Annotated in this window: 57 protein-coding genes and 1 pseudogene (1 of these 58 only partly in view); 30 read left to right on the forward strand and 28 right to left on the reverse strand. The window is 72.1% G+C overall.

Annotated features, from left to right (window positions below):
- Positions 1–191, reverse strand: a pseudogene (locus AB0A63_RS37340) (fasciclin domain-containing protein); the annotation flags it as partial.
- Positions 192–419: 228 nt separating this feature from the next.
- Between AB0A63_RS37340 and AB0A63_RS37345 the strand changes: the two are divergent.
- Together AB0A63_RS37345 and AB0A63_RS37350 are read left to right on the forward strand one after the other, a co-directional pair.
- Entirely contained in the window at positions 420–884 is a 465-nt protein-coding gene (locus AB0A63_RS37345; protein ID WP_360400338.1) for a peroxiredoxin, read from the forward strand.
- A gap of 44 nt (positions 885–928) precedes the next feature.
- Positions 929–1,567, forward strand: a complete 639-nt coding sequence (locus AB0A63_RS37350) for a carbonic anhydrase (protein WP_360400341.1) — start codon at positions 929–931, stop codon at positions 1,565–1,567.
- 246 nt (positions 1,568–1,813) lie between these two features.
- On the opposite strand, the gene AB0A63_RS37355 is transcribed toward AB0A63_RS37350, so the two are convergent.
- Positions 1,814–2,791 (reverse strand): L-threonylcarbamoyladenylate synthase, encoded by a 978-nt coding sequence (locus AB0A63_RS37355; protein WP_360400344.1) that lies wholly within the window; start codon positions 2,789–2,791, stop codon positions 1,814–1,816.
- Positions 2,792–3,045: 254 nt separating this feature from the next.
- Between AB0A63_RS37355 and AB0A63_RS37360 the strand changes: the two genes are divergently transcribed.
- From AB0A63_RS37360 to AB0A63_RS37370, 3 genes are all read left to right on the forward strand, one after another.
- Positions 3,046–3,468, forward strand: coding sequence for a hypothetical protein (locus AB0A63_RS37360; RefSeq protein WP_360400347.1), 423 nt, complete (start codon positions 3,046–3,048; stop codon positions 3,466–3,468).
- A 77-nt stretch (positions 3,469–3,545) separates the two neighbouring features.
- Positions 3,546–3,887, forward strand: a complete 342-nt coding sequence (locus AB0A63_RS37365; RefSeq protein ID WP_360400350.1) for an STAS domain-containing protein — start codon at positions 3,546–3,548, stop codon at positions 3,885–3,887.
- A 73-nt stretch (positions 3,888–3,960) separates the two neighbouring features.
- Positions 3,961–5,097 carry a serine/threonine-protein kinase gene (locus AB0A63_RS37370; protein ID WP_360400353.1) on the forward strand — a complete coding sequence of 379 codons (1,137 nt, stop codon included), beginning with the start codon at positions 3,961–3,963 and terminating at the stop codon, positions 5,095–5,097.
- Between the two features lie 222 nt (positions 5,098–5,319).
- Here the strand turns inward: AB0A63_RS37370 and AB0A63_RS37375 are convergent, their stop codons facing one another.
- Positions 5,320–5,748 carry a DoxX family membrane protein gene (locus AB0A63_RS37375; RefSeq protein WP_360400356.1) on the reverse strand — a complete coding sequence of 143 codons (429 nt, stop codon included), beginning with the start codon at positions 5,746–5,748 and terminating at the stop codon, positions 5,320–5,322.
- An 89-nt stretch (positions 5,749–5,837) separates the two neighbouring features.
- On the reverse strand, positions 5,838–8,687 hold the full coding sequence (locus AB0A63_RS37380) for a BTAD domain-containing putative transcriptional regulator (protein ID WP_360400359.1): 2,850 nt from the start codon (positions 8,685–8,687) through the stop codon (positions 5,838–5,840).
- A 124-nt stretch (positions 8,688–8,811) separates the two neighbouring features.
- Here AB0A63_RS37380 and AB0A63_RS37385 point away from each other — a divergent pair, with 124 nt between their 5' ends.
- The 7 genes from AB0A63_RS37385 to AB0A63_RS37415 all read left to right on the forward strand — a co-directional run bounded on the left by AB0A63_RS37385 (position 8,812) and on the right by AB0A63_RS37415 (position 13,266).
- Positions 8,812–9,270 (forward strand): hypothetical protein, encoded by a 459-nt coding sequence (locus AB0A63_RS37385; RefSeq protein ID WP_360400362.1) that lies wholly within the window; start codon positions 8,812–8,814, stop codon positions 9,268–9,270.
- A 48-nt stretch (positions 9,271–9,318) separates the two neighbouring features.
- A complete protein-coding gene (locus AB0A63_RS37390; protein ID WP_360400365.1) occupies positions 9,319–9,834 on the forward strand; it encodes a peptidase inhibitor family I36 protein in 516 nt (171 codons plus the stop codon).
- Positions 9,835–10,064: 230 nt separating this feature from the next.
- Positions 10,065–10,496, forward strand: coding sequence for a hypothetical protein (locus tag AB0A63_RS37395; protein WP_360400368.1), 432 nt, complete (start codon positions 10,065–10,067; stop codon positions 10,494–10,496).
- On the forward strand, positions 10,493–11,728 hold the full coding sequence (locus AB0A63_RS37400; protein WP_360400371.1) for a PPE domain-containing protein: 1,236 nt from the start codon (positions 10,493–10,495) through the stop codon (positions 11,726–11,728). Before AB0A63_RS37395 ends, AB0A63_RS37400 begins: the two co-directional genes overlap by 4 nt.
- Positions 11,725–11,997, forward strand: a complete 273-nt coding sequence (locus AB0A63_RS37405) for a hypothetical protein (RefSeq protein WP_360400374.1) — start codon at positions 11,725–11,727, stop codon at positions 11,995–11,997. Before AB0A63_RS37400 ends, AB0A63_RS37405 begins: the two co-directional genes overlap by 4 nt.
- On the forward strand, positions 11,990–12,661 hold the full coding sequence (locus AB0A63_RS37410) for a hypothetical protein (RefSeq protein WP_360400377.1): 672 nt from the start codon (positions 11,990–11,992) through the stop codon (positions 12,659–12,661). The genes AB0A63_RS37405 and AB0A63_RS37410 overlap by 8 nt, the downstream gene beginning before the upstream one ends.
- A 35-nt stretch (positions 12,662–12,696) precedes the next feature.
- The gene (locus AB0A63_RS37415; RefSeq protein ID WP_360400380.1) at positions 12,697–13,266 is read left to right on the forward strand and encodes a hypothetical protein; all 570 of its coding nucleotides are present in this window, start codon (positions 12,697–12,699) and stop codon (positions 13,264–13,266) included.
- Here the strand turns inward: AB0A63_RS37415 and AB0A63_RS37420 are convergent.
- Positions 13,181–13,957: a helix-turn-helix domain-containing protein gene (locus AB0A63_RS37420; RefSeq protein WP_360400383.1), complete on the reverse strand. Its 777-nt coding sequence runs from the start codon at positions 13,955–13,957 to the stop codon at positions 13,181–13,183. The two genes, AB0A63_RS37415 and AB0A63_RS37420, sit on opposite strands and share 86 nt — an antisense overlap.
- Positions 13,958–13,985: 28 nt before the next feature.
- Here AB0A63_RS37420 and AB0A63_RS37425 point away from each other — a divergent pair, with 28 nt between their 5' ends.
- A complete protein-coding gene (locus AB0A63_RS37425) occupies positions 13,986–14,759 on the forward strand; it encodes an ESX secretion-associated protein EspG (RefSeq protein WP_360400386.1) in 774 nt (257 codons plus the stop codon).
- Positions 14,760–14,769: 10 nt separating this feature from the next.
- On the opposite strand, the gene AB0A63_RS37430 is transcribed toward AB0A63_RS37425, so the two are convergent.
- From AB0A63_RS37430 to AB0A63_RS37445, 4 genes are read right to left on the reverse strand one after another with little or no spacing between them, the layout of a single operon-like run.
- A complete protein-coding gene (locus tag AB0A63_RS37430; protein WP_360400389.1) occupies positions 14,770–15,084 on the reverse strand; it encodes a hypothetical protein in 315 nt (104 codons plus the stop codon).
- Positions 15,081–15,362 carry a YbaB/EbfC family DNA-binding protein gene (locus tag AB0A63_RS37435; protein ID WP_360400392.1) on the reverse strand — a complete coding sequence of 94 codons (282 nt, stop codon included), beginning with the start codon at positions 15,360–15,362 and terminating at the stop codon, positions 15,081–15,083. The genes AB0A63_RS37430 and AB0A63_RS37435 overlap by 4 nt, the downstream gene beginning before the upstream one ends.
- Complete coding sequence (locus tag AB0A63_RS37440; RefSeq protein WP_360400395.1) at positions 15,359–16,393, reverse strand: CHAP domain-containing protein; 1,035 nt, start codon at positions 16,391–16,393, stop codon at positions 15,359–15,361. The genes AB0A63_RS37435 and AB0A63_RS37440 overlap by 4 nt, the downstream gene beginning before the upstream one ends.
- A 1-nt stretch (position 16,394) precedes the next feature.
- Entirely contained in the window at positions 16,395–17,120 is a 726-nt protein-coding gene (locus AB0A63_RS37445; RefSeq protein ID WP_360400398.1) for a transglycosylase SLT domain-containing protein, read from the reverse strand.
- A gap of 225 nt (positions 17,121–17,345) precedes the next feature.
- On the opposite strand from AB0A63_RS37445, the gene AB0A63_RS37450 reads away from it, so the two are divergent.
- From AB0A63_RS37450 to AB0A63_RS37465, 4 genes are all read left to right on the forward strand, one after another.
- Positions 17,346–18,203, forward strand: a complete 858-nt coding sequence (locus AB0A63_RS37450) for a hypothetical protein (protein ID WP_360400401.1) — start codon at positions 17,346–17,348, stop codon at positions 18,201–18,203.
- A gap of 89 nt (positions 18,204–18,292) precedes the next feature.
- Positions 18,293–18,436 (forward strand): hypothetical protein, encoded by a 144-nt coding sequence (locus AB0A63_RS37455; protein WP_360400404.1) that lies wholly within the window; start codon positions 18,293–18,295, stop codon positions 18,434–18,436.
- A 112-nt stretch (positions 18,437–18,548) separates the two neighbouring features.
- Positions 18,549–18,800, forward strand: coding sequence for a hypothetical protein (locus tag AB0A63_RS37460; protein WP_360400407.1), 252 nt, complete (start codon positions 18,549–18,551; stop codon positions 18,798–18,800).
- A gap of 11 nt (positions 18,801–18,811) precedes the next feature.
- Entirely contained in the window at positions 18,812–19,036 is a 225-nt protein-coding gene (locus tag AB0A63_RS37465; protein ID WP_360400410.1) for an Imm1 family immunity protein, read from the forward strand.
- Positions 19,037–19,054: 18 nt separating this feature from the next.
- Here the strand turns inward: AB0A63_RS37465 and AB0A63_RS37470 are convergent, their stop codons facing one another.
- The 3 genes from AB0A63_RS37470 to AB0A63_RS37480 all read right to left on the reverse strand — a co-directional run bounded on the left by AB0A63_RS37470 (position 19,055) and on the right by AB0A63_RS37480 (position 21,823).
- Positions 19,055–20,122 (reverse strand): spore photoproduct lyase family protein, encoded by a 1,068-nt coding sequence (locus AB0A63_RS37470; RefSeq protein WP_360400413.1) that lies wholly within the window; start codon positions 20,120–20,122, stop codon positions 19,055–19,057.
- Between the two features lie 90 nt (positions 20,123–20,212).
- Entirely contained in the window at positions 20,213–21,337 is a 1,125-nt protein-coding gene (locus AB0A63_RS37475) for a hypothetical protein (protein WP_360400416.1), read from the reverse strand.
- Positions 21,338–21,421: 84 nt separating this feature from the next.
- Complete coding sequence (locus AB0A63_RS37480) at positions 21,422–21,823, reverse strand: hypothetical protein (protein WP_360400419.1); 402 nt, start codon at positions 21,821–21,823, stop codon at positions 21,422–21,424.
- Between the two features lie 30 nt (positions 21,824–21,853).
- On the opposite strand from AB0A63_RS37480, the gene AB0A63_RS37485 reads away from it, so the two are divergent.
- The 4 genes from AB0A63_RS37485 to AB0A63_RS37500 all read left to right on the forward strand — a co-directional run bounded on the left by AB0A63_RS37485 (position 21,854) and on the right by AB0A63_RS37500 (position 29,592).
- A complete protein-coding gene (locus AB0A63_RS37485; RefSeq protein ID WP_360400422.1) occupies positions 21,854–26,392 on the forward strand; it encodes a HAMP domain-containing protein in 4,539 nt (1,512 codons plus the stop codon).
- Positions 26,389–28,686 carry a SpoIIE family protein phosphatase gene (locus AB0A63_RS37490; protein ID WP_360400425.1) on the forward strand — a complete coding sequence of 766 codons (2,298 nt, stop codon included), beginning with the start codon at positions 26,389–26,391 and terminating at the stop codon, positions 28,684–28,686. Before AB0A63_RS37485 ends, AB0A63_RS37490 begins: the two co-directional genes overlap by 4 nt.
- Positions 28,687–28,702: 16 nt before the next feature.
- Complete coding sequence (locus AB0A63_RS37495) at positions 28,703–29,116, forward strand: ATP-binding protein (protein ID WP_360400428.1); 414 nt, start codon at positions 28,703–28,705, stop codon at positions 29,114–29,116.
- A 71-nt stretch (positions 29,117–29,187) separates the two neighbouring features.
- Positions 29,188–29,592 (forward strand): ATP-binding protein, encoded by a 405-nt coding sequence (locus AB0A63_RS37500; RefSeq protein ID WP_360400431.1) that lies wholly within the window; start codon positions 29,188–29,190, stop codon positions 29,590–29,592.
- On the opposite strand, the gene AB0A63_RS37505 is transcribed toward AB0A63_RS37500, so the two are convergent.
- Both AB0A63_RS37505 and AB0A63_RS37510 read right to left on the reverse strand, forming a co-directional pair.
- Positions 29,593–30,915: a hypothetical protein gene (locus AB0A63_RS37505; protein WP_360400434.1), complete on the reverse strand. Its 1,323-nt coding sequence runs from the start codon at positions 30,913–30,915 to the stop codon at positions 29,593–29,595. It lies immediately after the preceding gene.
- 153 nt (positions 30,916–31,068) lie between these two features.
- Positions 31,069–31,638, reverse strand: coding sequence for a helix-turn-helix domain-containing protein (locus tag AB0A63_RS37510; RefSeq protein ID WP_360400437.1), 570 nt, complete (start codon positions 31,636–31,638; stop codon positions 31,069–31,071).
- Positions 31,639–31,765: 127 nt separating this feature from the next.
- Here AB0A63_RS37510 and AB0A63_RS37515 point away from each other — a divergent pair, with 127 nt between their 5' ends.
- Positions 31,766–31,906, forward strand: coding sequence for a hypothetical protein (locus AB0A63_RS37515; protein WP_360400440.1), 141 nt, complete (start codon positions 31,766–31,768; stop codon positions 31,904–31,906).
- A gap of 8 nt (positions 31,907–31,914) precedes the next feature.
- Here the strand turns inward: AB0A63_RS37515 and AB0A63_RS37520 are convergent, their stop codons facing one another.
- From AB0A63_RS37520 to AB0A63_RS37540, 5 genes are all read right to left on the reverse strand, one after another.
- Entirely contained in the window at positions 31,915–32,598 is a 684-nt protein-coding gene (locus AB0A63_RS37520; protein ID WP_360400443.1) for a hypothetical protein, read from the reverse strand.
- A 17-nt stretch (positions 32,599–32,615) separates the two neighbouring features.
- Positions 32,616–33,911: a GAF domain-containing protein gene (locus tag AB0A63_RS37525; RefSeq protein WP_360400446.1), complete on the reverse strand. Its 1,296-nt coding sequence runs from the start codon at positions 33,909–33,911 to the stop codon at positions 32,616–32,618.
- Between the two features lie 111 nt (positions 33,912–34,022).
- Entirely contained in the window at positions 34,023–35,264 is a 1,242-nt protein-coding gene (locus AB0A63_RS37530; protein WP_360400449.1) for a PP2C family protein-serine/threonine phosphatase, read from the reverse strand.
- Positions 35,261–35,701 carry an ATP-binding protein gene (locus AB0A63_RS37535; RefSeq protein ID WP_360400452.1) on the reverse strand — a complete coding sequence of 147 codons (441 nt, stop codon included), beginning with the start codon at positions 35,699–35,701 and terminating at the stop codon, positions 35,261–35,263. The genes AB0A63_RS37530 and AB0A63_RS37535 overlap by 4 nt, the downstream gene beginning before the upstream one ends.
- Before the next feature lie 180 nt (positions 35,702–35,881).
- Positions 35,882–36,376 carry a MarR family winged helix-turn-helix transcriptional regulator gene (locus tag AB0A63_RS37540; RefSeq protein WP_360400455.1) on the reverse strand — a complete coding sequence of 165 codons (495 nt, stop codon included), beginning with the start codon at positions 36,374–36,376 and terminating at the stop codon, positions 35,882–35,884.
- Between the two features lie 107 nt (positions 36,377–36,483).
- Here AB0A63_RS37540 and AB0A63_RS37545 point away from each other — a divergent pair, with 107 nt between their 5' ends.
- The 5 genes from AB0A63_RS37545 (at position 36,484) to AB0A63_RS37565 (ending at position 40,514) form a co-directional block, all read left to right on the forward strand.
- Complete coding sequence (locus tag AB0A63_RS37545) at positions 36,484–37,650, forward strand: PP2C family protein-serine/threonine phosphatase (RefSeq protein WP_360400458.1); 1,167 nt, start codon at positions 36,484–36,486, stop codon at positions 37,648–37,650.
- Between the two features lie 98 nt (positions 37,651–37,748).
- Complete coding sequence (locus AB0A63_RS37550; RefSeq protein WP_360400461.1) at positions 37,749–38,183, forward strand: ATP-binding protein; 435 nt, start codon at positions 37,749–37,751, stop codon at positions 38,181–38,183.
- A 46-nt stretch (positions 38,184–38,229) separates the two neighbouring features.
- On the forward strand, positions 38,230–38,616 hold the full coding sequence (locus AB0A63_RS37555; protein ID WP_360400464.1) for a MerR family transcriptional regulator: 387 nt from the start codon (positions 38,230–38,232) through the stop codon (positions 38,614–38,616).
- Positions 38,607–38,915 carry a thioredoxin gene (gene trxA, locus AB0A63_RS37560; protein ID WP_360400467.1) on the forward strand — a complete coding sequence of 103 codons (309 nt, stop codon included), beginning with the start codon at positions 38,607–38,609 and terminating at the stop codon, positions 38,913–38,915. Before AB0A63_RS37555 ends, trxA begins: the two co-directional genes overlap by 10 nt.
- Positions 38,916–38,933: 18 nt before the next feature.
- Entirely contained in the window at positions 38,934–40,514 is a 1,581-nt protein-coding gene (locus tag AB0A63_RS37565; protein ID WP_360400470.1) for a Na+/H+ antiporter, read from the forward strand.
- 37 nt (positions 40,515–40,551) lie between these two features.
- Here AB0A63_RS37565 and AB0A63_RS37570 read toward each other — a convergent pair whose 3' ends face one another.
- Complete coding sequence (locus tag AB0A63_RS37570) at positions 40,552–41,844, reverse strand: hypothetical protein (protein WP_360400473.1); 1,293 nt, start codon at positions 41,842–41,844, stop codon at positions 40,552–40,554.
- A gap of 227 nt (positions 41,845–42,071) precedes the next feature.
- Between AB0A63_RS37570 and AB0A63_RS37575 the strand changes: the two genes are divergently transcribed.
- Positions 42,072–42,974: a DUF1996 domain-containing protein gene (locus AB0A63_RS37575; RefSeq protein WP_360400476.1), complete on the forward strand. Its 903-nt coding sequence runs from the start codon at positions 42,072–42,074 to the stop codon at positions 42,972–42,974.
- Between the two features lie 123 nt (positions 42,975–43,097).
- Here AB0A63_RS37575 and AB0A63_RS37580 read toward each other — a convergent pair whose 3' ends face one another.
- The 5 genes from AB0A63_RS37580 to AB0A63_RS37600 all read right to left on the reverse strand — a co-directional run bounded on the left by AB0A63_RS37580 (position 43,098) and on the right by AB0A63_RS37600 (position 51,195).
- Entirely contained in the window at positions 43,098–45,290 is a 2,193-nt protein-coding gene (locus AB0A63_RS37580; protein WP_360400479.1) for a discoidin domain-containing protein, read from the reverse strand.
- A gap of 102 nt (positions 45,291–45,392) precedes the next feature.
- On the reverse strand, positions 45,393–46,406 hold the full coding sequence (locus AB0A63_RS37585; RefSeq protein ID WP_360400482.1) for a LacI family DNA-binding transcriptional regulator: 1,014 nt from the start codon (positions 46,404–46,406) through the stop codon (positions 45,393–45,395).
- 40 nt (positions 46,407–46,446) lie between these two features.
- Positions 46,447–49,539, reverse strand: a complete 3,093-nt coding sequence (locus tag AB0A63_RS37590; RefSeq protein WP_360400485.1) for a PA14 domain-containing protein — start codon at positions 49,537–49,539, stop codon at positions 46,447–46,449.
- 158 nt (positions 49,540–49,697) lie between these two features.
- Positions 49,698–50,462, reverse strand: coding sequence for a class I SAM-dependent methyltransferase (locus AB0A63_RS37595; RefSeq protein ID WP_360400488.1), 765 nt, complete (start codon positions 50,460–50,462; stop codon positions 49,698–49,700).
- A gap of 163 nt (positions 50,463–50,625) precedes the next feature.
- Positions 50,626–51,195 (reverse strand): XRE family transcriptional regulator, encoded by a 570-nt coding sequence (locus AB0A63_RS37600; protein ID WP_360400491.1) that lies wholly within the window; start codon positions 51,193–51,195, stop codon positions 50,626–50,628.
- Positions 51,196–51,243: 48 nt separating this feature from the next.
- Here AB0A63_RS37600 and AB0A63_RS37605 point away from each other — a divergent pair, with 48 nt between their 5' ends.
- Entirely contained in the window at positions 51,244–52,146 is a 903-nt protein-coding gene (locus tag AB0A63_RS37605) for an NAD(P)/FAD-dependent oxidoreductase (protein ID WP_360400494.1), read from the forward strand.
- A gap of 2 nt (positions 52,147–52,148) precedes the next feature.
- Here the strand turns inward: AB0A63_RS37605 and AB0A63_RS37610 are convergent, their stop codons facing one another.
- Positions 52,149–53,366: a GDSL-type esterase/lipase family protein gene (locus AB0A63_RS37610; RefSeq protein WP_360400497.1), complete on the reverse strand. Its 1,218-nt coding sequence runs from the start codon at positions 53,364–53,366 to the stop codon at positions 52,149–52,151.
- A gap of 58 nt (positions 53,367–53,424) precedes the next feature.
- Positions 53,425–54,285 (reverse strand): NYN domain-containing protein, encoded by an 861-nt coding sequence (locus AB0A63_RS37615; RefSeq protein WP_360400500.1) that lies wholly within the window; start codon positions 54,283–54,285, stop codon positions 53,425–53,427.
- A 113-nt stretch (positions 54,286–54,398) separates the two neighbouring features.
- On the opposite strand from AB0A63_RS37615, the gene AB0A63_RS37620 reads away from it, so the two are divergent.
- Complete coding sequence (locus AB0A63_RS37620; RefSeq protein WP_360400503.1) at positions 54,399–54,989, forward strand: bifunctional 4-hydroxy-2-oxoglutarate aldolase/2-dehydro-3-deoxy-phosphogluconate aldolase; 591 nt, start codon at positions 54,399–54,401, stop codon at positions 54,987–54,989.
- 13 nt (positions 54,990–55,002) lie between these two features.
- Here the strand turns inward: AB0A63_RS37620 and AB0A63_RS37625 are convergent, their stop codons facing one another.
- Positions 55,003–55,914 carry the 3' portion of an NAD(P)-dependent alcohol dehydrogenase gene (locus AB0A63_RS37625; RefSeq protein WP_360400506.1) on the reverse strand. Its footprint extends 36 nt past the window's final position, so only the last 912 of its 948 coding nucleotides appear in the window; its start codon lies off the right edge, out of view; the stop codon is at positions 55,003–55,005.

Raw genomic sequence — 55,914 nt, forward strand, 5'->3', positions numbered from 1 at the left:
CAGCCGGGGCCGACGAGGTTCGAGGCGGGGTCGGCCATCGCCGACGAGGACGGCGGTGCCATCGAGGTCGCCGACGTGGTCGCGGTGGTGGAGCTCGAGCTGGCCATGTCACCCGAGCCACAGGCCGCGCCGAAGAGGGCGAGCGAGGCGGCGCCGACGGCCAGGACGGTCTTGCGGACGGTCTTGTTCATGACGGGACATCTCCAAGGGGTTTCGAGCAGTTGATGTGAGTAGTTCGCACCGCACGGCCGATCGGATGGGTGCGGTTATCGGTTCGTTACCGAAGAATCCGCAAATCGCGCGTGACCTGCACAAATGAGTTTTTCGTCCACAGTGGACATACAACCGGCGTGGAATCCCGTCTGTCATGCACTCTTCCGTGGACCAATCCATACTCGGTACGGACCCGAAGACCCCGGGTGGAACAAGGAGACATCGCACCCGACTTCACCCTCACCGACGACAACGGCGAACCGCGCACCCTGTCGGCCTTCCTGGCCACGGGCCCGGTCGTGCTGTTCTTCTACCCCGCGGCGATGACCGGCGGCTGCACCGAGGAGAGCTGCCACTTCCGCGACCTGGCGGCGGAGTTCGGCGAGGTCGGCGCACACCGGATCGGCATCAGCCCGGACACCGTGTCCAAACAGCGCACGTTCGCCACCACCTACGGCTTCGACTACCCGCTTCTGTCCGATGCGGACGGTGCGGTCGCGAAGCAGTTCGGCGTGTGGCGGCGGTTCAGCCCGCTGCGCGCGAAGCGGCGCACGTTCGTCATCGACATCGACCGCACGGTGCTCCGCCTGATCAAGGGCGAGCTGAACTTCACCGTTCACGCCGACGAGGCCCTCGCGGTCCTGCGAACGCGCGCGGCCGAGATGTCTTGACCCGGCCAGTCGGCACGGCGCCGGATTTCACCTAGTCTGTGATCATGGCCGAGCTGACCTCCCCGACGCCCCAGGAAGCCTTCGAGTTGCTGCTGTCGGGCAACCACCGGTTCGTCGCCGGTACGCCCGAGCACCCGAACCAGGACGCGACCCGCCGCACCGAGATCGCACCGGCGCAGCGCCCGTTCGCCGTGCTGTTCGGGTGCTCGGACTCGCGACTGGCCGCCGAGATCATCTTCGACCGCGGTCTGGGCGACCTGTTCGTGGTCCGCACAGCGGGCCACGTCGTCGGCGCCGAGGTGATCGGCAGCGTCGAGTACGGCGTGGACGTGCTGGACTGCCCGCTCGTCGTGGTCCTCGGCCACGACGCCTGCGGTGCGGTCGCCGCCGCGTGCGCGGCCCTCGACGAGGGCGCGGTGCCCGCCGGGTACATCCGCGACGTCGTCGAACGGGTGACCCCCAGCGTGCTGGCGGCACGCGCCGCCGGCCGCGTGGAGGCCGACGAGGTCCTCGCCGAACACGTCAGCCGCACCGTGGACCTGCTGCTCGACCGCTCCCGCCTGCTCGCCGACCGGGTCGCCACGGGCAAGGCGGCCGTCGTCGGCCTCTGCTACCGGCTCGCCGACGGCAGCGCACGCCTGGTCGCGGCGCGTGGGCTGGACGCTCCGGTCACGGCGGACTAGTCACGACCGCCGGCGGGACTCCTGCAGTTGGGGCGTCCTGCTGTCGGCGGGAGTCCTGCGGTTAGGGCGTCCGTCACGACGGCATGGCCCGGTGTCGGCGGGAGTCACGCGACCAGGGCATCCCGCCACCGACCGGACTCACGCGGCCCGGGGCGTCCCCGTCACAGCGGACATCCGCCGCCGACTGGACGCCCCGCCATGAGCCGAACTCCCGCCACGTCCGCGCCCACCCCCGGCCGCGCCGCCTCAGTCGGTCGGCCGGGGTCCCGCGGCGCGGTGCAGCCGGTTGGCGATGGCGAGCCCCAGCCCGGCCTCCTCCGGCGGCGAGGCCACGACGACGTCGCAGTCCCGCTGGTCGAGCTCCCGCAGGAAGCCGTACAGCCCCCGCGCGTAGGCGGCGTCCGAGTCGGGGACGCGCACCACGGCGTGCACGTCCGGCTCGGCACCGGTGTGGGACGCGGGCACCAGCACCCCCACCCGGTGCCCCATGCCCTGCACGAGCTCCGCCTCGGCGACGACCTGCTCCGGCTCGACGAGGACGACCCGTGCCCGCGGCGCGTAGTGCGAGGGGTGCTGGCCCGGCACCCGGACGCTGCTGGTCGAGTGCACCGCCACGGGCACGCCCAGCACCTCTTCGAGCTCCTCCCGGGTCACGCCGCCGGGCCGGAGCACGCTCGGGACGTCACCGGTGGCGTCGACGATGGTCGACTCGACGCCGACCGCGCAGGGGCCGCCGTCCAGGACGAGGTCGACGGCGTCGCCGAGCTCCGCGCGGACGTGGTCGGCCGTGGTGGGGCTGACCGAGCCGAAGCGGTTCGCGGAGGGGGCCGCCACGCCGCCGCCGAACGCCGAGAGCAGCGCCAGCGCCACGGGGTGGTCGGGCACGCGCAGGGCCACCGTCTCCAGGCCGCCCGTCGCCTCCAGCGGTACTCGGGCACCGCGGCGCAGGACCAGCGTCAGCGGTCCCGGCCAGAACCGCTCCGCCAGCAGCCGCGCGGTGGCGGGCACGTCCTCCGCCCAGTCGGCCAACTGGCCGGCGCTGCCGATGTGGACGATCAGCGGGTGCGTGGGCGGGCGGCCCTTGGCCTCGAACACGCGGCGCACCGCGGCCGGGTCCTCGGCGTTCGCGCCCAGGCCGTAGACGGTCTCCGTGGGAAGGGCCACCAGGCCTCCGGCGCGGAGCACGCCGACCGCCTTCTCGATGTCGTTGGTTCCTGCTGACACCGGACGATCCTCCCACCCGGCGCGACCTCACCCCGCGGCACGGGTGGAGGCGGGGGGCGCGGCCTGCCGGTCACGCCCCCGCCGATGTCGACCGCCCGACGCCCCGGTCCACCGGCGCCTGACGGGACTCCTCTCACCGCACGCGGCGAGAATGCCCGGACCGCACCCGGCCAACCACGCTCCGGTACACACTTTCGTGTGCGATCGGTGCTGCTCAGGCCTGTGAAGGCGGTGCCGTTCGTATCGTCGCCGGAGTGGGAGACGAACGGTCAGCCGGGCAGGACGTGTCGGAACTGGGCATCGAGATGCTGCCCGTCGCGCTGGCGAACCTGCGCGCCGAGCTCGCCGAGGCCCGCGGCTTCATCAGCGACCTGGCCGGGATGGCACCGGAGCAGGCCGACAGCTCGTGGTGCGACCGGCTCGACGACGAGTACCGCGACGCGGGTGCCGGGCAGGCGGCGATGGCGCGGCAGCTGGAGCGGTGGCGCCGGGACCACCCGGACGCCGCCGGCCTGGACGAGCTCGCAGCGCTCGTCGCCGACGTCGAGCCCGTCCGCCAGGAACTGCTGCGGCAGCTCGCACGGCTGCGCTGCGCGCGGGCCGTCCCCGACCCGCGCCAGGCCCCCGATCCGCGCCAGGCCCCCGACGCGCGTCTGACCGCGCCGGACGAGGCCTGACCCACACCGCCCGTTGATCGACAACCCGTGCCCGGCGTGACAGGCTGGAAACGGGGATCTCGGGAGGAGTGACACCAGTGGAAGCCAAGACCGACCTGCGGGACAACGCAATGGTCCTCCAGATCACCGGCGAGGTCGACACCTACACCGCGCCGCTGCTGCGCGAGCACCTGGACGAGGCGTTCGCCCAGGCCGCGGACCGCCGGCTCGCGGTGGTGCTGAACGTGACGGACGTGTCGTTCATGGCGTCGTCCGGGCTGTCCGTGCTGGTCGAGTACCACCTGCGCGGCGTCGACAAGGGCACACCGCTGCGGGTCGTGGCACCGGCCGGGAGCGTCCTGCGGGCCCTGCGCGCGACCACGCTGAACGAGATGATCGAGCTGCACGCCAGCGTGCCGGAGGCACTTTCCGGCCGCTGAGGCCGAAAAAGATGTTTGCGCTCGAAGAATGCGGGAACCAGGCAGGCAGCCGACAGCCGACAGGAAGGCCGCCATGCCGCCGGACCGCCTCCTCGCCGACAGGTACGTGCTCGCCGAGTTGCTGGGCACGGGTGGCATGGCCGACGTCCACCGCGCCTGGGACACCCGGCTGCAACGGCACGTGGCGGTCAAGCTGTTCCACAACGGCTCCGAGGTCTCCCACGAGCGGAGGTTCGACAACGAGGTCAGAACCCTGGCCTCGCTGTCGCACCCCAGACTCGTGGACGTGCACGACGCCGGGACGAGCGACGGCACGCCGTTCGTCGTCCTCCAGCTCATCGACGGCTGCACGCTGCGCGAGCGCATCAACAGCGCCCCGCTGACAGTCGGTGAGGTCCGCCTGCTCGGCGCCGACCTGGCCGAGGCGCTCGCCCACGTGCACGAGACGGGCGTGGTGCACCGCGACATCAAGCCGTCCAACATCCTGCTCGACGAGGACGGCAACGCCCACCTCGCCGACTTCGGCCTCGCCCGCCTGGTCGGCACGACCCGGCTCACCAGGTCCGACCAGGTCGTCGGCACCGCCGCCTACCTGGCCCCGGAACAGGTGCGCGGCGAGGACCCCGGCAGCGCCGTCGACGTCTACGCGCTCGGCCTGGTCCTGCTCGAATGCCTCACCGGCCGCCGCGAGTTCGAGGGCAGCGAGATCGAGTCGGCCGTCGCCCGCCTGCACCGCCGGCCCGCGGTCCCCGACGACCTCCCCACCGACCTGCACCGCCTGCTGACGCTGATGACCTCGCTGTCCCCGCGCCGCCGCCCGACCGCCGCGGACTGCGCCCGCATCCTGCGTGCTTCTGACGACTCGGCCACGCACATCGCCCTGCCGCAGCCCCGGCGCCGCCTGCACCACGTCCTCAAGGCCGCGGCCGTGGCGACCCTGGTCGCCACGGCCGGTCTGACCGCGGTCGCGCTGGCACCGCAGCCGCCCGTGGAGTCCGCACCCGCCCCGTCCACGCCGTCGGCTCCCGCCGCGACGACCACCGCTCCCCCCGCAGCGGTTCCGGTGCCGGTGGCGGTGGCGGTCGAGCAGCAGGCCGAGGTCACCAGCCCGCAGCAGGTCCAGCCCGTCCCCCAGCCGAAGGCGGGCAAGCCCGCGTCGCCACCCGGCAAGAAGGCCGAGAAGGCCAAGGGCCCGCACGGCAAGCGCTGACGGTCACCGCTGCCGCTGGCGCTCCTTCCACCAGTTCACGGCGAACCCCGCGGCCAGGAGGGCGACGGGGACGAGGAGGATCCAGGGGCTGTCCGGAACGTGGTCGTACCGTCCGGAAACTTCAGCAAGGATGACCATGGACCCGGCGTACCCCCGTGCCGCGAACCGGCAAACACGGGGGCGTCCAGGTGGCCGAACGGACTGCTCCGCCCGGCCACCCGGCTACGACCTGGCCGACGACGGCGCTACCCGCGGAGCCGTGGGTCGCAACATCGGCACGAACGCGTCCCGGTGCACCCAGGCCAGGTGGACCTCGGCCGCCGCGAGCACCACGGCGAGCACCGCACCACTGGGCTCCAGCAGCACGTGGAACCCGAAGATCCCGACCACCAGCGGCGCCAGCAGCGCCAGTGCGAGCGGCACGAACCTGTTGACCAGCAACATGATCCCGGCCACCAGCTCGACGACCTTGGTGACGGGCACGATGAACCCGCTCTCCCCCAGCGCGGTGGCGAACGCGACCGCCTCGGCCGACATGCCGTCGGTCGACTGCGACCCGATCCCGAACAGGCCGGTGAACCCGGAGAACGCGAACAGCGCTCCGAACAACACCCGCACGACAACGTTGATGTACTTCACGGTCTTCCCCATGCGGATCATCCTGGAACCTCCACGAAACTGGAGGTAAAGGCCTGTTCGCCCGCAGCAGAAGGCACTGGCCGGACGCACGGGGTCAGGACTCATCCGGTTCCCGTCAGCACCTGCCTGTCCAACGTCCGCACCAGGTCGTGTGCGCGGCCGAGGTGGCGTTCGGCGGCGCCGGGAGCACCGTGCCGCAGTTCCAGCTCCCCCAACGCTTGCAGGCACTCGGCCTCGTTGCGGCGGTCGCCGTTGCGGCGGAAGACGCCGGCGGCGCGTTCGAGGGCGGGACCGGCCCTGGTGGGGTCGTCGAGGCCGGCGTACACGCTGCCGATGCGCTGCTCGGCGTAGGCGGCGCAGCGCTCGTCGCCGATCTCGTTGAAGATGGTGAGCGCCTGGACGAGGCAGCGCAGCGCCTCCGTGCTGTTGCCGCAGGTCTGCCGGTACTGGCTCATCGTCCGCAGGATCACGGCCTCGCGGTGCCGGTCGCCGAGCTCCCGCGCGATGCGCAACCCGTCCGCGATCACGGCGCCGGCGTGGCAGCCGTGGCCCTGCTGGAACCACATGAAGCCGATCGAGCTGCGCAGCTGGGCCTGCATGGGCGGGTGCCCGACCCGGTCGAGCAGGGCCAGCGCGTCACCGGCGCAGCGCAGGGCGAGGTCGGTGCGGTCGAGCACGCGCCACACGGTGGACAGGCCGGCCAGTGCGAGCGCTTCCCCGCGCCGGTCGCCGAGGTCGCGGTACAGCCGCAGGGACTCCTCCAGCGCCGTCCGCGCCTCGTCCAGCTCGTCGAGGTAGACGTGGACCTGGCCGATGCCCTGCAGCAGCGCGGCCTGGCCGTGCGCGTTGCCCGCGGCACGGGTGGCGTCGAGCGCGATCCGGTGGCTGCGCCGCCAGTCCTGGTAGAGGCTGCGGTGGTCGTAGTACGGCACGAACGCGAGTGCGAGCTCCCACACGAGCTCGTCGAGTCCCCATTCGGCGCCGAGCTCCACGGCCCGCAGCAACGTCGCCCGTTCGACGTCGAACCACGCGACCGGGTCGGCCACGACGTGGTCCGGCTGCCAGCGGTCCGACCGTCCGGGGGTGTGCTGGAACAACGCGGGGTGGAACAGGTCGCGGGCCTGCTCGGCCAGGGCGAGCCAGGCGCCCAGCACCCGCCGCACGGCGGCACGGCGTTCGGTCTCGCTGTAGTGGTCGGCGGCGGCGCGGGCGGCGTAGGTGCGCAGCAGGTCGTGCAGCCGGTACCGGGGTTGGCCGGCGGCGTCGGTGCCGACCAGGCGGAGCAGGTTGGCGTCGACGAGGGCGTCCAGCACGTCCTCGGCGTCGCGCTCACCGGTGAGCGCGCCGACCACCCACCCCGGCAGGGTCTCCGCGCCGAGCAGGCCCATCAGCCGGAACGCCCGTCCGGCCGCCTCGGGCAGCTGCCGCACGCTCAGCTGGAAGCTGGCCCGCACGTCGAGGTCGCCCACGCGCAGCTCGGCCAGCCGGCGCGACTCGTCCTCCAGCCGTTCGCGCAGGAGCCCCAGCGTCCACGCGCCGCGGCTGGCGAGGCGTGCCCCGGCGATCCGGATGGCCAGCGGGAGGTACCCGCACAGGCGGACGATCGCGTCCGACGCCTCCGGTTCGCGGTCGATCCGGTCCGCGCCACCGACCCGCGCCAGCAGCGTGCGGGCGTCGGCGGGAGGCAGCACGTCCAGCTCGACGTGGTGCGCGCCCTCCAGGTCGGTGAGCCACCGCCTGCTGGTCACGAGCACCGCGCACCCGTCGGACGGCGGCAGCAGCGGCCGCACCTGACCGGCACCGGCGGCGTCGTCGAGCAGCACCAGCACCCGGCGCCCGGCGAGCCGGGAGCGGTACAGGCCGGCCCGCTCGTGCAGGCTGTCCGGCATCACCGCGTCGGTGACGCCCAGCGCGCGCAGCAGCTCCGCGAGCAGCGCCGCGGGATCTCTCGGCACGGCGGCCGTGCCCGCCAGGTCCAGGTACAGCTGGCCGTCGGGGAACCGCTCGCGCGCACGGTGGCCGGCCTTGACGGCGAGCATCGACTTGCCGGTGCCGGGAGCGCCGACGACCACCGGCACCCGTCCACCGGTGAGCAGCCCGAGCACCGCGTCCAGTGCCGTCTCCCGGCCGGTGAAGTCGGCGATGTCGGCCGGCAGCTGGCGCGGCTGCCGGGTCTCCGGCTCGCGGATGGCGCTCACCAGGTCGAGCGCCGGGTCGGCCCGCAGCACCTGGGCGTGCACGCGTTGCAGGCGGTGGCCGGGGTTGGCGCCGAGCTCGTCGGCGAGGAGCCGGCGGACGTCCTCGTACACGGCGAGGGCGTCGGCTTGGCGTTCACCGCGGTACAGCCCGATCATCAGCAGTTCGCGCACCCGTTCCCGGTACGGGTGCTCGGCCGCGAGGCGGGACAGCTCGGCGACGGCGAGGCCGTGCTCACCGCGCAGGAGGTCCAGCTCGGCCAGGTCTTCGAGGGCGGCCAGGCGGTACTCCTCCAGCCGGATGCGCTCGGTCTCCGCCGCGGGCGTGTCGATGCCGCTGAACGCCGGTCCCCGCCACAGCGCCACGGCCTGCGACAGCCGTTGCCACGCGGAGGCGAGGTCACCGTCGTTCCTGGTCGTCCGCGCCTGGGCCAGGCCTCGGGCGAACACGGCGCTGTCGAGCTGTTCGGGCGCCACCCGCAGCCGGTACCCCGAGCCCACCGTCTCCAGCACGCCGCCGTCGTCACCCAGCGACCGGCGCAGGTCGCCGACGCACTTCTGCACGAGGTTGAGCGCGCTGCGCGGCGGTCTCGTCCCCCAGGCGCACTCGATGATCCGGTCGCGGTCCACGCAATCGTTCGCGTGCAACAACAACAGCCCGAGGACCTGGCAGCTCTTCCCGGGCCTGAGCCCTACCGCGTCCGATCCCCTCCACACGACCACGGGTCCGAGGACCCCGAACCGAAGATCTGGCATCGCGCTGTCCCTCCCCGTCGCCAACGGTACGCCGACCAGTGACTTTCCGTGAGATTTCCGTGACGGTGCAGCACCGCCCTGCACAGTCCTGAGCAGACCGGAAACCGTTGCGAAGGGGACAGCGATGAGCTTCGTCGGAAGAGCAGCACGATCGGTGATGACCGCACTGCCGCTGGCCGCCGTGGTGGTGGGCGCGGGGGTCGTGTCGGCGGCACCCGCGAACGCGGCGGTGTCGTGTTCGGGCACCATCAGCTACAGCGACACCATCGGCGGTGTCGGTGAGCTGACGATCTTCTACAACAGCTCCGACGGCGGCACGAACAGCGCCTGCTTCTACCACCGGGGCGCGGCCTACGGGGTAGCCGCACCGACCTACGTCCGGACCTTCCGCTGCGTCGAGAGCAGCGGCGAAGGCCAGCCCTGCACGATCGACCGCTCCTCCACCCCGGACCTGGACAACTACCGCTACTACGCGGGGCCCAGGGGCGTCACGGGCACGGCCAGCCGCTGCGTGGCCGCCGTCGGCTACATCGACTGGCACGGCTTCCGCTACCAGATCAGCAGCGGCCGGCAGGGCTGCTGACCGGCACCGGGTCCGCACGTCACGTCCGACCACCAGCGAGGAGAGATCATGTTCGGGAAGTCCACTCGCAACTGCGGGATCGCCGCCGCCGTCATCGGGCTCATCGCGGCGGTCCCCGTCCAGGCCGGCGCGGCACCGGGGGTGCGGGCGTCGTTCGAGGGGCGGACCATCAACCTGGCCCGGAGCTGGGACGGCGCGCAGGTCTGCGCCGAGCTCGCCCTCGGCGACGTCCGCTGTTTCCGGACGCCGCAGCAACTCGCCGCCGCCACGCGCGAGGCCGGCATCGCGGCGGCGGAGGACTGCAAGAACACGTGGGTCTGCCTCTGGGCCGACATCAACCACACCGGCAGGCGGCTGCAGTGGAACCTGCCGGGCAAGAAGAAGCTCGCCGACTGGGGGTTCCGCGACCAGGCCAGCAGCGGGGCGCTGCACCGCATCCAGGGCGGGGCGACGCTGGTCAACTACCGCACCGCGCTCCCGAACCAGGAGGCGTTCCTGCGCGCGGGCGGCATCTACTCCGACTTCCGCGAGTTCGGCTGGAACGACAAGGCCGACGAGATCTAGGTCGGATAGGTCGCGGTCGCTTTCGCCGGCCATCGGGGGAACGTCGGCCCGCGGTGCTCCCCGGCCCTTTCCTGAATTCGCCATTCGACATCCTTGGCGGCAGTTTTGCCCACGCGCGCAGCTTTCGTGCCGATCCGCGCACCCGGTACTGGATCTTCCGGCCGCATCCGGACACCATGTACCGAACCGTCGGAACGAGGGAGTGTGCGCCCGTGGTCAGGGTGGGCAGCATGGACGAGGCCGAGCGCCTCAAGAATTCGCTGCGGGACGGGAGCGTCGCCGAGGTCGTGGGGTCGGCCGCCGGCATCGGTGTGGGCGGCCTGGTGGGCGTCCCGACGACCGGTGCGGACCGCATCGAGGTCGACCCCGCCGACTTCGACCAGGCCATTCGCCAGCTGCACCGGCGCAGGGACGAGCTGGCGGGGCACCTCGCGGACAGCGCCGTGCTGGCGGCACCGCTGCCGGACGGCAAGGGGCCGGTCGCACGGCAGATGCGCAAGGCGTTCGGGTTGCGGGCCCGCGACGTCGAGGGTGGCGTGCGGGCCGCGTTGCAGTCCTACGTGCAGCAGCTCGACCTCGTGATCGACGCGCTGGAGAACGTGAAGAAAATGCACGTTGCCGTTGACGAGAACACCGCGGCGGCATTCAAGGGGCAGGCATGAGCGGGCGCGACAAGGGTTACCACTCCGAGGAGCACAAACCCACCGCGAAGCAGCTCAGGCGCGAGCGGAGGCGCAGCAGGGAACGCCGCGCGAACCTGCGCGAGGAGGCGTTCGACTCCGGGACCATCCGCTGGGAGGTCTACACCCACCAGCAGATGTGGAACATGGTGCACTCGGCTGACCTGCCGGGGATGTCCGTGCGGACCGCTCAGTGGCAGGAGCTCGCACCGCAGCTGCGCCACACCTCGCGCGCCGTGCAGGAGGTCGTCAACCGGCTGACCGCGTCGTGGCGCGGGCCCTCGGCCGAGCTCGCGGCCCAGGCGGCGACGGCGCTGACGTCGTGGGGCGAGACGGTCGGCGACTCCGCCGAGCGGGTCGCCAGGGGCATGGACACCTACACGACGGTGCTCCAGGAGACCAAGCGGCGGCTGCCGGAACCCGTGCACTACTGGGCGGAACGGCACTTCCGGGAGGGCTACGACGTCAAGGTGGCCGACGGGCCGCAGGGGCTGAACCTGCTCGAACAGCTCACCGACGACCACATGCCGACCAAGACCGAGGCGCGCAACGCCAAGGCCGAGGCGGTGGCCGTCATGCAGGTCTACGAGAACGAGAGCCGGCACACCCGCTCCACGCTGCCGGTGTTCGACACGGCACCACCGACCGCGCAGCAACCGGGTCCCACCACACCGCCGCCCACGGTGGTCCTGGGGCCCGACCCCGTCCCGCGCCCCGATCCGGCGCCGAGGCCGGGGCCGACGCCCACGCCGCAACCACCGGAGCAGGTACCGGACGTTCCGGTGCCGCCCGCCGCCGACGACGACACGGGTGTGGCCTCGGTCGGCCCTTCCGCCACGGGAACGCTCAACGGCACGACGACGTTCGGCGGACCGTTCGGCACCTCTGGACCTCAGGGAACGCACGGGACGCACGGCTTCCTCGGCGGCGCGTCCGGCGGCACGTCCGGTGGCACCGCGCCGGGGACGCCGGGCGCCGGACCGGGAGTGCCCGGCGGCGCCACCGGTGTGCTCGGCCAGCAGGCCGGCCGGGGCACCGCGGCGAGCCTGGGCGGCCGCGGATCGGCCGGTGTCCCCGGAACGCCGGGGTACGGCATGGCGCCGCCGTTCGGTGGCGGCAACGACGAGGAACGCCACCACACCAACCGGTACGCGGAGAAGATGGACCTCCTCGACGACATCCCGCCGGGTGCGCCGCCGGTGCTGGGCGAATGAGCGACGGCTACGTCACCGACGTCGCCGCGGTGCGGGCCGCGGCGACCCGGCTGGACGGCACGGCTGCCGAGGTCGAGGCGGTGACCACCGCGCTCGGCCAGGGCTCCGGCGGCGACCTCGGCCCCGGCGTCACGGCGGCGGCGGACGAGCTGCTGCGGTCGTGGGCGGACCGGACCGCGGCGCTGCGCACCGAGCTCGCCGAGGCCGCCGACGAGCTGCGCGCGGCCAGTGCCGCCTACCGCGACGCCGACGAGCTGCACCATGGCTGACTACCGGGGCCTCGGGTTCGACCCGGTGCCGGGCGATCCGGGCACCGTCGCCGCGGCGAGCGACCGCTGCCGCCACCGCGTCGAGGTCCCGGCGCCGCCCACCGGGTGGACGGGCGCGGCGGCGGACGCGTTCACGGCACGGCTCGCGCAGGTGCGCGACGAGCTCGAAACCGCGCAGCGCACCCTCGGGGCGGCTGCCGATGCGTTGGACGACTGGGCGGGGACGGTGCTGGCGAACCAGCGCAGGGCCGAGGAGCTGGACCGGCGCGCACGGGCGCTGCGGGGTGCGGTCGACGACGCGGACAACGCCGTGGTGATCGCGTCGTTCCGCGGCGGACCGGAGCACGTGGCCGCCTCCGCGCGGCTGGAGGAGCTGCGCGGCGAGCTCGACGGCGTGCTCGCGGCCGCCCGTGACCTGGAGGCCGACCACCGCAGCGCCGCCCGGCGGGTCGAGGAGCGGTTGCGCCGCCTCGTCTCCGGCGGTGTCGAGGCGGCCGGGCACGTGCCGAGCCGCGCCGACCTGTTCGACGGGATCGTCCGTGCGTTGAACGACCACTCGGCGCTGGCCGGTGCGCTGGCCGGTGTGCTGGTCACGACGCCGCGCACCGCAGGCACACCGGCGGGCGGGGCGGCCGCCTTCGCGTCGGCACTCGGTCAGCGGTGAGACTCACGCCGGTACGGGGCGTCATCCCGGTCGCAGTGGGCTCGGTCGAGACGACCTCCGCCGAGCTGTTGGCGTTGCTGCGGCAGCTGCGCGGCCCAGACCGGGCACGTGACCCCGGCCTGGAGGTCGCGGCGACGCAGGCCGCCGAGCTGGCCCAGCGCCACCACGCGAGCTTCGTGGCGGTCGTCGAGCACCGCGACGCCGACCCGGCGGTCCTGGTGGCCGGCCTGGTCGCGGTGGAGCGCGCGCTCAGCGCGGAGGCCGCGGAGGAGCTGTGCTTCCACCTCGCCGACGCCGGTGGCCCCGGCATCAAGGAGCTGACCACCGCCACGACCGGCACCGGCTACCCGGTGGCGATCGTCGAGCGGGTTCCGGTCGACGGCGTCGGGGCGCAGCTCCAGATCGTCGTGCCCGACCCGGCGCGCCCGCGGATCGCCGTGTTCACCCTGCACTCCCCCAGCGGGCGCGGGTGGCTGGAGCTGGCGGGCATCACCGGGCGGTTCGTGAACGGGGTGGAGTTCACCTCGCCAGAGCGCGCCGGCGGTACTCCGTCGGCGGCTGCCCGACCAGCGCGCGGAAGGCCCGGGAGAAGTGCGTCGCACTGACGAACCCGCAGTCGCGGGAGATCTCACCGACACCGCGGTCGGCCTTCGCCGGGTCGGCCAGCAGCGCCTTGGCCCGGTCGATGCGCAGCACCTTGATCCGCTCGGCGACGTTCGGCTCCCCCTCGAACACCTGGTAGAGGCGGCGCAGCGAGATGTTCAGCGCCTTGGCGACCCGCCCCGGCGTCAGGTCCGGCTCACCGAGGTGCGCGCGGATGTGCTCGAGCGCGGCACGCCGATGCCCGGTGGCGATGTCGGCGCGTTCCAGCTCCTCGCGCAACGCGCTGCGCAGCACCAGCTCCGCCAGCCCGACCAGGTGGTGCGCCGCGCCCACCGGGTCCAGGACGTCGCGCGCGGTGACGAGGTGGCCGACCGCGCTCGCGAACGCGCTGCGCAGACCGGCACCGACCGCGACGGGCTGGAACATCAGCGGCCGCAGCTCGCGCACCCCCGTCGACAGCCGGGTCTCCGGCACGGTCAGCATGATCGCGCCGACCGGCAGCACGTGCAGCGAGCAGTCGCCGAACACGTGCACGGCCTCCGGCAGCGACCGGTGCACCGGGCACCTCATCAGCAACTGGACGGCCGCCGGCGTCCGCGCGGACGGCGCACCGGTGAACGCGGCTTTCGCCGCGGCGGCACCGGAAGCACGCACGACCAGCACACCGCTCGCGACCTCTGCGTCGTGCTGCACGCGGTCAAGACTAACCACGGGAGTCCTCATGGCACGGCGTTTGCCCGCAACCGGCGCGGTGGTCCTGTCCCACCTGGAGTTCGACCTGGTGTGGGAGGACCTCGGCTTCGGTGACCTGCCCGCCGCGCTCGACGTGCCGTCCCACGGCGCCACCGAGGACGAGCGCGACCAGCTGGCCGTGGACGTGTTCGCGGAACTGGCCCGCGCCGGCCTGGCGGACGACCACGGCGACGTCGTCCCCGAGCTGGAGGAGCTGCTCGGGATGCTGCGCCACCACGCGGTGTCCGTCGACGCTCTGGTGTTCGGCGACCAGCCGTGGCGCGTCCTGGCCGCGGTCAGGGGCAGCCGCGGCGTGCTCGCCGTGCTGAACAACGAGGAGCTGGCCCTCGAACCCATCGCGCGCACCGACCTCGTGCGGGCCGTGGCGAAGCTGCTCGGCGACCACCCGGCCGGACCGGGCGACCAGGTGCGGCTGCCGCGCCCGGCGTACTCGGCGGCCCTGCGCGGACACGTGGAGAGCGGGTACCACGGCCTGGAACGGGCCCTGGCCGACGCGGGTGTGCGCGGCAGCGCGATGCGCCCGCTCATCACCATCGCGGAGGCGGGCCGGCTCGGGGCGGGGCAGCTGGCCGTGACCGGCAGTCGCGGGCGCTCGCCGGTGCTCACCTGGTCGGACACCAGGGCGGGCCGGTACGTCATCACGACCGAGGCCATCCGCGACGAGCAGTGGGTCCGGGTGGTGCCCGCCGACCTGGCCTGGATCACCCGGCGCCTCACCGACATGCTGGCCGAGGCCTCGTAGTCCGGTCCGGTCAGACCGGCACGAGCTCCGCCAGGACCGCCTCGTCCAGCACGGCCGCCAGCACCGCCTCCCCTTCCTGCAGCGCCTCCTGCGCGGCGCACTCGACGAGCCGGTGGATGCGCGCCGCCAGCGCCGCGGGCCGCACCGCCATCGCCCGCGGACCGAGGTCGAGCCCGACGAGCTTGCCGTGCAGGTCGACCGTCACCACCACGTCGTCCTCCCGCGCGGAGCAGGTGATCGCGTCCAGCGCGGCACGGACGCCGAGCGGTTCGCGGTCGTCGTCCTCGGCCAGCATCTCCTCGACGGTCTGCGGTTCGTGCGTCATCGGACCATCCAGCTCTCGGGTGTCGTGGACTCGATCTCCTCGACGAGCGCGGGGTCGGCGTGGATGCCGAGCGCCTCCAGGTGCTCGCCGCCGAGCACGTGCCTGGCGCGTTCGCCGGCCCGCGCGGTCGCCGTGCGCACCAGGGTCAGGATCTCGTCGGCGAGTGCGGCGCGGCCCAGCCGCATCGACCGCTCGGTCAGCGTGATGGCGCGCAGCCCGCCGCCCACGCCGACCTCGATAGCGATGCCCGTGGCGTGGTGGGCGTGTCCGGTGGTCACGGGTGCACTCCTCCGTAGAACTTGGTGCTGCTGAGCTGGTGGGTGTTGCGGCGCACCTGGTCGCCGGAGTTGCCCTCGATCAGGGTGACCGTGTTCCCGTCGACCTTCTCGACGATGCCGATGTGCTTGCTGGTGGCGGGGCTCTGCGGCCCGGTGCCGAACAGCAGCACGTCGCCGGGCCGCACGTGCTGCTTCAGGTCGCCGTTGCCGTAGGCCTTGCCGTTTCGCTGGCCCCAGCGGTAGACGTCCCCGGTGAACGGCAGGACCGGGATGTCCACACCGGCCCTGCGCCACATCGCCGTGGCGAACGACGAGCACCAGAAGGTCGTCGGCCCGTACGGGTTGCGGTTGCTGCCCGGCGGGTTCTCCCGCGTGCCGATCTCGCCGCGGGCGGCGGACACGATCTTGCGCACCTTCGCACCGGACAGCTTCGTCGCGCCACCGCCACCGCCACCGCCGCCGCGTCGTGCCGCGCGCGGATCGGCGATGCCGTCGTCCTGGATCTCCTTGGTGAGCGCGCGCAGCTTCCGCCCGGCTTCGTCGAGCTCGGCCTTGACCTGTCGCACGGTGCGCACCGACTCCCGCGTGTACTGCGGTTCCAGGTCGGCCGCGGCGGCCACCGCCTTCATCAGCGCGGCCCGCGATCCGCTCGCGACCCCCGCGTCGAGCAGCGCGGCGGCCTTGGTGACGTACTCGTCGACCAGCCGTTGCGCCGCGGTGTGCCCGGTGAGCAGCGCGCTGCTCGCCCCTGCCACCACCTTCTCGGCCTCGGTGCCGGCCGCCGCCGTCATCCTGAGCTGCTTGCCCAGCCGGTCGGACCGCCGTTCGAACTGCTCGGAGTTCGCCCCCTGCCAGTGGCCGAGCGCGGTCCCCGCGGCCTTGCGCACGGCGTCGCGCTGGTCCTCCAGCGCACTGCCCGCCTGGTGCAGCGCGAACTGCACGCGCATCGCGTCGTCCGCCTTGCCCGCCAACGCGTTGCGGTGCCCGACCATCCTCCTGGCGAACTGCAGCGCCATCGCTCGCGTGTCCACGTCATCCTCGCTTCAAGTCGTCGGCGATCGCGTCGTCCTGCGCCCGGTAGGCCCCCGCCATGCGCCCGGTGGAGCGCGCCAGCCGGTCGGCGTTGCGGCCGACCCCGTCGACCTGCCGGTGCAGAGCCGCGCCGAACGCCTCCAGCGCCGACGCGAACCCGGTCTCCTTGCCGATCCGCCCGAAGCTGTCGTCGGCGATCTTGCCGACCTGCCGGACGTGCCGGGTGCCGATCGCCGCGATGTCGTCGGCGATGCCCCTGCCCTGCCGCACATAGCGGTCCAGCGCCTCCGGGTCCACCGCGAACCCGCCACCGCCACCGCCCCTGCCCCCGCGCTCCGGCCGTGCCGGCGCCCGCCGCGGGCTGTCCTTCGCCGCCCGGCGCGCGATGTCGAGGTACTTCCGGTAGGCACCGTTGGTGTAGGTCGACCACGGCGTCCACGACTTGCCGTCACCGGAGATCGCGTTGGCCACCTTGGCATTGGTCCGCGGGTTGAACAGGTCGCGGTTCGAGTCGAGCCCGTGCTGCCGGCGCCGCTCGGGCCCCATCGCGCCCAGCATGTTGATCTGCCACAGCCCGTAGGAGTCGTCCGGCGGCCGGCTGTTGTGCGCCCGCGGGTCCCCACCGGACTCCGCGAGGGCGACGGCGATCGCGATCGTGAGGCCCTGTCCTTCGAACCCGGCGGCACGGGCGTGCTGTGCGATCTGCTCGGGGCTCAACCTGCTCATGCCGGTGAGCTTGGCCGGTGGGCGATCACCGCGACAGGTGCGTTGCGCGCTGGGACAGCTCCAGTGCACGGCTGGACCAGTGGCCGTGCACCGGAGCCGTGCGACCGCCGGTTGATCCAGATCACACAAGTCGTTGCGCCCCAACGCCTCCCTCCCGGGAACATTCGCCGGCCCCGCTTCGTCTTCCGGGTGAGTGTTGCTGCGACTGGAGAGGAGCAGGGGGAAGTGGAGCTGTTGCCGCTGCGAACCGACTTCGACGTGCGCTGGCGCGGCTACGACCAGGACCAGGTCCAGCACTACGTGCACGCGGCGGAGAGCGAGACGACAGCGCTCACCGCCGACCGTGACGCCGCCCTGGCCCAGGCCGAGTCCCTTGCCCGGCAACTGGAAGCCGCCCGCACGGAGATCGCCGAGCTGCGCGCCCGCGTCGACCGGATCTGCCGGACACCGATCGACCCCGAGGCGCTCACCGAACGCACCCGGCGCATGGTCGAGCTGGCCCACGCCGAAGCCGAGGAGATCACCACCCGCGCCCGCAGCGCCGCCGAGCAGGACTGGGCGAACGCCCACCGCGCCGCCGAACGCCTGCGCCAGCGCGCCGAGCACCTCGTGACCGACCTCGACCGGCGCCGCGCGGACGTGGAGACCGAGCACCGCGAGCTGATGACCCGCGCCCACGCCCAGGTCGAGACGATGACCCGGCACGCGGAACGGCGCCGCCGCCAGCTCGACGACCAGGCCGCGCAGCTCCGCCGGCAGGTCGAGGCGGACTTCGAGCAGGCCATGACCCAGCGCCGCGCCGAACAGATGCGTGCGCTGGAGGAGCAGCAGCGCTCCGCTCAGGCCCGCGCCGAGAAGACCGTCCGCGACGCCACCGAGCACGCGCGGCGGATCGTCACCGAAGCCGAGCACCGCGTCGAGGTCCTGCGTCAGCACCGCAAGCGCATCGGCGACCAACTGCTCGCCGCACAGGCACTCCTGGCCGACATCGAGCCCGTGCTGGCGGCGTTGCCCGAGGAGAACCTGCTGAAGATGGACGTCATCCACCCCGATCGGCGCGCTCGCGAACCCGTTCACCGCTGAGCACTCCGGATCGTCGCCTCAAGCACCGCCACGGACGGGTCGGCACCTTCCTCCAACCGCTGGGGTTTCCGCGAGGAGGGCGAGGCCGGGTGGCAGCCGCTGAGCACGTCGAGATCAAGGTGGCCTGGCGACAGCGCAACGCTGGGATCTCCCACACCGAACCAGTGGTCAACAACGAGCTCTACTCATGCGCCAACCTGTTGCCGTATGTGCTTTACCTGGGCAAACGATGACAGTTCATGGTCCGGCAGACTCCGAGACCTTCACCGGAAGGAGCCTGCCGTGAAACATGTTCTCGACGCGTACTACTTCTCTCCCGAGAACCGCGGCCGGACCCCTGTGGGGGTGGACTCGGAGGCGAAGCTCGACCAGGTGCTTGCCGATGTCCTGGCCAACGAACAGCCCCACCCGACTGTCGTGTACCTGCGGGATCGCCCGAAGGTCGGTGCGCTCAAGCTCCCGGACCACCAGCTGAAGTTCGACATCGATGTGCCACACCGGGTCGCGGCCATGCACGCCATGGACCACCGAGTTTCGCGGCCGACGATGATCCGGTGTCACGACCCGGATCAGGCCGTCCTGTCTCGTCCGAGATGAAGGACGACGAAATGTGTGCGTGGGTCACCCGCCGGACCGATGAACACCCACACGGGAATTCGGCCACCCGTCCCGATGATCGGGACATCACGCTGTACGTCGACGTGGACACGCGCACCCGGTTCCCCGCGGATGCCCTCATCCCGTTGGCAAAGCTCAGAGAGGCGCTGCTGGAGCTCGCGGAAACAGGTCAACGCCCCACCTGCGTGCACTGGCAGGAGTCGGACGTCTCCTGATCCACCCCGGGCCGGAGCTCAGAACGCGTACCGGACCCGCAGGTACGGAGCCTGCTCCGCGACCAGTGCGAGGAACGAGTCGAGCAGTTCCCGCTTGAGCCCCCGCCGGTACCGCACGTTGACCCCTCCGCCCTCGCTGCGCTTGACCTCCTGCAGGTCCGGGCGCCACAGCAGGTCCTCCGCCCGCGGGTGCCAGCGCAGGTTGACCTCGTGCAGCGGCTGGTTGTGGGTGAGCATGATGACCTCGGCGGCCAGCTGCGCGCGGGTGGCGGGTGAGACCGCGTCGCCGAGCGACTGGAACAGCTGCCGCCAGTCCTCCAGCCAGCCGTCGTGCACAACGACCGGGCTGAGGTTCACGTGCACCTCGTAGCCGGCGGCGCGGAAGTCGTCGAGGGCGGCGAGGCGGTCGGCGACGGGGGTGGTGCGGATGTCGAGCAGTTTCGCGGTGCGTTCGGGCATCAGCGAGAAGCGGACGCGGGTGCGGCCCCGCGGGTCCCAGTCCAGCAGGTCGCGGTTGACGTACTTGGTCGCGAAGGACGCCTTGGCGGTGGGCAGGCCGCGGAACAGCCGCACCAGGTCCCGCACGTTGTCGCTGACCAGTGCGTCCGCCGAGCAGTCGGAGTTCTCGCCGATGTCGTAGACCCACGCGTGGTCGTCGATCTGGCCGGGCTCGGTCAGCGGGCCCTGCCGGGCGACGTGGCGGGCCAGGTAGCCGGTGATCTGGTCGATGTTCGCGAACACCGTGATGGGGTTGGAGTAGCCCTTGCGCCGCGGCACGTAGCAGTAGGCGCAGGCCATCGCGCAGCCGTTGGCGGTGGACGGGGCGATGAAGTGCGCGGAACGGCCGTTGGGGCGCGCGCTCAGCGACTTCTTCACCCCGAGCACCAGCGCCTCGCGCTTGATCCGCACCCACCGCTGGGCGTTGGCCTCGTCGCCGTGCAGATCGGGGATGCGCCAGTGGCTGTCGACCTCGACCCGCTGCGCGTCCGGGAACCGGTCGAGCACCTCGCGGCCGCGCGGCAGCAGCGCGGCAGCGGGCTCCACGTAGATGCGGGTCGGGTTCAGCAGCGGTGTCGAGGTGCTCACCCCTGCAGTGTCCACACGGCACCGACAAAAACCGCGCGCATGCGCGCTACCAGGGTGAACACGTGGCGCAACTCTCCTCCGGCGACCCGGTCACGTCTGCTGGATCTCGGAGATCTGCAGGTGCCGGGCGCCCTGCAGGGTCAGCGGGATGTTCAGGTAGTCGGCACCGGAGCGGGCCATCCAGATCCACCCCCGCAGCACGCTGTTCGGGTCGAAGACGTGGCAGTCGTGCCGGGTCCAGGCCAGGCTGCGGCTGAAGCCGTTGTACTCCTCGACGTCGAGGAGGTCGATCTTGAGGCTGTCGCCCTCGGTGCCGGCGACGCGGCCGGTCTCCCAGCTGACCTCGGAGAGCACGGTCGGGCAGCACTCGACGGTGACCAGGCCGAAGCGGGCGGTGTGCAGGCGTCTGCCGAACGGGGCCAGCGCCACCTTGCACGCGAAGACCAGGACGCTGGAGGCGTCGGTGTGCTCGCCGAACAGCAGGCCGGTGTGGAAGCCGGCGATGTGCACGTCGCGCAGGTAGACGACCGCGTTGTTGCCGCCGCCGGGCAGGACGACGCCGGTGGACCACGGGATCTCCGGCTCGACCACCGCGGGCAGCGGGTCCGGGGTGCACACGCGGACGCCGCGCAGGCGGACCTGCGGTGCCCACAGCAGGTTCAGGCCGGCCAGCGACGGGTTCGACGGCACCTGGACGGCGATGTTCGTGACCGCCACGGCCACGCGGTTGAAGCCGCCCCACACGTTGCCCTTCGGCGAGGCGATCACGGCCGGGGGCATGCCGGTCGCAAGACCGTCCCAGGTGGCGGTGACCGTCGACTTCAGCATGGTGCCCGCCGCCGTCTGCCGGCCGTCCGGGATGAACTGCAGGCCCTGCTGGGTGCCGGCGCCGGCGAGCTCGACCGTGATCTGCGGGCCGGAGGTGCGTTCCGGGAACAGCAGCTGGCCGGCCGCGTGGGTGGGGCCGGGGCGAGGTCGGGCCGGTGGTGTGGCGAGCAGGTAGGTCCTGGCGTCGAACTCGACGCGTGCGTAGCCGTTCGCGCGTGCGGCGAAGGCGCAGGCCGCGTCGATCGCGCGCTGCACGGCGGCGGTGTCGTCGGTGCGGCCGTCTCCCCTGGCGCCGAAGTGCGCCACCCGGAAGACGTGCGAGCCGGTGGCGGCCTCGGCGGCGGGGGTGGTCGCGGCCAGCAGGCCCGCACCGCCCGCGGTCACCACGCCGGCACGGAGGAAAAGGCGACGATTCGTGTGATCGCCCGTTTCGATCATGAATCTGATCATGATCGAAACGGGCGATCAGCGTCAATTTCCGACAGCTCCGCACGGGGAAAGCATCAACTCATCGAGTGAACGAACCCCATTCTCCGCACATTCGCCCGATCCGGTGAGCACCATTGACGGCCACCTCACGAATCGGCCCTCGCGGGCACCGGCGTCACGGCCCAGGGCGGTCTCCACCGAGCCGCCGCCGATGTCGAGCAGCAGCAGGCGCCCGCCCAGACGCGTGCCGGTTCGAGGCGGGCCGTCGCGGCAGCGGCGTGCCGGACGGAAATCCGAAGAACATTCCCGGCCGATTGAATTCGCCGCCGCGCACCGGACCGGCGCGACCGCCGGGATCGTCGCGGAGAAGGACACCACCGGGCTTCCAGTAATGTCATTCGCGTTCGCTGAGGTGAGCTTGAGCAGACAGGTGCCCACCTCCACGTGGTTTCGCCGTGCAGTGGAGGATTCTGGATGAGTGGCACGAGTGCGCCGGCCGATGTCCTGGCCGGTCAGGACGCCGCGCGAAGAGCGGCGGAGCTGCCGGAGCTGCGGCAGCTGCTCGCCGGGCTCACCGCCGTGCGCGACGGCGACTTCGGGATCCGCCTGCCCGACGACTCCGACGGGCTGCTCGGCGAGATCGCCACCGTCTTCAACGGCATGGTCGACCAGCTGTCGCTGTTCACCTCCGAGGTCACCCGCGTCGCGCGCGAGGTCGGCACGGACGGGCGCCTCGGCGGACAGGCCGAGGTGCCGGGCGTGTCCGGCACGTGGAAGGACCTCACCGACTCGGTGAACGCCATGGCGGGCAACCTGACCAGCCAGGTCCGCGACATCGCCCAGGTCGCCACCGCGGTCGCCCGCGGCGACCTCAGCCAGAAGATCGACGTCGACGCGCGCGGCGAGATCCTGGAGCTGAAGAACACCGTCAACACGATGGTCGACCAGCTCTCCTCGTTCGCCGACGAGGTCACCCGCGTGGCCCGCGAGGTGGGCAGCGAGGGCCGGCTGGGCGGTCAGGCCGAGGTGCCCGGCGTCGGCGGCGTGTGGCTGGACCTCACGAACTCCGTGAACTTCATGGCGGGCAACCTGACCGACCAGGTCCGCAACATCGCCCAGGTGACCACCGCCGTCGCGCGCGGCGACCTCAGCCAGAAGATCACGGTCACCGCGCGCGGCGAGATCCTCGAACTGAAGAACACCATCAACACGATGGTCGACCAGCTCTCCTCCTTCGCCGACGAGGTCACCCGCGTCTCCCGCGAGGTCGGCACCGAGGGCGCCCTGGGCGGTCAGGCCGACGTGAAGGGCGTGTCCGGCACGTGGCGCGACCTCACCGACTCGGTGAACTTCATGGCGGGCAACCTCACCGCGCAGGTGCGCTCCATCGCCCAGGTCGCCACGGCGGTCGCCCGCGGCGACCTCAGCCAGAAGATCACCGTGACGGCCCGCGGCGAGATCCTGGAGCTCAAGGACACCATCAACACGATGGTCGACCAGCTCTCCTCCTTCGCCGACGAGGTCACCCGCGTCTCCCGCGAGGTCGGCACGGACGGGCGCCTGGGCGGCCAGGCGGACGTGAAGGGCGTGTCCGGCACGTGGAAGGACCTCACCGAGTCCGTCAACGTCATGGCGGACAACCTCACCGCGCAGGTGCGCTCCATCGCGCAGGTGACGACGGCGGTGGCGCGCGGTGACTTGAGCCAGAAGATCCGCGTGGACGCGCGCGGCGAGATCCTGGAGCTGAAGGAGACCATCAACACGATGGTCGACCAGCTGTCCGGCTTCGCCGACGAGGTCACCCGCGTGTCCCGCGAGGTCGGCACCGAGGGCAACCTCGGCGGCCAGGCGACCGTGCGCGGTGTCTCCGGCACGTGGAAGCACCTGACGGACAACGTGAACGTCATGGCCTCCAACCTCACCAACCAGGTGCGGTCGATCGCCCAGGTCGCCACGGCGGTGGCCCGCGGCGACCTCAGCCAGAAGATCACCGTCGAGGCCAAGGGCGAGGTCGCCGCGCTGGCCGGCGTGATCAACACGATGGTCGACACGCTGTCCGCGTTCGCCGACGAGGTCACCCGCGTGGCCCGCGAGGTCGGCACCGAGGGCATGCTCGGCGGTCAGGCACGGGTGCCGAACGTGGCGGGCACCTGGAAGGACCTGACCGACAACGTCAACTTCATGGCGAACAACCTGACCAACCAGGTCCGCAACATCGCCCAGGTCACCACCGCCGTCGCGCAGGGCGACCTGACCAAGAAGATCGACGTCGACGCCCGCGGCGAGATCCTGGAGCTCAAGACCACGATCAACACGATGGTCGACCAGCTCAGCTCCTTCGCCGCCGAGGTCACCCGCGTGGCCCGCGAGGTCGGCAGCGAGGGCCGGCTGGGTGGTCAGGCCGAGGTCGAGGGCGTGTCCGGCACGTGGAAGCGGCTCACCGAGAACGTCAACGAGCTGGCCGGGAACCTGACCCGCCAGGTGCGCGCGATCGCCGAGGTGACGAGCGCGGTCGCCGAGGGCGACCTGACCCGGTCGATCACCGTCGAGGCCTCCGGTGAGGTCGCCGAGCTCAAGGACAACATCAACTCGATGGTGGAGTCGTTGCGCGACTCCACGAAGGCCAACGAGGACCAGGACTGGCTGAAGTCCAACCTGGCCCGCATCTCCGGGCTCATGCAGGGCCGCAGGGACCTCGCCGTCGTCGCCGAGCTGATCATGGACGAGCTGACGCCGCTGGTGTCGGCCCAGTTCGGCGCGTTCTACCTGGCCGACGACACCGAGGACCGCCAGGAGCTGCGGCTGATCAGCTCCTACGGCCACCCCGACGACGGTTCGCGGACCACCCGGTTCCGGTTCGGGCAGTCGCTCGTCGGGCAGGCCGCGCGCAGCCGCCGCACGATCGCCGTGGACGAGATGCCGGCCGACTACGTCGCCATCACCTCCGGTCTCGGCCGCACCGCGCCGGTCAACCTGCTGGTGCTGCCGATCGTCGTGGAGGACCAGGTCCTCGGCGTCATCGAGGTCGCGTCGGTGCACCGCTTCACCGACATCCACCGCGACTTCCTCGACCAGCTGATGGAGGCCATCGGCGTCAACGTCAACACCATCATCGCCAACGCCCGCACCGACGAGCTGCTCACCGAGTCCCAGCGGCTCGCGGAGGAGCTGCAGTCGCGCTCCGGTGAGCTGCAGGCCCGCCAGGAGGAGCTGCAGCGCTCCAACAAGGAGCTGGAGGAGAAGGCGGAGCTGCTCGCGATCCAGAACAGCGACATCGAGACGAAGAACCTGGAGATCGAGCAGGCGCGGCAGCAGCTGGAGGTCCGCGCGCAGGAGCTGACGCTCGCGTCGAAGTACAAGTCGGAGTTCCTGGCCAACATGAGCCACGAGCTGCGCACCCCGCTCAACAGCCTGCTGATCCTCGCGCAGCTGCTGGCCCAGAACCCCAGCCGCAACCTCACCCCGAAGCAGGTCGAGTACGCGGGCATCATCCACTCCGCCGGCTCCGACCTGCTGGGGTTGATCAACGACATCCTCGACCTGTCCAAGATCGAGGCCGGCAAGATGGACATCACGCCGGAACGCGTGTCGCTGCGGCGGCTGCTGGACTACGTCGAGGTCACGTTCCGCCCGCTCACCTCGCAGAAGGGGCTGAGCTTCCAGCTGAGCACCTCGCCGGGCACGCCGCCGGAGCTCGTCACCGACGACACCCGCCTGCAGCAGGTGCTGCGCAACCTGCTGTCCAACGCGGTCAAGTTCACCGAGACCGGCGGTGTCGAGCTGCGCATCGGGCTCGCCGACCAGGACGAGCTGCCGCACGCGGTCCGCGCGCACGGCCAGGCCATCCGGTTCCAGGTCAGCGACACCGGCATCGGCATCGCCGAGCACCAGCTGGAGTCGATCTTCGGTGCGTTCCAGCAGGCCGACGGCACCACCAGCCGCAAGTACGGCGGCACCGGGCTGGGCCTGTCGATCAGCCGCGAGATCGCCTACCTGCTCGGCGGGTCGATCACCGCGGAGAGCACCCTGGGCAGGGGCAGCACCTTCACCCTGTACCTGCCGGTGCACAGCAGCGAGTTCGCCGAGCCCGTGCAGGAGGCGGCGACGGCGGCGGCCGAACCCGCTGTCGCGGCGGAGGAACCCGCACCGGCCGCCACGCACCAGCGGCGGCTGCTGGTCGTGGAGGAACGGCCGCAGGGCCTGCTCTCCCTGGTCGCGCAGAGCGCGGTGACCGACCTGTCGGCGAGCAACGACCCGCGCGGGCCGGTGGAGGTGGTCACCGCCGTCGGCCGCGAGGAGGCGGCGGCCGCGCTCGCGACCGAGCCGTGCCACTGCGTCGTGCTGGAGCTGGACATGCCCGACGGTGCCGCGCTGCGGTTCCTGGAGGCGCTCGACGGCGACACCGCCACCCGCACGATTCCCGTGCTGGCGCACAACAACCGCAGGCTGCCGGCGCAGTACGAGCAGCAGCTGCAGACGCGCAGCAGCACCCGCCCGCTCGAGCTGCTGTCCAGCCTGGACGAGCTGCGGGAGCGGATCGCGTTGCACCTCAACGCGGACGGCCCCGAGGACGTGCTGCCCCTCGTGCGTCCCGAGCAGCCGCGGCCGCCGGCCGCGCACCGGGTGAACGGGCAGCTGGCCGGTCGCACGGTGCTGATCGTCGACGACGACGCCCGCAACCTGTTCGCGCTCAGCAGCATCCTGGAGCTGCACGACGTGCGGGTGCTGCACGCGGAGAACGGCAGGGAGGGCATCGAGGCGCTGGTCAGCCACCCGGAGATCGACCTGATCCTGATGGACGTGATGATGCCGGAGATGGACGGCTACGCCGCCACCGCCGCGATCCGCTCCATGCCCGACCACGCGGAGGTCCCGATCATCGCCGTCACGGCGAAGGCGATGCCGGGCGACCGGGACAAGAGCATCTCGGCGGGCGCCAACGACTACGTCACCAAACCGGTCGACGCCGACGACCTGGTGGCCTGCGTGCACCGGTGGATGCGCACCCGGTGACCGCCGACGAGGCCGGTGTCGGCCGGCTCGCGGGCACCGTCGCCCGCCTGCACCGGGAGATCGAGCAGGCACGGGCGGCAGCGGACGGCCGGGCGCTGGTGGAGCTCGCCAAGGGCGTGCTCGTCGAACGCCTGCGCTGCGGTCCCGCGCAGGCGGCCGAGCAGCTCGCCCTGCTCGCGGACCGGGCGGGCACCACCCAGTTGCAGCTCGCCGTGGAGATCATCAACGAGGTCTCCGGCGACGAGCTCACCGCGGTTCCCGCCGCGGCCGGCGACCACACCGCCACGACGGCGATCCGGTTGCGGACGGCGGAAAGCGGCGCTCTGCACGCCGACGACACGCAGTCGGTGGCCCAGTCGCTCTTCGACCACGCGCTGGCCCCGCTGGGCGCGAGCGCCGTGGCGATCTGGCTGGCCGGTGCGGACGCCTCGCTCACCCTCGCCGGACACGCCGGGTTCGGCACCGGTGAGGCGCACCGCTGGCGCTACGTGCCTCCCGGTGTGCCGACACCCGCACGCCGGGCGCTCCTGGAGCGGGAGGCGGTGTGGATCGGCGACCTGGGCGCGTCGGGGCTGCCGTCGATCGGTGCCGGCCTGCTCGGCCGCGTCACCGTCCCGGCCGGCACCGGCGGCCGCATCACCGGCGTGCTGGAGATCTGCTGGCCCACCGGGCTCGCACCGCAGCCGTTGAGCGTGCACAAGCAGGTGGAGGCGCTGGCGGAGCTGTGCGCCGCCACCCTGGACAGCACCGCGGTCGTGCGCGTGGCCGACCACGCGGCACCCGCGCCGGCGGAGCTGGTGGACCTCGCCGACGGGCTGCTCGACCCGGCGTTCGTGCTGGGCCCCGAGGTCTCGCCGGAGGGCACGATCACCGACTTCCGCATCCACCACGTCAACAGCAGGTTCGTGGACCTCGCCGGACGGCCGCGGGCCGCGGTGGCGGGCCGGTCGTTGCTGGAGGCCTACCCGCTGGCCGCGACCGAGGGCGGCCTGTTCGACAAGGTCGAGCACGTGCACGCCACCGGTGAGCCGTTCCGCGCAGAGCACATGAACCTCGCCGCGCTGATCGACGAGGTGCCGCTGACGGTGACCGCCGGGGTGAGCATCACCCGGCACGGGGTGCTGGTGCTGGTCGTGTGGCGGGTGCAGGACGAGACGACCCGCCTGGCGAACCTGCTGCAGCACGCCCAGCGCCTCGGCCGGGTCGGCGGCTTCGAGGAGGACCGGCTCACCGGCGCGATCGTGTGGAACAGCCAGCTGCACTCGCTCTACGGACACGCCCCCGGCGCCGATCCCGTGCCGCTGGCGCAGATCGCGGCGCACGCCCACCCGGACGACGTGCCGGCGCTCAACGGGTTCGTGCAGACCGTGCTGCACGACCACCGGCAAGCGTCCGCGGCGTTCCGCCTGCAGCGCACCGGCGGTGTCACCCGGCACGTCCGCGTGATCGCCGAGCCCGTGCTCGACCCGCACGGCACGCTGCTCGCCGTCCGCGGTGCCTACCAGGACGTGTCCTCCCAGCACTGGACCGAGGTGGCGCTGTCGGCCACGCAGGACCAGCTGGCGATCACCGCGCAGGAGGCTGCGGAGCGCAACAGGCTGACGCTGCAGCTCCAGCAGGTGATCATGCCGCCGACGCACCCCACGCTGGAGGCGTTCGGGCTGCGGGTCGCGGTGCGCTACCGGCCCGCCGCGCAGGAAGAGCTGGTCGGCGGCGACTGGTACGACGCCGTCGTGCTGCCGTCCAAGCAGATCCTGGTGTCGGTCGGCGACATCACCGGTCACGGCATCAAGGGCGCGACCGGGATGGTGGTGCTGCGCAACGCGTTGCGCGGGCTGGCCGCCACCGGCGCGGGACCGGGCCAGCTGCTCACCTGGCTGAACCTCGTGGCCCACCACCTCGCCGACAACATCTTCGCCACCGCGATCTGCGGCGTGTACGACCCGTTGACCCGCGTGCTGCGCTGGGCCCGCGCCGGTCACCTGCCGCCGGTGCTGATCAGGGACGGGGAGGGCGAGCTGCTGCCGATGCTGCCCGGCACGATGCTCGGTGCCCTGTCCGAGGCGACCTACGTGGAGGGCGAGGTCGTGCTCGAACCCCGTGACACGCTGCTGCTCTACACCGACGGCCTGGTCGAGCGCAGGGACCTGCCGCTGGACGAGTGCCTGGAGCAGCTGTGCGCCGCCGTGCGGGAACCGCGGGCCGACCTGGACGACCTGCTGGACCACCTGCTGACCCAGAGCCGGTCCGACACCGACGACGACACGTGCGTCGTCGGTGTCCAGCTGCCGTGACGAGGAGGTGCCGACCGTGTCGCTCAGCCACCCCGGCCACCAGGCCTTCTTCCGCAGCTTCGACCTGAAGGACTACCACGACGACGTCGCCGGAATCCGGGCCCGGGCGCGGCTCGCGCTCACCGGGTTCGGCGGCGACGACGTCGGGGACGTGCTGCTCGTGCTCAGCGAGCTGGTGTGCAACGCCTTCGACCACGGCCGGGGCCCGCGCCGGTTGCGCCTGCACGTGGCGCCGGACCCGTGCGTGGTGCGCTGCGAGGTCGACGACACCGCGCCTGAGCTGCCCGTTCTCGGCCGGTCGCGGCTCGGCGGCTGCCGCGGCCGCGGGATCGTGATGGTCGACCGGCTGGCCACGTCCTGGGGCACGAGCCCCGGTGACGGCTGCAAGACGGTGTGGGCGGAGCTGCGGTGTGAGCTGGGTCCGTCCTGACGGTGCCGGGTTTCGCCGCCCCCGGCCGAGGTACTCCAGTCGTGCGATGCCGACAGGGAGGAGGCCGCGACGTGGCTGCCGAGTGCTCTGTTGACGGCTGGCACACGCTGGAGCTCGTCAGCGCCGTACCGGACACGGCGAAGATCCGCAGGTGGACCAGGTCGATCCTGGGCGACCTGGGTGAGGACGACCTCCTCGACGTGCTGATGGTGATCACCGAGCTTGCCGCCAACGTCTTCGACCACGCACGTCTGCCCGCCAGACTGCGGTTGCGGCGGTCGGACGAGCCGTGCGTCGTGAACGTCGTGGCTGAGGACGCCTCGCCTGACTCGCCTCTGCTGCGGCCGTCCACGCCCGACTCGGTGCGCGGCCGCGGCATGGTGATCGTGAACCGGCTGGCCGAGCGCTGGGGCGTGGTGCACCGCACCGTCGGCAAGGCCGTGTGGGCGGTCATCCCCTGCGCGCCGGCGCGGTGATCAGCTGACCAGCCGCAGGTTGCGCTGGTCCAGCAGCCGTTCCAGCGCACGCCGGCTGCGGCTCACCGGTTCGTCGATCAGCAGGCGTTCCGCACCGTAGGCGCGCACCAGCGGGTGCAGCTCGTAGAGCCCGTACCCCTTCTGCTCCACCAGGTGCGCCTCGACCAACGCGTCGAGCAGGCCGCGCGTCGGCCGCCCGCTCAGGTCCGCCAGCGCCGCCACCGCGTGCACGTCGAAGGTCGTGCAGGGGTGCAACGTCAGCAGGCGCAGCAACCGGCGCGCGTCCGGGGGCAGCGCGCGGTCGGAGAGCGCCAGCGTCGCCCGCAGGCCGCCTTCGAGGGCCAGCGCGGTGAGCGGTTCCAGGTAGTCGGTCAGCGTCCAGCCGGGGTGCTCGCGCAGGTGGCGGCCGATGACCGACACGGCGAGCGGGTGGCAGCCGAGGAGCTCGACGATCGAGCCGACCGGGCCGGCGTCCGCGGTGCGCGGCGCTGCGCTGAGGCGCAGCAGTTCCAGCGCCTCCCCGGCGGTGAGCGGGGGCAGCGTGGTGGAGCCGAGGCCGGGTAGAGCGGTGCGGCTCGTGATGAGCGCGTGGCAGCCGGGTGGGGGCAGCAGCGGCCGCACCCGGGCCGCGTCGGCCGCGTTGTCGAGCACGACGAGCGCGGAGGTCGCCGCGACCTTGGTGCGGTACAACCGGATCCGGTCGTCGAGGCCGGGTGGGATCAGATCGCCCGGTACGCCGAGCACCCGCAGGAACGACTCCAGTGCGGCGGCGACGGCCACGGGCGGGCGCACGGGGTCAAGCCCGCACAGGTCCAGGAACAGCACCGGGCCGCGGACCAGCCCGCGGCGAGCCCACGAGTGTCCCAGGTGGACGGCCAGCGCCGTCTTCCCGATGCCCGGCATCCCGGCGAGCGCCACGACACCGCCGGAGGCGAACCGCTGGAGCAGGTCCCGCCTGCCGACGAACGCGGGCAGGTCCTCCGGCAGCTCGGTGCGCACGCGGGCGCAGCCGGTCGCGTCGGTCTCCCCCAGCACCCGGCGCAGCGCCTGCCGCCACTGCCCCAGCAGCGCGACGTCGCCGTCGACGAGCACCTCCACGACGGCCAGCACCAGGTCGACGTTCGGCCGCCGCCGCCCGGTCTGGAAGCAGTTGCCGACGGTCGAGCGGGCGGGCCACTCGCTGCGCGGGCGACCGGCCCTGTGCCACGACGCGTGGATGCGCCGGGTGATCTCGGTGATCGACGGACTGCCCGCGTCGACCTTCAACCCGCGCAGCTGCACGACGTACTCGTCGAGCGTGCGCGGTCTGCTCGGAGTGAACACCGAACGCCCCCTCAGCGAACTTGGAACACTCGTTTCAAGATAGTCGGGCTGTCAAGCACCTCCCGTGCACCGCACTCGGGAGCCAAGGGCTGGACCTTGGAGGGATCAGGGAGCTCCTGGACGACATCAAGGAGGTCGCCGTCCAGCAGGGGTTCACACGAGAGCGCTGAGTGCGGCCTTCACGGTCGCGTTCAGCGCTTTCCGGTCGGCACCGGCACGAGAACGCAGGTTCACCCCGTAGGCGAGCATGGCGAGCATGTCCGCCGCCTGCGCGGGGGCGAGCCGCAGCCCCGGCTCCCGTTCGAGCGCCGCGCGCAGCGCCTTGCCGAGCTGGTCGTGGTGCTCGTGCAGCACCGCACTGATCTCCGGGTCGTCGTTCTCGCCGTTGGCGTGCGCGTTCGCCACCATGCACCCCCACCGGGCGTGCGGACCCGTGCACCGGACCTGGACGAGCCGGGCGAAGAACACCTCGACCGCCGCGAGCCCTGACTCCTCGCCGGCCAGCTGGTCGAAGACCGGCTGGGACCGCTCGCGGACGTACCGGCGCAGCGCCGCCAGGTAGAGGTCGTGCTTGCCGCCGAACGTCGAGTACAGGCTCGACCGGTTCAGGCCGGTGGCGGTCACGATGTCCTGGATGCCGGTCGACGCGGCACCTCGCTTCCAGAACAACGCCATGACCTCGTCGAGAACGGCGTCCGGGTCGAAGTGCTTCACGTCGGGCATCGTTGCCACCTCAGGACTAACTTGAACCAACCGTTCCAAGTTAGTCCTGCCGGCGGGCCCGCGCAACCGCCGTCCAGAGTCGTCCACGAACCCCGGCGCGCGACCGGTCCCGGCAGAGCATCGAACCATGATTCCTCAGCTCTGGACCTCGGCCTACGGTCGCCGAGGCAACGCCCTGACCAGGTTCGCCGCGCGGCTCGCGGTGCGCACGACCGAGTTGCTGCGCGCTCTGGCCCGCCACGACCGCAACACGTTCATGTCGCTGTAGGAGGCCGGTCAGCGTCCGAGGGGCTTGCGGAGCTCGGTCGCCTTCGCGGGCCCGTACATCGCGACCAGCGTCTGGTCGAGCAACTGCTCCGGGGTCAGGTTCCGCTGCTTCGCCACCTCGGCCAGCCCGGTGTCGGCCAGGTCCAGCAACGGGCGCAGGTCGATCTTCCAAGCCCCGTCCTCGCGCGCGAACTCGAACCGGTACGGCGCCTGCTGCCCGCGGGCGATCACCTCGGTCGACGCCTTGTCGCCGTCGACCTCGACCTCGCCGACGGCGAGGTTGGACACGCCCTGCTCCCCGACCAGCCCCCGGTCGACCGCCGCCTTCACCACGTCCTTCGACGACGCGGTGCGCAGGACCGCGGGGTCCAGCGCGCCCCGCATCACGTAGACCGCGAGGCGCACGCTGAGCAGCGAGGTGGCGAGCTGCTGCTCGGTGGCGGTGAGCGCCAGCGTCCGGTAGTTCTCGTAGACGTCGAAGATCGGGCCGGCCAGCACCGACACCGCCGCGGCGCCGTCCTTGGCGAGCACGGCCTTCTGGTAGGTCTCGAAGGCGGCGCGGACCGCCGCCGACTCGTCGGCGGAGGGCCGGGTGCTGGTCGAGCCGGACGCCGCGGTGGGGGCAGTGGCCGGTGCTGGGGTGCCGCAGGCGGCCACGAGCAGGCACAGCGCGGCCAGCAGGAAACGCTTCACCCGAAGAGCCTAGTCGGTCAGCGGTGCACGTAGGCCGCCAGCCCGCCGAGCTCCTCGCTCGCGATGAACACCGACCGCACGTTGATCAGCGCCTCCTCGACGTGCGCGGCGCAGCCCCAGGCCGCGTCGCCCCACGAGTCGGCGACCTTGATCTCGGCCGGCGCGCCGCACCCGGCGGTGCCGCCGAGCTGGCACTGCTCCGGGCGCGGCGTGCGGGCCTGGTTCTCGGCGGCGGCGCGCATCTTGGCGTTCAGCTCCGCGGCGGCAGCGGCCCGCCGTTCGGCGTCGGCGCGCAGCTCGCGTTCCGCCTCGACGGCCTTGCCCAGCTCCTCCAGTGCCGCTTCCGCGCGGGCCTCTGCGGCACGTTTGGCCTGGTCGTCGTGGTGGCGTTCGATGGCGAGGGCCGCGGTGCCGGTGAAGACCTGGATGAGGGCGAGGTCGGTGTCCTGCGGCACCCTGGGCGTGCGGTGGTACAGGGCGAAGGTGCCCAGCAGGCCGCCGTCGCGGGCCAGGATCGGCGTCGACCAGCAGGCCCCCAGCCCGGCGCGCTCGGCCAGGTGGCGGAAGTCGTCCCAGAACGGGTCGGTGGCGATGTCGGCGACCACGACCGGTTCCCGCCGGTGGGCCGCGGTGCCACAGGAACCGACGCCCTCACCGGTGGCGATGCCGTCGATGGCCTCGTTGTAGAAGCCGGGCAGGCTGGGCGCGGCACCGTGCCGCAGGTGCAGGCCGTCGGGATCGGCCAGCAGGACGGACACGAACAGCTCCTGCGGCACCAGCTCCTCGATGGAGCGGGCCATCCCGTCGAGCACCTCGGTCAGCGGCGCCTGCCGGGCGATCTGCTCCAGCAGGGCGCGGTGCTCGGCCATCAACCGCTGGGCGTGCTTGACCTGCGTGGTCTCCACCCCGATGACCCGCACGCCGACCACCTCGCCGGACCGGTCGCGGCGCGCCTCGCAGGTGACGTCGAAGAACGCCTCCCGCGCGTCCGGGCCGTCACCCAGCACGACCCGCACGTCACGACCGGTGCGCGCCTCGCCGGTGCGGTGGACCTCGTCCAGCAGGGCGCGCAGCCCCTGCTCGGCCGGCTCGGGCAGCACGTCCGCCAGCGGCTGACCCGGACGGGCCCTGCCCTGGCCGATGGACGCCGTGAACGCGGGGTTCGCCGTCCCCAGCACGTGCTCCGGTCCCGAGAACGACGCGAAGATCGCCGTCGACTGCCCGAACAACGCGCGCAGGTCTTCCTCCGCGCCACCGCCACCTGCCGCCACCCGCGACACCTCGACCTGGTCCCGACCGTCCAAAGCGCTCACGCCCGCATTCCCACCCTCATGCGTCGCAGGCACGCTGCTGGACCTCGGACGCTGTTCCACTGTTACCGCACTCCTGTGAGCGGTGCGATCGTACGCACCGCCGGTGTCCCCTCAGGTCATCGCACCTCGGAACCGGACACCGAGGAGCACGGTGTCGTCGGTGTACAGGACGATGTCGTGCATGTCCGCCACGATCGTGGACAACGCCAGGTCGAGCGGCTGGTCCGCGTACGCCTTGGCGGCGGAGGAGAGCCGGAGCTCGCCCTCGTCCACGTCGCCGCGGCTCTCGACCAGCCCGTCGGTGTAGAGCAGCAGCAGGTCCCCCGGTGCCAGCACCGTGGTGTTGATGCCGGTGCTGCCGGGCACGGGGAACCCGACACCGCGGCCCTTCGCGGGCAGGTAGGCCGTGTCGCCGGTGCCGGGCACCAGCAACGCGGGCGGGTGGCCGCCGCCGGCCAGGCGCAGCGCGCCCGTGCGCGGGTCGAGCCGGGCGACCAGCAGGGTGGCCATCAGACCCTCGTTGATCTCGGCGGCCCGCCGGACCAGGTCTTCGAGCGGGTAGCCGTCGAGGGTCAGGGTGCGGATGGTGTGGGTGACGTTGAGGGCGTTGCGGGTGCAGGTGACGCCGTGGCCGACGGCGTCGACGACGGTGATCTGCAGGGTGCCGTCGGCGAGCACGAACCAGTCGTAGAGGTCGCCGCCGGTGGGGGCGTCGCGGTCGGCCGGCCGGTAGTGCACCCCGAGCTCGACGCCGGGCACGACCGGGGGCGGTGGGCGCAGGGCGTCCTCCAGCTCGCGGAAGATCACCGCGTGGGCCCTGCGCAGCTGTTCGTCCCGCTCCTCCAGCTCCACGTACATCGCCACGACGCCGCTGTTGGTCTCCGCCAGCTCGTGCTTGAGCTGCAGGTGCTCGCGCTCCAGCGAGTCGGTGCGGGCCAGGAGGGCGCGCAGTTCGAGGTCGGTCGCAGCCTGGTCGTCCGCCGGGTCCGCCCGCACGGCGACCTGCGGTTCCACCTGTGCGGGCAGGTGCCACACGGCGGCGGGCGCGTCGACCGGTTCGGGGAGCAGGGGCAGGTTCAGCGGCCGGGTGCGGTCGAGCGGCTCGACCAGCGGCAGGGTCACGACCAGGGTGGCCGCGCCGCCCGGCTCGACCCTGAGCTGCCCGTCGACGGCGGCGGGGTCGGCGGGGTAGGCGGCCAGGTGGTGCTCGCGCGCCAGGATCGTCGCGCTCTGCACCAGGCGGGCGCGCAGCTCGATGGACACGCCGTGCTCGTCGCACAGCGAGCGGAGCCGCGCGCGCAACGCGAGGACGCCGTCGGTCGTGGCGGAGGTGACGGGCTGTTCTGCGGTCACGACGCCCATCCCACCACGGTCACGGTGGTGCCCTCGCCCACGGCGGTGTCGAGGGTGAACTCGTCGACGAGCAGGCGGATGCCACCGAGCCCGTGGCCGAGTCCCGCGGACGTGCTGAAGCCGTCGGCCAGCGCCGCCGTGACGTCGCTGATGCCGGGCCCGTGGTCGCGGACCTGCAACCGGAGCCCGCGCCGGCCGTCGAGCCCGACGAGCCGGGTGATGGTCATCGCCCCACCACCGCCGTGGACGTAGGCGTTGCGCACGAGCTCACTCGCTGCCGTCACGACCTTCGTCTGACTGACGAGGTCGAACCCCACCGCGAGGGCCGCGGCACGCACGGCGTGCCGGGCGGCGAGCAGGTCCGACTCAGAACGGATGGGGCGGACGGTCTCGCCGGTCGACGCAGGCCGGTCCCCGGCTGGGAGGTCGACGCGCACCTCACCTGGCCGCACGGGGCCGGTTCCGGTGCGGTCGCGCAACCTCGCCAGTCGCCACTGCAGCCCCCACCGCCGGATGTTCCCGTCACTAAACTATTGTCGCACGACAAAAGTTAGCAGAAGACGCCGACACGTGGGCGCGGTCGTGGCACGGGAGCACCGATGGGGGGACGACGGTGGTCAGGCAGTCTGCGTTCCCGGCTGGTCGTCGCCGTCGTCGACGCCTTGGACGGACGTGGCCGCGTCCCGCAGCTGCCGCAACCCGCTGACGAGCGTGGACCGGGCGCACGGCGGCAGCGTGTCCACGACGTCGCGCAGGTGCTCACGCCGCCGTTCACGCAGGTCGTGCAGATACGCGCGGCCGCGATCGCTCAGCGAGAGCTCGACCTCGCGGCGGCTGGTGGCGCTCAGGCCGCGTTCCAGGAAACCGACCGCCTCCAGCCGGTCGCACAGGCGGCTGACCGAGGACGGTGCGGCGTCCAGCGCCTCGCCGAGCGCGCGCAGGTTGGCGCCCTCGGACTTCTCGAGCACGAACATCACGCGCAGCTGGGACACCGACAGCGGAGCGGGCGACACGTCCTTGCTCCGTTCCCACATCACCTCGATCTGTTCGACCACCTGGGTGAGAACCCGGAGCACGTCGTCGACGGAGGCGTGTGGCCGAATCCGGTTCACGTCCCCCACTGTCGCATCCTTAGTGTTCCCGTGTCATGTCCGGCCGCGCCCGCGACACGGGATCGACACCCGGCACAGAAGGCAGGCACCCCGTGACCGCACAAGCGGTGAACAGATACCTCGTCGTCGAGCAGGCCCTGCGGGCCGCGGCACCGCACGAGCTGCTCGACGTCACGCGCACCCAGCTGAGACAGCTGTACCAGGCCGAGGCGGTGCAGCTGCTGCTGGCCGACTACGCGCTGCTCATGTTGCAACCGGTCGCGGAGCTGCCGTACACGAGCAGCCCGATCCCGGTGAACGGCAGCACGCCCGGTCAGGCGTTCGGCGCCCAGCAGCCGTTCGTCGAGCACCGCGAGGGCACCGCCGTGACCACCTACCTGCCGGTCACCGTCCGCGGCGACCGGCTCGGCGTGCTCGCGGTCGACCTGGCGGACGTGCCCGGCCAGGACGACGTGGCGGAGCTGGGCCGGATCGCGCAGACGCTGGGCCACGAGATCGTGGTCGCCGAACGCGACACCGACCTGTACCTGCAGGCGCGGCGGGCGACGCGGCTGACCCTCGCCGCGGAGATGCAGTGGCAGCTGCTGCCGGGCCGGTCCTGCCGCCGGTCCGAGTACGACCTCGGCGGCCAGCTGGAACCCGCCTACGCCATCTACGGCGACAACTTCGACTGGTCGACCAACGCCGAGCACCTCACGCTGACGGTCACCAACGGCATGGGCGAGGGCATCGACGCCGCCCTGCTGACCAACCTCGCGGTCAACGCCCTGCGCAACGCCCGCCGCGCCGGCGTCCCCCTCGCCGACCAGGCGGCGCTGGCCGACCAGGCGATCTACGGCCAGCACGGCGGCCGGGTGCACGTCTCGGTCCTGCTGCTGCAGTTCGAGCTGAAGACCGGCAGGGTCGAGGTGATCGACGCGGGCTCGCCCAGCATGTGGCGCCTGCGCGGCAACACCGCCGAGCGCGTCACGTTCGAGGACCAGCTGCCGCTGGGCATGTTCGAGGACACCCAGTTCTCCCCGCAGGAGTTCCACGTGCGCCCCGGCGACCGGCTGATCTTCGCCAGCGACGGCGTCTACGACGTGGCCTCCCCCGCCGGCGAGCGCTACGGCGAACGCGCGCTGGCCCGCGCGATCAACCTGACCCGTCTGCTGCCCGCCGCGCAGGTCCCCAGGGAGGTCCTCCAGCAGCTCGCCGGGCACCGCAGCGGCCTGACCGTCGACGACGACGCGATGGTGCTGTGCCTGGACTGGCACGGCGCCGACCGTTCCTGACCGAAGGTCCCGCGCCGACGAGGACCTTGGCCTCCTGCCAAGATCGCGAACGGGCCCTAGCGTGATCAGGAGACCTGTCACCGGCACGAGGACCGAACTTGAGCGACGCCACGCCGGACGTCACCGCACCCGGTGGTCAGTGGGCCACCATGCGGCTGATCCACCCCGCCCCCAGCCTCGCGCAGGTGCGCTGGTGGGTGCGCCGCGCCCTCGCCGACGAGACGACCTCCAGCTCCGAGGCCGTCGTGCAGGTCGTCAACTCGCTGGTGAGCAACGCCTACCGGCACACCTCCGCGCCGCGCGCCACCACCCTGATCCGCCACCGCACCAGCCCGTACGTCCGCATCGAGGTGGAGGACGGTGAGCGCACGGCTGCCCTGGTGCCGACCGCCCCCGTCCGGTTCCACCTCGGGCTGCGGCTGGTCGCGGGGCTGAGCACCGCCTGGGGCGTGCGGGCCCGGCACAACGGCAAGGTCGTCTGGGCCGACGTGACCAGGACCGGACCGGTGCGCATCCCGGTGCAGCGCGGCTGACGCGGCCTTGCCTTGACGTGGGCGTCAAGGTTTAGCGTCTGCGGTCATGAGGATCGGCGAACTGGCCAGGCGAGCCGGCACCACGACGCGGGCGCTGCGGTTCTACGAGTCGCAGGGACTCCTGGAGGCGGACCGCAGCGCCAACGGCTACCGCGAGTACGACGAGCACGACCTCCGGCTGGTCGCGGAGATCCAGTCGCTGCAGTCGATCGGGCTGTCGCTGGAGGACACCCGGCCGTTCGTGGCGTGCCTGCGCGCCGGGCACTCCTCCGGCGACTCGTGCCCCGACTCGCGGGAGGTCTACCGGCGCAAGCTCGCCGAGCTGGACGCGTGCCTGGAGCGGCTGGGCGCGGTGCGCGCGTTCCTCGTGGACAAGATCGAGGCCTTCGACCCGTGCCGGGTGGACGAACCCAGGGAGTTCAAGTGCAGCTGACCGACGCCACGTTCGGCGAGAGCGTGCGGACCGGGACCGTGCTGGTCGAGTTCTGGGCGCAGTGGTGCGGGCCGTGCCACATGCTGTCGCCGGTGCTCGACGAGATCGACCGGGAACGCGACGACCTGACCGTTCTGCGCATCAACGCCGACGAGAACACGGCGACCGCCCGCGACTACCAGGTGATGTCGCTGCCGACGATGCTGCTGTTCCGCGACGGGGTGCCGATCCGGTCGATCGTGGGAGCGCGACCCAAGTCGCGGCTGCTCGCGGAGCTGGATGCCGCCCTGACCGCGTGAGCGTCCTAGATTGGGCACATGCTCGGTCTGGAACTCGTGGTGGTGCTGGGCGTGTGCGTGCTCGTGAGCAGCGTCGCGGCCGGGCGGTTGCGCGTCGCCGCACCGGCCCTGCTGGTCGTGTGCGGCGCGGTGCTCGGGTTCGTGCCGGCCCTGGAGTCGGTGACCCTGCCGCCGGAGGCGATGCTGCTGATCTTCCTCCCGGCCCTGCTGTACTGGGAGAGCCTCACCACCTCGTTGCGCGAGGTCAGGTCGAACCTGCGGGTCATCGTGCTCACCAGCACCGTGCTGGTGATCGCGACGGCCGCGGCGATCGCGTGGGTGGGGCACGCGCTGGGGCTGCCCTGGGGACCCGCGTGGGTGCTCGGCGCGGCGCTGGCCCCGACCGACGCGACGGCGGTGGCGGCGATCGCACGCGGGCTGCCGCGGCGCACCACCACGATCATCAAGGCCGAGTCGCTGATCAACGACGGCACCGCGCTCGTCATCTACGGCATCGCGGTCGCCGTCACCGTCGGCGAGGCGCAGTACAGCGCCGGGCTGGTCGGGTGGCGGTTCCTGCTGTCCTACGCCGGTGGCGCGGCGGCGGGCCTGTTGTGCGCGTGGCTGGTGGTGCTGGTCCGGCGGCGGCTCGACAACCCGGTGCAGGAGAGCGTGGTCAGCGTGCTGACGCCGTTCGCGGCGTTCCTGGCGGCCGAGGTCGTGCACGGCTCCGGCGTGATCGCCGTGGTGGTCGCGGGGCTGACGCTGAGCCAGATCGGGCCGCGGCTGGTGCGGGCCGACGCGCGGCAGCAGTCCGAGGCGTTCTGGCGGTTGTCGACGTTCCTGTTGAACGGGTCTTTGTTCGTCCTGATCGGACTGCAGGCCCATGGTGCCGTGCGCGCGTTGGACGGCCCGGAGGTGTTGGCGGCGTTCGGCACCATCGGTTTGGTGGCGCTCACGGTCGTGGGCTCGCGGGTGGTGTGGAGCTACACCACGCCGTACATCATCCGTGCGCTCGACCGGCGCCCTCAGCAACGTGCGCGACGCGTCGGCGCACGGCAGCGCATGGTCACCACGGCAGCCGGTTTCCGCGGTGCCGTGTCGCTGGCGGCGGCGCTCGCGGTGCCGGAGACGACCGCGTCCGGCGCGCCCTTCCCGTTCCGCGGGGAGATCATCCTCATCACGTCCGGTGTCGTCGTGCTGACGCTGGTCGTGCAGTCGCTGCTGCTGCCCGTGATCGTGCGGGCGTCGCACCTGCCCGAGGACACCGCGCTGGACGAGGAGCTCCGGCTCGCGCAGTCCACGGCGTCCGAGGAGGCCTACGAGGCGTTGCCCCGGCTCGCGGACGAGGTCGGCGTCAGCGACGTCGTCTACAAGCGAGTGCTCGCCGAGTACGACCACCACCTGGAGGTCATCCGATCCGCCGCGAACGGTGACGAGGAGGCCACCCAGGCCGAGGCCGAGTACGCGGCGCTGCGGCTGGAGCTGATCGCGCACAAGCGGGCCACCGTGGTGCGCCTGCGCGACGAACGGGCGATCGACGACATCGTGCTGCGCACGGTGCAGGCACGGCTGGACGTCGAGGAGGTCCGGTTGTCCCGCCGCGAGGTCGAGGACTGACCAAAAACCCCCTGCTCTTCCGGCATCTGCAAGGGGGTTAGTTGAACAGGGTGCGGGACAAAGTGCGCACGGACGCCATGAGCGAGCGGTCCGGTGGGGACGGGGGTGGTGGCGGCAGCATCGCCAGCGCCTCCTCGTCGGTGGCGGAACGGGCGGCGAGCGCGGCCGTGCGCAGGACCTCGCGGTCAACGCCGGGACCGCCCCTGATCTCGAACTCACGGCCACCCTCGGTGCGCACATACATCTGGCCATCGGTGAAGCGCTCGTAGCGCAACGCCGGCGACTCGGTCTCGCACACCTGCGCGCCGAAGGTGCACTCGCCGAAGCCCGCGCCCAGCCGGGGTCCGACCGAGACGTACCGGGCGCCGGGCAGCAGTGAGCGGTCATCGGGGGTGAAGTGGGTGCCCTGCGGCGAAGCGGACCCGGCCGAGTAACCGGGCACCACGGCGGTCGCCACGCCGTCGGTGACCCGTGCGGTGAGCACCGCCTCGCGCAGCACGGCCCGGTCGAACGACGGCGGCGCGGTCAGCAGCAGGCGCGTGGTGCCGACGCGGTGGGCGTAGCCGATGCGGACCGGCGTGCCGTCCAGGAAGAACAGGCCGGGGCGCTCGACCTCGCAGCGGTCCGTGAACGGGTAACGGGAGTCGTGCGGCTCGAACCGGCAGTCCGGGCCGTCCGGCAGCGCGTGCAGGGAGACGTCGGGCGACGGCGCGTTCGGGTCGAGGTCGTCGGGCACGAGGTGCCACACCCCCTGGGCCGGCACCAGGTGGTAGCCGGGCACCGCGGTCACCATCATCGACGTGCGCGGCACCTGGCTCGCGGCCAGGCGTTGCTCCACATCGGACGGCAACGCGCCCGCGAGTGCGCGCAGCATCAGCAGCGCCACCGCGACGAGCACCGCGAACGAGGTGAGCGCCAGGTACCAGCGGCGCAGCAACACCCCCGCCACCAGCGCGAACAGCAGGGCCGTGGCGGGCCACCACAGCCACGGGGACTCGCTGAGGCCCAGGCGTGCCTCGTCGGACACGCTCCAGGCGAGCAGCCACGCACCGGTTCCGGCGCCGCCGACGAGCAGCGCCCAGCACACCCGCCCACCGACGTTCCCGGTGAGCCACGACTCCCCCGGCGCCACGGACGCCGCGGCGGTCAGCGCGGCGACGAGCACCACGACCAGGACCCCGCCGACGACGACGGCCACCACCGGGCCGCCGAACAGCGACACGACCACGGGCCCGATCCCGCACGAGACGACCAGCGCGCCGGCCACTCCCGCCAGACTCACCTGGGCCAACGCCGGGCCCACTCCGTGCCGTTCCCCCATGTGCACCACGCGGTCACCCTGTCAGCTCCCCGGCGCGACGGGAACCGCAGAACTGCTCAACCGGTGGAACCTGAGGCCGCGTGCGGGGAGAGCGCTCTCACAGCCTTCCTGTCGCACGGTACGACCAGACGTCCGCGCTGTCAAAGAACCGGTCTTGACACCTCGCGGACCGGAGCGGGAGCCTGAGTGGGAGAGCGCTCTCCAAGCCGGTACCCACCATCGGCAGGAGGACACAGTTGTCCAGAAAGCTCAGCGCACTGGCGGCAGCGGCCGCCCTCGTGGCGGCAGTTGTCGTCGTTCAGCAAGCCCAGGCCGACGACCTGGTCACGCACCACGAGTTCCAGGCGAACTGCTCGGTCACGCACCACCTCCCGGACGACCCGATCGTCTTCCCGGGGCTGGCGGGCGCGTCGCACCTCCACACGTTCCTCGGCAACCCGTCCACCAACGCCCGCACCACCACCGACTCGCTGCGGGCCGCCCAGACCAACTGCAGGACGCCCGACGACAGGTCCGCGTACTGGTTCCCGTCGGTCTACAACGGCGACCAGGTGGTGCCGCCGAACTTCCCGCAGGTCATCTACTACAAGTCCGGCATCCTGAGGTACCAGGACGTGGTGCCGTTCCCGCCGGGCATCCGGTTCGTGGTCGGCAGTCCCGGTGCCACCCAGGAGCAGTTCCGCACCGCGCCCGGCGCCGTGGAGGGCTGGGAGTGCGGTGACAGCTCCCACAACTGGGACATCCCGGCGCACTGCCCGCCCGGCACCCAGCTCAACATCCGCTACCAGGCACCGAGCTGCTGGAACGGCCGCGACCTCGACTCGGCCGACCACAGGTCGCACATGGCGTACCCGGACCGCGCGACGCTCGTCTGCCCGTCGTCGCACCCGGTGGCGGTGCCGATGATCGAGTTCAAGATGGCGTTCCCGGTGTCCGGTGACATGTCGCGCGTCCGGCTCTCCAGCGGCCGCGGCTACACCTGGCACTACGACTTCATGAACGCCTGGGACGCGCCCACCCAGGCCGCGCTGGTCCGCCACTGCATCAACGGTGGTCTCCAGTGCGACCCGCGTGGATATGACCTGTACAAGCCGCAGAGGGGTGCCGCCCTCGGCCTGGACTACCGGTTGCCGAGGTAGCGTTCCCCCCTTCCCCGCACCCCGGGGCGGCGCGTGCCCTGGGGTGCTTCCCCTTCCACCGCGGAGCAGGACGGGCGCCGCGACCGGGGTGGCCGCGGCGCCCGTCAGGCGCTCATCCCGCTGTCAGGGGTAGCTCACGACGTAGCGGACCTGGTTCGCGAGGTCCGCCTGCCCGCCGGTGCCGTTGATGACGTTGGCGATCGTGCCCACACCGCCCAGCGACACCGCGACCAGGTGCGTGAACCGCACACCCGTCCGGTTCGGCGCCTCGAACGCGTTGTCCGTGACCACGCTCGGGTTGGCCTGGTTGAAGCAGTACACGCCGACGCCGAACGCCTGGTGCGTGGTCACCGAGTCGGCGACCTTGTAGCCGGCCCAGCCGCGCTTGGAGCCGTTCATCCACGCCGCCTGGTTCGGCGGGTCGTACGGCAGCTCGTTCTGGTAGAGGTACACCCGGCCGCCGTTGCCGTTCCAGATCAGGTTGTGCTGCTGGTAGTGCTCGACGAACAGGCCGTAGGCGATGACGTTGTCGCCGTTGACGACCACGCCGTTCTGGCCGGGGTTGGCGGTCCAGCTGACGCCCTCGCCGTGGTCGGCGCGCCAGACCCAGGTGTGGTCGATGATCGTGTTGCGGCTGTTGACCCGCATGCTGACCGTCGCCTTGCCCGCCTGGGAACCGCCGACGCGCAGGTACACGTCGTGCAGCGAGGTCGGGTTCGCCGAGTGGTCCGCGGTGCCGGCGTCACCGATCTCCAGCAGCACCGGGGAGTTCTGCACGCCGGCGTCGACCAGGAAGCCGGCCAGCCGTACACCGTCCACATCGGACGTGGTGAGCGCGGCCTTCCCGGTGGTCGGCGTCAGCGTGGCGAGGCCCAGGCCGAGCACGACGGTGTTCGGGCGGGTGATGCGGATCGTGTCGTCGACCTGGTGCACACCGGGCGTGAGCAGCAGGTGCTTGCCCTGGGCCAGTGCGGCGTTGGTGGTCGCGACCGGCGTGCCGGGCTTGACGATGAAGAAGTCCGCCAGCGACACCGACGTGCCGGGGTTGCCGTTCTCCCAGCTGGTGCCGCGGGAGTTGGTGCGCAGCGCGGGCAGGAAGACCCGGTACTCACCGGAGCCGTCGAGGTACAGGTACGGCTTCTCGCGCGTCACCGGAGAGGTGTCCACGGTCGTGTGCGACGGGTTCGGGAAGTGGTCGGCGGGGGCGCCCTGCGTACCGGCGAACACCATGTTCCACACCGAGCCGGACCAGCCGCCCGCGAGGTTGCTGTTGCGGGTCAGGAACTGCTGCTGCGAACCGGAGACGACCACGCCGTCGATCTTGCTGTCGACGATCAGGCCACCGCTGGCCCAGCCGTCGTAGCCGTTCCACAGGTGCGCCTGGCCACGCAGGTGCATCCGCCGGTACGCCGTGGCCTGCGACACCGCCCAGCGTTCGATCTGGTTGGCCGGCAGCGTCACCGACAGGTTCTCCGCGCCACGCCAGAAGTTCTGCGTCGCGTTGCCGAGGTTGTTCGGGTCGTCGCCCTGCTGCAACCAGTCGGCCTCGACCCGGATGTGGCCGTTGATGTTCACGTCGTCCGGGTTCAGCCCCAGACCCGCGACCTGCGTGTAGAACCGCAGGTTCACATCGGCGTTGTAGCTGCCCGGCTTGAACAACACGGCGTAGCGCTGCGGGCCGAACTGGTTGGTCTTCATCTGCGCGGAGATCGCGTCCAGCCGCGACTGCATCTCCGACTGCGACGACCCCGGCCCGTACACGAACACGTTCGGCCCGAAGTCCGGGTTCCGCGGGTCCGTCGGCGGCACCCCGGTGGAGTCGGTCACCGCGTTGACGCTCAGCTCCCACAACGAGTAGCCGTACCCGGTGCCGCGCTGGGTGCCCAGCACCCGCACGTACCGGCCAGAACCGTTGACGTCGAGCGCCTGCGTGCCCCCGGTACCGGTCGTGGTCGAGTACAGGGTGCTCCAGGAGCTCGCGTTGTTGCTCACCTGCACCTGGAACGCCTTGCCGTACGCCCCCTCCCAGGCCAGGGTCACCCGGCAGACCTGCTGCGTGGAGCCGAGGTCGACCTGCAACCACTGCGGGTCGGAGAACTGCGACGACCACCGCGAACCCGCGTTGCCGTCGACGGCGGCGGACGCCGGGGTGCCACCGTTCTCGGTCGAGGACGCCGTGGCGGTCTTGTTGAGGGCGACGTTGGCGGTGCCGCACGCGGCGGCACCGGCGGAGGTCGAGGTCGTGGCGCTGACGGTGGTCACGAGACACAGGGCGGCGGCGGAGAGCGCGGCCACCCTGGACAGGGGTATGCCCATGATCCTGCCTGACACGAAGGGGCGTTGAGCCCGGGACGGGTGGCGACCGGTCGCCGTGAGAGCGCTCTCCCGAACGTTAACCCCGTGTGTCGGACAGGTCAATCAAGCAGAGGCGCGGACGACGAGTTCCGGTTCGAAGATGACGGATCTCGGGCGTTGTCCCGGTTTTTCCAGGTCGGTGAGCAGCAGCTCGGCCATCGCGGCGGCCATCTGCTCGACCGGCTGCCGCACGGTCGTGAGCTGCGGGCGGCACGCGAGCGCGGGCGTGCTGTCGTCGAAGCCCACGACCGCCACGTCGTCGGGGACGCGCAGCCCGTGCTCCTGGATGACGAACACCGCCGCCTGCGCCATCAGGTCGTTGGCGGCGAAGACGCCGTCGAGGTCGGGGTGCTCGGTGAGCAGCCGGGTCATCGCGGCCCCGCCGCTCTCCGCCGTGAACCCGCCCTCCGCGCTCGGCACGTACGGGAAACCGTGGCGGGCCATGGCATCGCGGAACCCCGCGAGCCGGTCCTGGCTCGCCAGCACGTCGAGCGGGCCGGAGATGGTGACGACGTCCGTGCGCCCGGACGCCACCAGGTGGTCGGCCGCGAGCCGCCCGCCCGCGCGGTGGTCCATGTCGACGTAGCTGACGGGCGTGGGCGCGCCGGGCCGGGCGTAGAGCACCGAGGGCACCCCGGCGGCCAGCAGCCGGGCCGGCAACGGGTCGGCGGGGTGGGTGGTGACGAGCAGCGCGCCGTCGGCACTGCCCTGCCGCAGGAACTCGACCACCTCGGTCCTGGCCGGTTCGGAGTCGGCGAGCATGAGCACCGGGTGCACGCTGTGCGGGCGCAGGAAGTCGACCACGCCCGCCGCGACTCGGCCGAAGAACGGGTCGGTGAACACGTCCGACCCGCCGCCGGCACCGGAGATCACCAGCGCGACCGTGCCGGTCCTGCGGGTCACGAGGGACCGGGCCGCCCGGTTGGGCGAGTACCCGGTCTGCTCGATCGCGCTGCGCACCGTCTCCTGGAGCTGCGGGTCGACGTTGCGGGTGCCGTTGACCACGCGCGACACGGTCGCGCGCGAGACACCCGCAACTCTGGCGACGTCCTCCAACGTGGGTGCGCTCTTGCTCATGCCACCGGTTGTACCACGCAGGGAGAGCGTTCTCCCAACATCAGGACGTGACGCGCACGTCCTTGATCGCGCCAGGCCAGAAGTCGACGTTCTGGCCGTTGTACTTGGCCCGTCCCACGGTGAACGCGCCGGTGCTCACGACCGCCGGACCCGCCGCCGCGGTGGCGACCAGCGCACCGTCCACGTAGAGCCGGATCTCGCCACCCCTGCGCTCGCCCTTCAGCTCGTACCAGCGGCCGATCTCCGGCGTGGTCTCGAACCGGGCCCGGTTGCCGCCCGGCGTGCTGAACGCGAACGCGCCCTGCCCGTACTGCAGGTAGAAGGGGTTCTCCCGCTCGCGGCCGTCCTGGCTGACGGCGGTGGCGTAGTTGCCGGGCACCTCGTCGAGCCGCACCTTCGCGGACACCGCGTAGTCGCCGGTCGTGTCGACCACCGGGCCGTAGGTGTCCGCCGAGCCGTTGTGGAACTGCAGCGCGCCGTCCTTCCAGGTGGCGCCGGTCGGGCTGAGCGTGAGCGGGTTCTTGCCGGTCGAGTCCTCGGCGACGGCTCCCCTGGTCTCGTCGAGCTTCCACTCGCCGCTGCCCGCGTACGGGTACGGCTTGCCCGCGTTCGCCCCGGCCTCGATGACGCGCCGGTTGATCTCGCGGACGGGACCGGGGGCGACCTTGATGCGCTTGCGGTCGTAGGTCCACAGGCCGTTGAGCTCGCCCTCCAGGTCCGTGACCTGGGTGTAGACCGACGCGGACAGCTCGGCGCGGGCCTGGCCGAGGTAGAACGTGCGGGTGTTGTCGACGTACTTCGCCGTCAGCGCCGCCTTGTCCGCCACACCGCTGTAGATCGCGATCGGCGCGCCCGGCCACTGGTGCCCCGGCGTGCGCAGCGTGAAGCCGCCGTGCTCGCCGTCCACCACGACGCGCTTGCCGTCCGGGCGGGCCGGGTCGGTGTTGTTGTAGTCGTGGTGGTCGAGCACGTCACCCCTGCCGCTGTCGCCCTTGGACGCGCAGCAGTTCACGCCGCTGTGGGCGTTGACGATCCGGCTCGGGTCGGCGGCCTTGACCTGGTCGGTGATCTGGCCGGTGACCGTGCGGTCCCACTCGCCCCAGCCCTCGTTGAACACGATCCAGGCGTAGATGGACGGGTAGTTGTGCAGCTGCTCCATCAGCTCGCGGCCCTGGCTGACGAAGGCCTGCTGCGCGCCGGGGTCGTTGCCGTCCTCCAGCGACACGAAGTCCTGCCACACCAGCAGTCCGAGCCGGTCCGCGTGGTAGTACCAGCGGGCGGGCTCCGCCTTGATGTGCTTGCGCACCGCGTTGAAGCCGAGGTCCTTCTGCGCCTTCAGGTCGAAGACCAGCGCCTCGTCACTGGGCGCGGTGTTCAGGCCGTCCGGGTAGAAGCCCTGGTCGAGCTGCATGAGGTTGAAGACCGGCTGGCCGTTGAGGGTCAGCTTGGGCGTGCCGCCGACGTTCGCGATGCCGGTCGAGCGCATGCCGAAGTAGCTCTTGACCTTGTCCTTGCCGAGCGTGACGTCGAGCTTGTAGAGGTACGGGTCGTCCGGCGTCCACAGGTGCGCGTTCGGCACGGGCAGCGCCAGGTCCGCGTTCGCCGGCCCGGTGACGGTGCCGACCTGCTTGCCCCTGGCGTCGCGGGCGACGGCCGTGACGGTCCCGGTGCCGGCGGACCGCACGTTGACCGTGAGCGTGCCGATGGCCAGGTCCGGGGTCGTCTTGATCCCGTCGATGCCCTTGTCCGCGACCGGTTCCAGCCACACGGTCTGCCAGATGCCCGACGACGGCGTGTAGAAGATGCCGCTGGGGTTGGGCGACTGCTTGCCCTTGGGCTGGTGCGGGCCGGTGGTGTCGGTGACGGCGACGACGATCTCCTGCTCACCGCGCTTGAGGGCATCGGTGATGTCCGCGCTGAACGCCGTGTAGCCGCCGGTGTGCTCGGCGACCAGCGTGCCGTTCACCCAGACCTTGGCCTGGTAGTCGACGGCGCCGAAGTTGAGCTTGAGCCGCTGCCCGCTGCCGATCCGCCAGTCGTGCGGCACGGTGACGGTCCTGCGGTAGAACATGTGGTCCTCGTGCCGTTCGAGGCCGGAGAGCTGCGACTCGACCGGGTACGGCACGATGATCTTCTCCGGCAGCTTCTTGCCGAACCGCGGCTGCTCACCGGCCTTGGCACCCGCGAACTCCCACGGCCCGTTGAGGTTGAGCCACCGGTCGCGTTCGAGCTGCGGCCGCGGGTACTCCGGCAAGGGGTTGCGCGCGTCGAAGTTCTCGCCCCACGGCGTCCTGAGCCGCTCGGCCGAGGTGTTCTTCACCGTGCGGGCCGTCTTCTCGACCTTCCGCCCGTCCACGGCGAGCGCACCGGCACCGTCGTAGTAGATCTTCACCCGCTGGCTCTTGAGCACTTCCTCCGCGAGCCGCACGGTCACCCTGCCGCGGCTGGCCGTGACGACCGAGACCGGCATCGGCGTGGCGTCGACCTCGACCCGCAGGTGCTCCCTGAGGTCGGACGTCCCCGTGACGCGCCCGTCGAAGTCCGCGGTGAGCGTCCGCCCGTCCTTCGAGACCTGCGCGCTGCGCGGCACGACCCGGAAGTCCGCGGGCGGCGTGAACGCGGACTCCGGCACGATCTGCTTCGGCGTGGTCGCGCTCGACCAGCGCAGGTACATGTTGGCGCCGCCGACGTCCTGGAACATCTCCAGCCGGAAGTCGTACTGGCGCCCCGCGGTGAGCGCGACCGGCGCACTGGTCTGCTCGCGGTCCCAGTCCCCCACCCAGTGGTCGATGACCGGCTGCCCGTCCACGAAGAGCCGGAACCCGTTGTCCCCGATGGCGTGGAACGTGTAGTCACCGGTCTGCGGCACCGCGATCTGCCCGGTCCACCGCGCCGTCGTGTGCTCGGTGCGCCCGGCCAGGAACCCGAACGTCGAGGTGAGGTCCGAGTGGTTGACCTCGGCGTCGAGCACCGTGCCGGCGAGGTTCGCGAAGTCCCTGGCCCCCGGCGCCGACATGCTGAAGTACTCGCCCTTCAGCCCGTGCACGGGCTCGGCGGCGCCGGCCGGTGGTGTTCCTGGCATGACGCCCAGTGTGAGCAGCAGGGCGAGGAGTGCGGGGGCGGCTTTCCTCATCGGCGAGATTCCCCTTCGAATTTACAACGTTGTAAGAGCGCTCCCATACATCCACGCACAGGGTTCGGAGTCCCTGCTACGGCCGTTCGGAGGTATCAGGCATGTCAAACCGGACAAGTTGCCGGACAGGCAGCGGCGCCGATCGTCACCCCCGTGAGCTATGCCTTCCGTGCGGCCCATACGGAACGTTCGGTGCGCACGGCCAGATCGGTGCGGTGCAGCAGACCGGTGGGGCTGTGCGGGTCGAGGAGGTCGTCGAACGCGGCCAGGTCCTCCGCGGACAGCACGTCGTCGACGGTGCCGCGCATCCGCCGCAGGCCGGCCAGTGCGTAGCGACCGACCACTTCGGACTGCGGGAGGTGGATGGCGAGGGTGCGCTCGGCCTCCACGGTGAAGCCGGCGGCGGTCAGCTTCGGGCCCCAGTCGGCGCCGCGGTGCGGGACGAGGTCGGCGTGGCGGCGGTCGCTGGCGGCGTGGATGCGGTCTTCGAGGTCGGTGCCGAGGAAGCGGGGGAAGCCGGCGAGCTCGACGACCGCGAACAGGCCGCCCGGAGCGAGGACGTCGTGGACCTGGCGCAGGGCGCGTGCGGGGTCGGCCATGTGGTGCATCGAGGCCGATGCCCACACCAGGTCCGGGGTGCCGAGGTCGGGCCAGGTGGTGTCCAGGTCGGCCTGGACGGTGGTCACGCGGTCGGCGAGGCCGAGCTCGCAGGCCTTATCGCGCAAGCGCCGCAGGTGGTCGACGTCCGTGTCGACCGCGGTGACGTGCGCCTCCGGGAACTCGGCCAGCAGCGCGAACGTGCCGGCGCCGGTGCCGCAGCCCAGGTCCACGACCTGGCGGGGGCGGTCGACGGGCAGCCACCGGATGAGGTCGGCGGTGTGCTCGGCGACCACCTCGGCGTCGAGGTCGAGGATGTCCGCCATCCCGTGATCATGGCTGTGGCTGTGGCCGTGACCAGCGCCGTGTCCGTGTCCGTGTCCGTGCTCGTGGTTCATACAGCCCAAACTAGGACCGCCGTGCGTCAGGTGCACGGCATCTTGCGCAGGAAGCAAACAGGTCGTCCTCAGCCCTGCCGGAAGCGCAAGATCAGCCCGTCTTCCGCTCGTTGTGTCCCCGCCGCGCCTCGCGGTCGAAGATGCCCATGACCTCGCATGGCCCGCCTGCGGTGCCGATGGCGTGCGGCAGCATCGTCGGGAACTCGGCGGCCTGGTTGGTCTCCACGCGGTACCGGCGGTTGCCCAGCAGCAGGATCGCGGTCCCGGACAGCACGACGAGCCACTCGTGCCCGGAGTGCGCTCGCAGGCCCGAGGGGCTGTCCGGCGGCGGGGTGGTCATGCGCTGGCGGATGACGGTGATGCCGGGCTCGGCCCTGATCGGCCAGCGCATCTGGCCGTGCGCGCCGTCGATCAGCGGGCTGACGATCACGTCCTCGGTGTCGGTCTCGACGAGCTGGTCCAGCGAGGTGTCCAGCGCCCGCGCGAGCACGACGAGCTGGTCGAGGGCGAGGCGGCGCTGACCGTTCTCGATGCGGCTGAGCGAGGACGGGCTCAGCCGCGCGCGGGTCGCCAGCTCCTCCAGCGACCAGCCCTGCGCGAGCCGCAGCGCGCGGATCCGTTTGCGCACGAGGCTGTCCAGCTCGCCATCTTCTTGCGTCATGCGCACGATCGTATGCTCGATCCGCAAGGCGCACCTACCGTCGGTGCCATGACGAAGAACTTCGACGCCGTGGTGATCGGCGGTGGTGCCGCCGGACTGAGCGGCGCCCTCGTGCTGGCCCGTTCCCGCCGCACCGTTGCCGTGGTCGACAGCGGCACGCCCCGCAACGCGCCCGCTCACGGCGTGCACGGCCTCCTCGGCCACGACGGCATCCCGCCCGCCCACCTGCTCAAACGCGGCCGCGAGGAGGTCGAGGGCTACGGCGGGCAGATCATCGCCGGCGAGGTCGCGGCGACCGCACGGGTGCAGGACGGCTTCACCGTCACGCTGAGGGACGGCCGGGTCCTGCACGCCCGCCGGCTGCTCGTCGCCACCGGGCTGCGCGACGTGCTCCCCGACGTGCCCGGCCTGGCCCGCCACTGGGGCCGCGGCCTGGTGCACTGCCCGTACTGCCACGGCTGGGAGGTGCGCGACGAACCGATCGGCGTGCTCGCGGTCGGCCCGGCGTCGGTGCACCACGCGCTGCTGTTCCGGCAGCTCACCGACGACCTCGTCTACTTCGCGAACGGCACGGGGCTCGACGCCGAGACCCGCGCGAGCTTCGCCGCGAAGGGCATCCGGGTCGTGGACACGCCCGTCGCGGAGGTCGAGTCCGACGGCGACGACATCAGCGGCGTCCGGCTCACCGACGGCGAGGTCGTGCCGCGCCGGGTGATCGCCGTCGTCACCAGGATGCTCGCCCGCACCGAGGGCGTCGAGGGGCTCGGCCTGCCGGTGGAGGACCTGCCCAACGGGCTGGGCCGCCGGTTCGTCAGCGGCGCGGCGGGCACCACCGACGTGCCGGGCGTGTGGGTCGCGGGCAACGCCACCGACCCCACCGCGCAGGTCGGCGCGTCCGCCGCGGCCGGAGCGCTCGCGGGCGCGCACATCAACGCCGACCTGCTGCACTGAGGTCAGCGGAACGACTTCAGCGCCACGTAGTCGGCGATCGCCTGCTGTCCCCTGATGTTCGCGTGCACGCCGTCGCCGGTGTCGTAGAGCGGGTTGATGCTGTTGGGCCGCAGCGGGTCCTCCAGCACCTGGTCGAGGTCCACGACCTCGGCGCAGGTGCCGGAGCAGTCGCCGCCGCGCTTCACGAAGTCGTTGACGGTGTGCCGGTCCACGTTGTTCTGGTCGCTGTAACCGGGTCGCGGCGTGATCGGCGTGACGTGCACGTCGATACCGGCCTTGCGCAGACGGTCGAACACGGCGCGATAGCTGGTGACGATGTCGTTGGCCGTGCAGCCGTTCGCGATGTCGTTCGTGCCGTAGTAGTAAATGACGTCGGTGACGCCGTGCAGCGCGAGAACGTCCCTTTCCAGCCGTGACAACGCATCGAGTCCGACGAACGCATCCGGTGTCCTCGGGCAGACGGCGCTCGTCGTGCCGCTGACGCCCGCGTTGGCCACGGCCAACTGCTGGTCGGCGGGCAGTTCGGCCACGATCCGCCGTGCGAGCACGTCCGTCCAGCGCTTGTTCGTGCCGGGCTCGGTGCAGCCCGGACCGCAGTTCGTGCTGCCGACGCCGTCGACCACCGAGCTGCCGAACGGCACGATCGTCCCCCGCAGCCGCGGGTTGAACACGTCCACGGCGCTGACGAGGTACGTCGACTGGACGCGTTCGGTGTAGGCGGCGGCGCCGGTGTCGGCCGTGTGGTCACCCGAGCCCGCCGGGGTGAGGTAGTTGTCGCGGAACGCCGACTCGTGCCGGCCGGGGACGACGTCGCCGCTGACGTACGTGCTGACCGCGAGGTCGGTGCCCGGCGCCGTGTCGAGCGGGGTCCGGTCGCTCCACACCTCGCCACCGGCCGGGATGGTCACGCTCCGGCGCCCGCCGAACGTGACGTCCACCGGCCGGGAGACCGCCGCGTCACCGGTGCTGAGCCCCGCGGTGGTGCGGTCGACGGTCAGCGGCTGCCGCCCGAACGTGTTCTGCAGCCTGACCCGCACGGCGCTGCCGCCCTGGCTGAGGTGCGTGATCATCCGCAGCGACTGGTCGCGCACGGCGACCGGGGCGAGGTTTTGCTGCGACTGCGCCCACGAGGTGAACCAGCCGGGCCGACCGGCCTCGGGGGCGGCGGGCGCGAGGACAGCGGCGAGCACGACGGCGATCACCTGGATGGGTAAATCCATGCGCCGTAGAGTGCCCACTCACGCACGTGCTGTAATCATGTGCTGTGTCACAGCCGTCTCACTTGGCCGGTGGCGGCACGTCGCCGAGCCGCACGGACTGCGCCCGCGGGTACTTGCGGCCCGCCATCGGCACCGGCGATCCGGTGAACGACACCGGTGTTCCCGCCAGCAGCAGCGTCAGCCCCTCCGGCAGGTCGTCGCGCGAGACGAACCACGACCCGCCCTTGGAGTCGGTGATGAAGCCGTGCGACTGCCCGGACTTCCAGGTCGCGACCGTGCCCCTGCGGCGGCCGCGCGGTGCGCCGACCGGTGACGCCACCGCCTCCGACGAGCGCACGAACGCCCGGCGCAGCGGGTAGTCCGGCTGGTCACCGGGCGCGAACAGCTCGTCGAACCCCGGCGTGAACGGCGTCGCGGCCCGCAACGGCGCGGCGGTGCGCGGGGTCCACGAGGGCATGTCCTCCCCCGACCGCACGTCCACCACCGGCAGCACCACGTGCACGCCGCGCGCGGTCAGCCTGGTCACCAGCGGCGCGAAGTCCGCGTCACCGGTGAGCAGGACGACCCAGTCCAGCGGCACGGTGGTCGCCCGGTCCCAGGCCTCCAGCGCGAGGTGGACGTCGACGCCCTTCTCCTTGCCGCCGTGCAACGGCATGTCGTGCCGCGTGATCCCGGCGGCGTTCAGCACCGCGTCGAACGACGCCGCCGGGGTCTCGATGCGGCCGCGCACGTAGTGGGCCTCCGCGACCACGCACTCGTCGAGCGGCCGGCCGGTCTCGGCGTGGACGAACCAGCGCACGGCGTCGTGCAGCCCGTCCACCGAGATCCGCGCCGCCCTCCGGTGCGCGGTGGCGTAGAAGTCGCTGAGGTAGGCGAACCACGTGCCGTCGTAGAACACGCCGATGCGGACGATCCCCATCGGACAGACATTACCGACCCGGTCAGGGCGTACGGATCGCCCGACCCCGGCAGCGCGCGTCCCGGCTCCGCGCCGGGAACAGTCCACAGTTGATGGTCAGTAGGGTGGCGAGCGTGAGCTACCGCTACGAGATCACGCAGGCGGTCGTGCGGCAGGGCATCATCGCGATCGTCCGCACCACCGACGCCGAGTCCGCGGTGAAGGCCGCCGTCCCGTTGCTGGACGCGGGCCTCACGTCGCTGGAGCTCCCGCTGACCAACCCCGGCGCGCTGGACGCCATCCGCGAGCTGCGCGCGAGCCACCCGGACGCCACCATCGGCGCCGGTTCCGTGCTGGACGAGACCTCCGCCGTCGCCGCCGTCCGCGCGGGCGCCCGGTTCCTGGTGGCGCCCAACCTCGAACCGGCCGTGATCCGCGCCGGTCACCGCTACGGCGCCGCCGTGCTGCCCGGTGCCGCCACCGTCACCGAGGTGGTCCAGGCGCTGGAAGCGGGCGCGGACGCCGTGAAGGTGTTCCCGGCGCCCACCCCGCGGTGGGTCGAGGACGTGCTCGCCGTGCTGCCGCACGCACCACTGGTGCCGACGGGCGGTGTCGCACCGGCCGACGTGCCCGCGTGGCTCGCGGCGGGTGCGGTGGCATGCGGGGTCGGGTCGGCTCTCACCCGCACGCCGTTGGCCGAGCTCCAGGCGCTGCTGCGGCCGTAGCACCACGGGTGGTTCAGTCGATCTGCACGACCACCTTGCCCCGCACACCGCCGTGCTCCAGCGCACCGTGCGCGGCAGCGATGTCGGCCAGCGGGAACACCCGGTCGACCTGCGGGCGGATCGCCCCGGTCGCGACCAGGCGGCCGAGCTCGGCGATCAGCGGGGCGGTCGGGTTGCCGCTGAAGAAGCGGGTCCAGCGGGTGCGGTGCAGCGCGTGCGCCGCGATGTAACCCAGTGAGCGGACCGGGCGGTCGAGGTCGAACGCGATCGCCACCAGCCGCCCGCGCGGGGTGAGCAACCGGCGGAAGGCGGGCAGGTCGGTGCCGACGGTGTCGAGCACGACGTCGAAACGCCCCAGATCGCCGGGCGCGCGGTAGTCGACCGCCTCGTCCGCTCCGAGCCCGGTCACCAGGTCCAGGTTCTTGGCACTGGCCAACCCGGTGACGTGCGCCCCCATCGCCTTCCCGAGCTGCACGGCGATGTAGCCGACGCCGCCCGTCGCTCCCCGGACGAGCAGCCGCTCACCGGGCGCGAGCGCGGCCAGGTCGCGCAACGCGGTGATCGCCGTGGTCCCGACGGGCAACGCGGCGGCCTGCACGGCGTCGAGCCCGGCGGGAACGTGGTCGAGCCGCTCGGCCGGTACGGCCACGTACTCCGCGGCCGAGCCCATCCGCCGCCCCAGCACGCCCCAGACCAGGTCACCCGCCGCGAACCTGCTGTTCTCCGGCGCGACGACCTCGCCGACCAGGTCGATGCCCACCCGCTTGGGAAAGCTCTTGCCGCTGAACGGGCGCAACCGCCCGGCACGCATCGCCAGCTCGCCGCCGTTGACCGACACGGCCCGCACCCGGACCAGGACCTCACCGGGGCGTGGCCGCGGGACGGGCCCGGTGGTCACGGACAGGACCTCAGCGGGCCCGTACCG

The sequence above is a fragment of the Lentzea sp. NPDC042327 genome, from assembly GCF_040647275.1.
GTDB lineage: Bacteria > Actinomycetota > Actinomycetes > Mycobacteriales > Pseudonocardiaceae > Lentzea.

What these genes read in the sequence shown, in the direction of transcription:
- AB0A63_RS37585 (WP_360400482.1), bottom strand. Translation starts at nt 46,406, where the DNA reads ATGAGCAAGAGCGCACCCACGTTGGAGGACGTCGCCAGAGTTGCGGGT.
- AB0A63_RS37565 (WP_360400470.1), top strand. Translation starts at nt 38,934, where the DNA reads ATGCTCGGTCTGGAACTCGTGGTGGTGCTGGGCGTGTGCGTGCTCGTG.
- AB0A63_RS37600 (WP_360400491.1), bottom strand. Translation starts at nt 51,195, where the DNA reads ATGACGCAAGAAGATGGCGAGCTGGACAGCCTCGTGCGCAAACGGATC.
- AB0A63_RS37605 (WP_360400494.1), top strand. Translation starts at nt 51,244, where the DNA reads ATGACGAAGAACTTCGACGCCGTGGTGATCGGCGGTGGTGCCGCCGGA.
- AB0A63_RS37390 (WP_360400365.1), top strand. Translation starts at nt 9,319, where the DNA reads ATGTTCGGGAAGTCCACTCGCAACTGCGGGATCGCCGCCGCCGTCATC.
- AB0A63_RS37610 (WP_360400497.1), bottom strand. Translation starts at nt 53,366, where the DNA reads ATGGATTTACCCATCCAGGTGATCGCCGTCGTGCTCGCCGCTGTCCTC.
- AB0A63_RS37370 (WP_360400353.1), top strand. Translation starts at nt 3,961, where the DNA reads ATGCCGCCGGACCGCCTCCTCGCCGACAGGTACGTGCTCGCCGAGTTG.
- AB0A63_RS37580 (WP_360400479.1), bottom strand. Translation starts at nt 45,290, where the DNA reads ATGGGCATACCCCTGTCCAGGGTGGCCGCGCTCTCCGCCGCCGCCCTG.
- AB0A63_RS37510 (WP_360400437.1), bottom strand. Translation starts at nt 31,638, where the DNA reads ATGCCCGACGTGAAGCACTTCGACCCGGACGCCGTTCTCGACGAGGTC.
- AB0A63_RS37515 (WP_360400440.1), top strand. Translation starts at nt 31,766, where the DNA reads ATGATTCCTCAGCTCTGGACCTCGGCCTACGGTCGCCGAGGCAACGCC.
- AB0A63_RS37445 (WP_360400398.1), bottom strand. Translation starts at nt 17,120, where the DNA reads ATGAGCAGGTTGAGCCCCGAGCAGATCGCACAGCACGCCCGTGCCGCC.
- AB0A63_RS37410 (WP_360400377.1), top strand. Translation starts at nt 11,990, where the DNA reads ATGGCTGACTACCGGGGCCTCGGGTTCGACCCGGTGCCGGGCGATCCG.
- AB0A63_RS37590 (WP_360400485.1), bottom strand. Translation starts at nt 49,539, where the DNA reads ATGAGGAAAGCCGCCCCCGCACTCCTCGCCCTGCTGCTCACACTGGGC.
- AB0A63_RS37380 (WP_360400359.1), bottom strand. Translation starts at nt 8,687, where the DNA reads ATGCCAGATCTTCGGTTCGGGGTCCTCGGACCCGTGGTCGTGTGGAGG.
- AB0A63_RS37465 (WP_360400410.1), top strand. Translation starts at nt 18,812, where the DNA reads ATGTGTGCGTGGGTCACCCGCCGGACCGATGAACACCCACACGGGAAT.
- AB0A63_RS37350 (WP_360400341.1), top strand. Translation starts at nt 929, where the DNA reads ATGGCCGAGCTGACCTCCCCGACGCCCCAGGAAGCCTTCGAGTTGCTG.
- AB0A63_RS37385 (WP_360400362.1), top strand. Translation starts at nt 8,812, where the DNA reads ATGAGCTTCGTCGGAAGAGCAGCACGATCGGTGATGACCGCACTGCCG.
- AB0A63_RS37375 (WP_360400356.1), bottom strand. Translation starts at nt 5,748, where the DNA reads ATGGGGAAGACCGTGAAGTACATCAACGTTGTCGTGCGGGTGTTGTTC.
- AB0A63_RS37405 (WP_360400374.1), top strand. Translation starts at nt 11,725, where the DNA reads ATGAGCGACGGCTACGTCACCGACGTCGCCGCGGTGCGGGCCGCGGCG.
- AB0A63_RS37555 (WP_360400464.1), top strand. Translation starts at nt 38,230, where the DNA reads ATGAGGATCGGCGAACTGGCCAGGCGAGCCGGCACCACGACGCGGGCG.
- AB0A63_RS37615 (WP_360400500.1), bottom strand. Translation starts at nt 54,285, where the DNA reads ATGGGGATCGTCCGCATCGGCGTGTTCTACGACGGCACGTGGTTCGCC.
- AB0A63_RS37425 (WP_360400386.1), top strand. Translation starts at nt 13,986, where the DNA reads ATGGCACGGCGTTTGCCCGCAACCGGCGCGGTGGTCCTGTCCCACCTG.
- AB0A63_RS37400 (WP_360400371.1), top strand. Translation starts at nt 10,493, where the DNA reads ATGAGCGGGCGCGACAAGGGTTACCACTCCGAGGAGCACAAACCCACC.
- AB0A63_RS37485 (WP_360400422.1), top strand. Translation starts at nt 21,854, where the DNA reads ATGAGTGGCACGAGTGCGCCGGCCGATGTCCTGGCCGGTCAGGACGCC.
- AB0A63_RS37395 (WP_360400368.1), top strand. Translation starts at nt 10,065, where the DNA reads ATGGACGAGGCCGAGCGCCTCAAGAATTCGCTGCGGGACGGGAGCGTC.
- AB0A63_RS37430 (WP_360400389.1), bottom strand. Translation starts at nt 15,084, where the DNA reads ATGACGCACGAACCGCAGACCGTCGAGGAGATGCTGGCCGAGGACGAC.
- AB0A63_RS37595 (WP_360400488.1), bottom strand. Translation starts at nt 50,462, where the DNA reads ATGGCGGACATCCTCGACCTCGACGCCGAGGTGGTCGCCGAGCACACC.